The sequence below is a fragment of the Paludibacterium flexuosum genome (assembly GCF_037076605.1).
Taxonomy (GTDB): domain Bacteria; phylum Pseudomonadota; class Gammaproteobacteria; order Burkholderiales; family Chromobacteriaceae; genus Paludibacterium.
The window spans coordinates 1081084-1138754 of the sequence record NZ_AP029060.1 but is presented as its reverse complement, the minus strand read 5'-3'; the positions used below and the strand labels follow the sequence as shown (position 1 = coordinate 1138754).

Annotated in this window: 47 protein-coding genes and 2 riboswitches (2 of these 49 only partly in view); of the genes, 31 read left to right on the top strand and 16 right to left on the bottom strand. The window is 61.8% G+C overall.

The features are described from left to right. Positions 1-493, bottom strand: the 5' portion of a protein-coding gene (locus AACH39_RS05385; RefSeq protein ID WP_215782069.1) for a nucleotidyltransferase family protein. Its footprint begins 101 nt before the window's first position; 493 of the gene's 594 nt are visible here — the first part of the coding sequence; the start codon lies at positions 491-493; the stop codon falls past the left edge of the window. Between the two features lie 234 nt (positions 494-727). Here AACH39_RS05385 and AACH39_RS05380 point away from each other — a divergent pair, with 234 nt between their 5' ends. Next, positions 728-2545 (top strand): sigma 54-interacting transcriptional regulator, encoded by a 1818-nt coding sequence (locus tag AACH39_RS05380; protein ID WP_338621060.1) that lies wholly within the window; start codon positions 728-730, stop codon positions 2543-2545. Here AACH39_RS05380 and yqeC read toward each other — a convergent pair. Next, positions 2514-3335, bottom strand: a complete 822-nt coding sequence (gene yqeC, locus AACH39_RS05375) for a selenium cofactor biosynthesis protein YqeC (RefSeq protein ID WP_338621059.1) — start codon at positions 3333-3335, stop codon at positions 2514-2516. The genes AACH39_RS05380 and yqeC overlap by 32 nt on opposite strands. A 151-nt stretch (positions 3336-3486) precedes the next feature. Between yqeC and yqeB the strand changes: the two genes are divergently transcribed. Both yqeB and AACH39_RS05365 read left to right on the top strand, forming a co-directional pair. After that, positions 3487-5070, top strand: coding sequence for a selenium-dependent molybdenum cofactor biosynthesis protein YqeB (gene yqeB / locus AACH39_RS05370; RefSeq protein ID WP_338621058.1), 1584 nt, complete (start codon positions 3487-3489; stop codon positions 5068-5070). A 278-nt stretch (positions 5071-5348) separates the two neighbouring features. Continuing rightward, positions 5349-6779: a nucleobase:cation symporter-2 family protein gene (locus AACH39_RS05365; protein WP_338621057.1), complete on the top strand. Its 1431-nt coding sequence runs from the start codon at positions 5349-5351 to the stop codon at positions 6777-6779. Between the two features lie 81 nt (positions 6780-6860). On the opposite strand, the gene AACH39_RS05360 is transcribed toward AACH39_RS05365, so the two are convergent. The 3 genes from AACH39_RS05360 to eno (AACH39_RS05350) all read right to left on the bottom strand — a co-directional run bounded on the left by AACH39_RS05360 (position 6861) and on the right by eno (AACH39_RS05350) (position 9248). After that, positions 6861-7283: a hypothetical protein gene (locus AACH39_RS05360; protein WP_338621056.1), complete on the bottom strand. Its 423-nt coding sequence runs from the start codon at positions 7281-7283 to the stop codon at positions 6861-6863. 108 nt (positions 7284-7391) lie between these two features. Further along, entirely contained in the window at positions 7392-7922 is a 531-nt protein-coding gene (gene ppa, locus AACH39_RS05355) for an inorganic diphosphatase (protein ID WP_338621055.1), read from the bottom strand. Positions 7923-7982: 60 nt separating this feature from the next. Further along, positions 7983-9248 carry a phosphopyruvate hydratase gene (eno, locus tag AACH39_RS05350; protein ID WP_338621054.1) on the bottom strand — a complete coding sequence of 422 codons (1266 nt, stop codon included), beginning with the start codon at positions 9246-9248 and terminating at the stop codon, positions 7983-7985. Positions 9249-9538: 290 nt separating this feature from the next. Then, positions 9539-9601, bottom strand: a riboswitch (Fluoride riboswitch). Between the two features lie 150 nt (positions 9602-9751). Further along, positions 9752-9814: riboswitch (Fluoride riboswitch) on the top strand. A 51-nt stretch (positions 9815-9865) separates the two neighbouring features. Between eno (AACH39_RS05350) and crcB the strand changes: the two genes are divergently transcribed. From crcB to AACH39_RS05230, 24 genes are all read left to right on the top strand, one after another. Beyond that, complete coding sequence (crcB, locus tag AACH39_RS05345; protein ID WP_215782077.1) at positions 9866-10249, top strand: fluoride efflux transporter CrcB; 384 nt, start codon at positions 9866-9868, stop codon at positions 10247-10249. A gap of 16 nt (positions 10250-10265) precedes the next feature. After that, positions 10266-10589: a DUF190 domain-containing protein gene (locus AACH39_RS05340; protein WP_215782078.1), complete on the top strand. Its 324-nt coding sequence runs from the start codon at positions 10266-10268 to the stop codon at positions 10587-10589. 20 nt (positions 10590-10609) lie between these two features. Beyond that, complete coding sequence (gene eno / locus AACH39_RS05335) at positions 10610-11875, top strand: phosphopyruvate hydratase (RefSeq protein ID WP_215782079.1); 1266 nt, start codon at positions 10610-10612, stop codon at positions 11873-11875. Positions 11876-12161: 286 nt separating this feature from the next. Next, positions 12162-15266, top strand: coding sequence for a putative selenate reductase subunit YgfK (gene ygfK / locus AACH39_RS05330; protein ID WP_215782080.1), 3105 nt, complete (start codon positions 12162-12164; stop codon positions 15264-15266). A gap of 5 nt (positions 15267-15271) precedes the next feature. Further along, the gene (gene ssnA, locus AACH39_RS05325; protein WP_338621053.1) at positions 15272-16597 is read left to right on the top strand and encodes a putative aminohydrolase SsnA; all 1326 of its coding nucleotides are present in this window, start codon (positions 15272-15274) and stop codon (positions 16595-16597) included. Positions 16598-16633: 36 nt separating this feature from the next. Continuing rightward, the gene (ygfM, locus tag AACH39_RS05320) at positions 16634-17443 is read left to right on the top strand and encodes a molybdopterin-dependent oxidoreductase FAD-binding subunit (protein WP_338621052.1); all 810 of its coding nucleotides are present in this window, start codon (positions 16634-16636) and stop codon (positions 17441-17443) included. 1 nt (position 17444) lies between these two features. Beyond that, positions 17445-20339, top strand: a complete 2895-nt coding sequence (locus AACH39_RS05315; RefSeq protein ID WP_338621051.1) for a molybdopterin-dependent oxidoreductase Mo/Fe-S-binding subunit — start codon at positions 17445-17447, stop codon at positions 20337-20339. A 114-nt stretch (positions 20340-20453) separates the two neighbouring features. Further along, a complete protein-coding gene (gene guaD, locus AACH39_RS05310) occupies positions 20454-21770 on the top strand; it encodes a guanine deaminase (protein ID WP_215782084.1) in 1317 nt (438 codons plus the stop codon). A gap of 160 nt (positions 21771-21930) precedes the next feature. Beyond that, complete coding sequence (locus tag AACH39_RS05305; RefSeq protein ID WP_215782085.1) at positions 21931-23304, top strand: NCS2 family permease; 1374 nt, start codon at positions 21931-21933, stop codon at positions 23302-23304. A 411-nt stretch (positions 23305-23715) separates the two neighbouring features. After that, on the top strand, positions 23716-24906 hold the full coding sequence (gene ygeW / locus AACH39_RS05300; RefSeq protein WP_215782086.1) for a knotted carbamoyltransferase YgeW: 1191 nt from the start codon (positions 23716-23718) through the stop codon (positions 24904-24906). Positions 24907-24969: 63 nt separating this feature from the next. Then, positions 24970-26169 carry a diaminopropionate ammonia-lyase gene (gene dpaL / locus AACH39_RS05295; protein WP_215782087.1) on the top strand — a complete coding sequence of 400 codons (1200 nt, stop codon included), beginning with the start codon at positions 24970-24972 and terminating at the stop codon, positions 26167-26169. A gap of 65 nt (positions 26170-26234) precedes the next feature. After that, positions 26235-27455 carry a YgeY family selenium metabolism-linked hydrolase gene (locus AACH39_RS05290; RefSeq protein ID WP_215782088.1) on the top strand — a complete coding sequence of 407 codons (1221 nt, stop codon included), beginning with the start codon at positions 26235-26237 and terminating at the stop codon, positions 27453-27455. Between the two features lie 54 nt (positions 27456-27509). Continuing rightward, a complete protein-coding gene (hydA, locus tag AACH39_RS05285) occupies positions 27510-28961 on the top strand; it encodes a dihydropyrimidinase (RefSeq protein WP_215782089.1) in 1452 nt (483 codons plus the stop codon). Next, entirely contained in the window at positions 28961-29896 is a 936-nt protein-coding gene (gene arcC, locus AACH39_RS05280; RefSeq protein ID WP_215782090.1) for a carbamate kinase, read from the top strand. Before hydA ends, arcC begins: the two co-directional genes overlap by 1 nt. A 33-nt stretch (positions 29897-29929) precedes the next feature. Next, complete coding sequence (locus AACH39_RS05275; protein ID WP_338621049.1) at positions 29930-30415, top strand: (2Fe-2S)-binding protein; 486 nt, start codon at positions 29930-29932, stop codon at positions 30413-30415. Next, a complete protein-coding gene (locus tag AACH39_RS05270) occupies positions 30403-31275 on the top strand; it encodes a xanthine dehydrogenase family protein subunit M (protein WP_215782092.1) in 873 nt (290 codons plus the stop codon). The genes AACH39_RS05275 and AACH39_RS05270 overlap by 13 nt, the downstream gene beginning before the upstream one ends. Positions 31276-31307: 32 nt before the next feature. Continuing rightward, positions 31308-33689, top strand: coding sequence for a xanthine dehydrogenase family protein molybdopterin-binding subunit (locus AACH39_RS05265; RefSeq protein ID WP_215782093.1), 2382 nt, complete (start codon positions 31308-31310; stop codon positions 33687-33689). A gap of 250 nt (positions 33690-33939) precedes the next feature. Beyond that, positions 33940-35301 carry a diguanylate cyclase gene (locus tag AACH39_RS05260; protein ID WP_215782094.1) on the top strand — a complete coding sequence of 454 codons (1362 nt, stop codon included), beginning with the start codon at positions 33940-33942 and terminating at the stop codon, positions 35299-35301. A gap of 92 nt (positions 35302-35393) precedes the next feature. After that, entirely contained in the window at positions 35394-36158 is a 765-nt protein-coding gene (locus AACH39_RS05255; protein WP_215782095.1) for a DeoR family transcriptional regulator, read from the top strand. A 414-nt stretch (positions 36159-36572) separates the two neighbouring features. Beyond that, complete coding sequence (gene glpK / locus AACH39_RS05250) at positions 36573-38069, top strand: glycerol kinase GlpK (RefSeq protein WP_215782096.1); 1497 nt, start codon at positions 36573-36575, stop codon at positions 38067-38069. A gap of 33 nt (positions 38070-38102) precedes the next feature. Further along, positions 38103-38813 (top strand): MIP/aquaporin family protein, encoded by a 711-nt coding sequence (locus AACH39_RS05245; protein WP_215782097.1) that lies wholly within the window; start codon positions 38103-38105, stop codon positions 38811-38813. A gap of 147 nt (positions 38814-38960) precedes the next feature. After that, complete coding sequence (gene glpD / locus AACH39_RS05240) at positions 38961-40478, top strand: glycerol-3-phosphate dehydrogenase (protein ID WP_338621048.1); 1518 nt, start codon at positions 38961-38963, stop codon at positions 40476-40478. Positions 40479-40851: 373 nt separating this feature from the next. After that, positions 40852-41313 carry a PTS glucose transporter subunit IIA gene (locus AACH39_RS05235; protein ID WP_215782099.1) on the top strand — a complete coding sequence of 154 codons (462 nt, stop codon included), beginning with the start codon at positions 40852-40854 and terminating at the stop codon, positions 41311-41313. A gap of 104 nt (positions 41314-41417) precedes the next feature. Beyond that, the gene (locus AACH39_RS05230; protein WP_215782100.1) at positions 41418-42506 is read left to right on the top strand and encodes a methyl-accepting chemotaxis protein; all 1089 of its coding nucleotides are present in this window, start codon (positions 41418-41420) and stop codon (positions 42504-42506) included. 58 nt (positions 42507-42564) lie between these two features. On the opposite strand, the gene AACH39_RS05225 is transcribed toward AACH39_RS05230, so the two are convergent. From AACH39_RS05225 to AACH39_RS05215, 3 genes are read right to left on the bottom strand one after another with little or no spacing between them, the layout of a single operon-like run. Beyond that, positions 42565-43335, bottom strand: coding sequence for a transporter substrate-binding domain-containing protein (locus AACH39_RS05225; RefSeq protein ID WP_338621047.1), 771 nt, complete (start codon positions 43333-43335; stop codon positions 42565-42567). Between the two features lies 1 nt (position 43336). Beyond that, the gene (locus AACH39_RS05220; RefSeq protein ID WP_215782102.1) at positions 43337-43912 is read right to left on the bottom strand and encodes an NnrU family protein; all 576 of its coding nucleotides are present in this window, start codon (positions 43910-43912) and stop codon (positions 43337-43339) included. Positions 43913-43922: 10 nt separating this feature from the next. Beyond that, positions 43923-44552 (bottom strand): LysE family translocator, encoded by a 630-nt coding sequence (locus tag AACH39_RS05215; protein ID WP_338621046.1) that lies wholly within the window; start codon positions 44550-44552, stop codon positions 43923-43925. Between the two features lie 219 nt (positions 44553-44771). Between AACH39_RS05215 and AACH39_RS05210 the strand changes: the two genes are divergently transcribed. After that, complete coding sequence (locus AACH39_RS05210) at positions 44772-46445, top strand: long-chain-fatty-acid--CoA ligase (RefSeq protein WP_215782104.1); 1674 nt, start codon at positions 44772-44774, stop codon at positions 46443-46445. Between the two features lie 14 nt (positions 46446-46459). On the opposite strand, the gene AACH39_RS05205 is transcribed toward AACH39_RS05210, so the two are convergent. Beyond that, positions 46460-47482, bottom strand: coding sequence for a LacI family DNA-binding transcriptional regulator (locus AACH39_RS05205; protein ID WP_215782105.1), 1023 nt, complete (start codon positions 47480-47482; stop codon positions 46460-46462). Positions 47483-47625: 143 nt separating this feature from the next. On the opposite strand from AACH39_RS05205, the gene AACH39_RS05200 reads away from it, so the two are divergent. The 3 genes from AACH39_RS05200 (at position 47626) to AACH39_RS05190 (ending at position 50989) form a co-directional block, all read left to right on the top strand. Beyond that, positions 47626-48126, top strand: a complete 501-nt coding sequence (locus AACH39_RS05200; protein WP_215782106.1) for a gluconokinase — start codon at positions 47626-47628, stop codon at positions 48124-48126. A 40-nt stretch (positions 48127-48166) separates the two neighbouring features. Then, entirely contained in the window at positions 48167-49456 is a 1290-nt protein-coding gene (locus AACH39_RS05195; RefSeq protein WP_215782107.1) for an MFS transporter, read from the top strand. 168 nt (positions 49457-49624) lie between these two features. Continuing rightward, the gene (locus AACH39_RS05190; protein ID WP_338621045.1) at positions 49625-50989 is read left to right on the top strand and encodes an aspartate aminotransferase family protein; all 1365 of its coding nucleotides are present in this window, start codon (positions 49625-49627) and stop codon (positions 50987-50989) included. Here AACH39_RS05190 and AACH39_RS05185 read toward each other — a convergent pair. From AACH39_RS05185 to AACH39_RS05155, 7 genes are all read right to left on the bottom strand, one after another. Then, the gene (locus tag AACH39_RS05185) at positions 50982-51707 is read right to left on the bottom strand and encodes a glycosyltransferase family A protein (RefSeq protein WP_215782109.1); all 726 of its coding nucleotides are present in this window, start codon (positions 51705-51707) and stop codon (positions 50982-50984) included. The genes AACH39_RS05190 and AACH39_RS05185 overlap by 8 nt on opposite strands. After that, a complete protein-coding gene (locus tag AACH39_RS05180) occupies positions 51704-52924 on the bottom strand; it encodes a glycosyltransferase (RefSeq protein ID WP_215782110.1) in 1221 nt (406 codons plus the stop codon). Before AACH39_RS05180 ends, AACH39_RS05185 begins: the two co-directional genes overlap by 4 nt. Positions 52925-52930: 6 nt before the next feature. Next, complete coding sequence (locus AACH39_RS05175) at positions 52931-53515, bottom strand: VTT domain-containing protein (protein WP_338621044.1); 585 nt, start codon at positions 53513-53515, stop codon at positions 52931-52933. 167 nt (positions 53516-53682) lie between these two features. Then, positions 53683-55119, bottom strand: coding sequence for a gamma-aminobutyraldehyde dehydrogenase (locus tag AACH39_RS05170; protein ID WP_215782112.1), 1437 nt, complete (start codon positions 55117-55119; stop codon positions 53683-53685). 23 nt (positions 55120-55142) lie between these two features. After that, entirely contained in the window at positions 55143-55964 is an 822-nt protein-coding gene (locus AACH39_RS05165; RefSeq protein WP_215782113.1) for an ABC transporter permease, read from the bottom strand. Beyond that, entirely contained in the window at positions 55954-56880 is a 927-nt protein-coding gene (locus tag AACH39_RS05160) for an ABC transporter permease (RefSeq protein ID WP_252346198.1), read from the bottom strand. The genes AACH39_RS05165 and AACH39_RS05160 overlap by 11 nt, the downstream gene beginning before the upstream one ends. A 3-nt stretch (positions 56881-56883) precedes the next feature. After that, on the bottom strand, positions 56884-57671 hold the 3' portion of the coding sequence (locus AACH39_RS05155) for an ABC transporter ATP-binding protein (protein WP_215782114.1). It continues 226 nt past the right edge of the window; the window shows 788 of its 1014 coding nt (coding positions 227-1014); its start codon lies beyond the right edge, outside the window; it ends in the stop codon at positions 56884-56886.

The following is a 57671-nucleotide window of genomic DNA, read 5'->3' as shown; positions in this document are numbered from 1 at the left end:
CCAGCAGGCTGCGTGCGCCCTGATCGCCCGTCAGTGCCATCAAGCCTGCCCGCATGCTCATGGCAAAACCGACCGGGTGCCCCGGCAGGTCGCCATACTGCGGGCGGACGATCTCGTGTTCGCGTAGCGCCGTGGCCACCTGGCGGAACACCTCCGGCGTGACAAACGGCATGTCGGCCAGGTGAATCAGCCAGCCTTGCCAGTGGCGCGTGGCGCTGACGCCCGCGGCAATCGAGTCACCCAGCCCGTGGCTGGCCAGCAGGGTCAGGGGGATTTGCAGCGCACGGCACAATTGCAGGACGGCAGTATTGTCCGGACGGGTGACGACATGCACCGGCAGGCCGCTGTCCAGTGCCTGGCGCAAGGTGCGGGCAAAGACAGTCTCTTCGCCATTACCCCCCAGCACCGCATTGAGCTTGTTACCCTCGCCGCCGGCCTGGATAAAGCGCTCGCCTCGCCCGGCAGCCGTGATCAGAATGCCTGTCTGGCCCATGCCACCTCCTCGTCAAATATTCCCTTATTACATTTTTGCGACGGATTTGCCGGGTTTTGCGCAAATCATCTGACCCAGATCAGATTGTTTTGCGACAACCGGCCATGCCGTGCCACCGCTGCCGCAAAAGTCGTATTCTGCTGATTGTCTTTACATGATGATAATGCCGCGGGCCGAACCGCACGCCACTCATCGCATGGCGCCAGTGGATCATGACCCGAGGGGGTAATGTTCATGATGTCAGCAAGCAATCAGCTGTTGTTGATGCAAATCCAGCCAACCATTTTGCGTTTTACCAAAATGCTGGCGAATGTCCTGCAGCTCGAAGTTGAAATCGTCGATGCCAACCTGATTCGTCTGGCTGGTACCGGGCCATTCGGCAGTGGTTTTGGTCGCAAACTGGAGGGGGATTCGCGTCTGTTGCGCTATGTGATGGAGCAACAGTGCGAAAAAGTCGCCATCAAGTCACGCGAAGACCCGATCTGCCAGGGCTGTGCCACGCGAGACAGTTGCAAGGAGATGGCGTTTCTCGGCGTGCCGATTGTGGTCAATGGGGTCTGTATCGGTGCCATCAGCCTGGTCGCGCTCACCTGTGCCCAGCAGGAGCGCCTGCAGCAGAATCTGCAGGAGGTCAGCGACTATGTGCGGCATATCTCCAGCATCTTTGTCTCCAAATTGCTGGACGCGCCGGACTGGAGCGAAGGCGATAAAAAACTGTTCCTGACGCTGATGACCCGCATGGCCCAGGGCGGCTTGTTGCTGGACGAGCACGACCGTGTCGTCTTTGCCAACGAGATCGCCCTGCAGCAACTGGGCTGCGATCCCAGCCTGGTAGGTCAGAAAATCAGCTTGCGCGCGCTCACCTTTGGTCAGCAGGGCTTGTCCGGTCATGTCCAGCATGTGGTTGATCTGGGGCAGCGACAGGCGCTGGTGATCGGCCAGCTATTCCAGATTCAGGGTCAGCAGTTGTTCCTGATGTCGCCGCATCAGGCCAATGTGGCCCAGGTCGCGCCGCGTGCCGACGATCCCTGTGCCATTGACAGTCTGATCGGCGAGAGTGCGCCGATGCGGCGGCTGAAAATCCTGATCCACCGTATCGCCCAGAGCCCGTCCAGCGTGCTGATTACAGGCGAAAGCGGCACCGGCAAGGAGGTGGTGGCACAGGCCATTCATCGCCTCAGCCCGCGCAGCGACAAACCCTTCATTGCCATCAACTGCGCCGCCATCCCGGAACAGCTGTTGGAAAGCGAATTATTCGGCTACACCAAGGGCGCCTTTACCGGCGCCAACAGTGCCGGCAAGCAGGGGCTGATCCAGGCCGCCCATCAGGGGACGCTGTTTCTCGATGAAATCGGCGACATGCCGCTGACCATGCAGGCCAAGCTGCTGCGGGTGCTGGAGTTGCGCGAAGTGACCCCGATTGGCGCCAGCCGGCCGATTCCGGTCGATATCCGCATTGTGGCCGCCACGCACCAGCACCTCGATCAGTACATCGCCGAAGGCAAGTTCCGCGAGGATCTGTATTACCGCATCAATGTCATTCCGATCGAACTGCCGCCGCTGCGCGAGCGCGAAGGAGATATCGAACGGCTGATCCACCACTTCCTGCAGCAACATACCCGGCGCATTGGCTGCGTTTATCCCGGACTGAGTGCCGAAGCGCGCCAGATGCTGAGCCAGTACCGCTGGCCGGGCAATGTGCGTGAGTTGAGCAATCTGGTGGAGTACCTGGTGAATGTCATCCAGGAGGGCGACATCATCGACTGTAGCTTGCTGCCGCCAAACATTTTGCGCGGCCAGAGTGTGCCGCCCCGTCCGGCCGCCGCGCCGGTCTCCACCCCCCTGACCGCGGCACCGGCCTGTGCCGCACCTCATGCCGAGCCGCCGCCGGTGGTCATGGCAGACAGCGGGCTGGAAAGCATGGAAAAGCAGATGATCGAGGAAACCCTCAGCCGGGTCGGCAACAAGAAACTGGCCGCCCAGGCGCTGGGGATCGGCATTGCCACCCTGTACCGGAAGATCAAGAAGTACGCGATTGAGGTGCCGGAGTAGGGAGGAGCAGATGGCGGATGGCGGGTGTTTCCCGCACGGCGCCCTGCCAGATTGCCGTCAGGGCCGGGTGCCGGCTCAGCAGTCGCGCCAGATCTGCCAGCCAGGCCGATTCGTGCTGGTGTTCGCCATGGACGAACCAGATGCGTCGCGCCTTGTCGGGACAGCCCTTGAACAGCCCCTGCGGGTGCGACAGCAGGCCGTCCAGCAAGGCCCAGTCGAGCGGCTGGCCGTGGACGATGCCGGTCAAGCTCTGCAACGCGTCCCAGCGATGTACCCGGTCTGGCGTCAGCGCTGTACCCAGCAGCGCCGAGCCCAGCAGCGAGATCACCACATCGCTGCCGGCCGGGATGCAGGGCTCGTGCTGCGCCGGAACCTTGAACAGTTTCTGGTGAGCGCCATCAGCCTCGACCAGAATCACGTCGAACCGGCGCTGAAGTCTGAGCTCGTCCAGTTGCGCCGGCGCCAGGCCGATCACCTTGCCGCTGCTGGCATCGTGGCCGGCAAACCAGGCTTGAGTGCCGCCGGCGGGCACGGGGGGGCAGGGGCCGAAGTGAAGCCTTGTCACCTGATCCGCTGTCGGCAGATACATGCGCGTGGTGGTGCTCAGCAGCACGTTCAAGCCTTGCTGCTGCAACACCCTGGCCAGCCAGAACAGTGTCGAGGTTTTGCCGCCGGCACCGCACAGGCTGATCAGCCGGCAGTCGCCGGGTGTCAGCGGCCCCAGGCAAGCCAGCCAGCTGGCTTCGTCCGGGCAGGACTGGACATGGATGGCATTCTCAAAGTGATACATGGCGAGATTGGCTTGATATGAAATCAGTGTCGCCGATTATAGCGGTGTACGTGCCAGGCTGATACGACAGCCTGGCGGGACACTGGCGCAGAATTTGCTGTTGAAGTAGGGCGCCGCCCGGAGCGGTGCGCTGACAGGAGAGGTGTGCCGAATGAATCTGTTTGCTCATGCAGCCAGGCTGGAACAGGAAAATCGTCCGTTTGCCCTGGCGCATATCGTAGAAAGTCGGGGCTCGACACCGCGCCACAGTGGTCAGATGCTGATCGAAGCCGATGGCAGGACGGTAGGCACCATTGGTGGCGGCATGATTGAGCGTCGCGTGATCGAAGAGGCCATGCAGGCCATCATCGCCCGTGCGCCACGCATGGTTCACGGCCGCATGACCCGTACCGGCGAACATGCCGTCGGCTCGGATTGCGGCGGGGCCATGTCGGTCTATATCGAGGTTTTCGGCCAGCGGCCGCGGCTGGTGCTGATCGGCGGTGGTCACGTCAATCGCGCCCTGGCGCAGGCGGCTGCGCCATTGGGTTATGAGATTCATGTCGGCGATACCTTTGCCGGCAATCTGGATGCAGCGCTGTTTCCCGCCGGTACGCAGCTCGCCCATGGCGAGACCATGAGCGAATTGCTCGACCGCCTGCCGCTCGAGGCCGATGCCCAGGTCATCATTGCCACCAACCATCAGGACAAGGAAGCGCTGGATAAGCTGATTGAGCGTCCCCTGGCCTATCTTGGCCTGTTGGCCAGCCGGCGCAAGACACTGACTTTCATCCAGGCGCTGCGCGAAGCCGGTACCCCGGAGGCTTGCCTGCAACGCCTGTACGCGCCCATTGGCTATGACATTGGTGCAGAGACACCGGAAGAAATCGCCATCAGCATCCTGGCGCATCTGCTGCAGGTGCGGCATGGCGCCCCGGGCGGCCTCAAGCAGGATGGACTGCGCCGGCATCGCCTGGTGGTGATGCGTGGCTCGGGCGATATTGCCAGCGGTGTGGCGCTGCGCCTGCACCAGGCCGGCATGCGCGTGCTGATGCTGGATCTGGCCCGGCCGACCGTGATCCGGCGCAGTGTGGCCTTCGCCCAGGCCATGTTCGACGGCGAAACCATGGTGGAGGGCGTGCAGGGCAAGCTGGCCCACTCGCTGCCCGAGGCCATGAGCCTGCTCGACAAGGGCATCATCCCGCTGCTGGTCGACGAGCATGCCGAATGCCTCGAGGCGCTCAAGCCGGATGTGCTGGTCGACGCTATCCTGGCCAAACGCAATCTGGGTACCCGGCGTGACATGGCGCCCTGCACCATTGCCCTCGGACCGGGCTTCGAAGCCGGTCGTGACTGTGATGCCGTGATCGAAACCAACCGCGGCCACTACCTCGGCCGGGTGATCTACCAGGGCGCGGCGGCACCGAACACCGGCGTGCCGGGCAATATCGAAGGCTTTACCAGCGAGCGGGTCATCCGCTCTCCGGTGGCCGGGGTGTTCCGCGCCAATGTACGGCTGGGTGAGCTGGTCCAGGAGGGCGATATCATGGCCTGGGTGGGTGAGGCACCCGTACCGGCCCCGATGGCCGGCATGGTGCGCGGTCTGCTGCACGACGATATTGCCGTACCCGAAGGTTTCAAGATCGGCGATATCGATCCGCGAGGAGCCCGGGCCGATTACACTACCGTTTCTGACAAGGCGCGAGCCATTGGTGGCGGTGTGCTGGAAGCCATTTTGCATCTTGTGACCCCCTGATCTGCCCGCAGAAGTCTGTCGGCCTGACATCATCGTGTCAGGCCGAACCTCTCAAACTGATACAACCCATTCGCTTGATATAAAAACAAAATTGCGCCATGTCCGCCCCGTGGCGGCAGCATACCTTGCCCCTGCAAGGTTTTCTCGCGGAATTTCATTGCTTTGTCATGGCTGGCCTGCTTCTTGCTGAAGTCGGTGCAACCCTGGCCTGCGCATCGTGGTTTTGTGCCGTCGGCCTGCACCGTTTTCTTTTGATTTTCTTTGCAGGGAGTGAAGAAATGTCTGACATGCCTGGCGGTGAGATTGACCTGATTTTTTCCCTTGATGACAAACCCCCGTTTCTGCAGACCCTGACCGGGGCCCTGACTCACCTGTTTGCGATTCTGGTACCCATGGTGGCGCCGGCACTGATTGTCGGCGGCGCGCTCGGGCTGTCGAGCAGCACGACCGGCTATCTGGTGTCGATGGCGATGATTGCCTCCGGCATCGGTACCTGGCTGCAGGTGAATCGGTATGGCCGCGTCGGCTCTGGCCTGTTGTCGATTCAGTCAGTGAATTTCTCCTTTGTGACCGTGATGATTGCGCTGGGCAGCGCCATGCGCAAAGACGGCCTGCACGAAGACCTGATCATGTCGACCTTGCTCGGGGTGTCCTTTGTCGGCGCCTTCCTGGTGGCGGGCGCCTCATTCGTCCTGCCCTATCTGAAGCGCGTGATTACCCCGACGGTCAGCGGCGTGGTCGTGCTGATGATCGGCCTGAGCCTGATCAAAGTGGGCATGATCGACTTTGCCGGTGGCTTTGCCTCCATGGGCAACGGGACCTTCGGCAGCTATCAGAATCTTGGTCTGGGCCTGCTGGTCGTTGTGGTGGTGATCGCCGTCAACAGCAGCAAGCGTCCGATGCTGCGCATGAGCGGCATTGTGGTCGGCATGATGACCGGCTATGTGGCGGCGCTGGCGCTCGGCCTGGTGGACTTCTCGGCCATGATGAACAAGCCGCTGATCACGGTGCCGGTACCGTTCCGCTTCGGTTTTCACTTTGATTTTCATGCCTTCCTGGTGGCCGGCGTGATTTATCTGCTCAGCGTACTGGAAGCCGTCGGCGACATTACCGCGACCGCCATCGTGTCGCATTGCCCGATCAATGATGACAACTTCACGCGCCGTCTGTCGGGCGGTGTGCTGGCCGATGGTCTGGTCTCGGTGATTGCCTCGGCGCTCGGTTCGCTGCCGCTGACCACCTTCGCCCAGAATAATGGCGTGATCCAGATGACCGGGGTGGCCTCGCGCCATGTCGGCAAATTCATCGCCGTGATTCTGGTGCTGATGGGATTGTTCCCGGCTGTCGGCTGCTTCTTCACCACCATCCCGCAACCAGTCATGGGCGGGGCCACCATCCTGATGTTCGGCATGATCTCGCTGGCCGGTATCCGCATCATCCTGTCCGGCCCGACCGGTCTGGACCGCCGTGAAACCCTGATCGTCGCCACGGCACTGGGGCTGGGGCTCGGCATTTCCTATCAACCGGACGTGTTCCACGCCTTGCCGCCGGCCATCGGCATGCTGATGGAAAACCCGATTAGCGCCGGCGGGCTGATCGCCATCGCCATGAACCTCTGCCTGCCGCGACGCGATGCCGCCGCTCGCCCGGTTGCTGCGGCCAGCAACCAGCCTGTTGCCCAGGTGTCGACCGAGGTGATTCACGGTTGAGTCGAAATACCAGGGTCAGACGGCCCGCTGCGAAGGCAGCGGGCCGTTTTGTTTGAGCCTGTTTGGATGAGGGCGCTGAGACTATTCGGGAAGCGCAATCGCGATTCCCGGCTGCCGCTGCAGCGGCCAGATGCCGGATAGCGGATCCGCGCAGGGGGCCAGCGACACTGTCCCGTGCGCGGCAGACCGCTTGGCTGCTACACTTTGCAGACCGCTACCGCACCGATCATGCAACGTTTTGCGTTGCTGCTGATAGGCGCGTTCGTATGGCTGCAGTGACGCTTGTGCTGCATTAACCTGCTCGGCGACCTGAGGCAGGGGCGTGGGGGACCGCAACATGAAATGCTCGCTCAGTCCCTTGACGGTGAGGTGGTCAGGGGCATGACTCAGGTCCGCAGGCAGCGTCAGTTGCCATCGAGTCGGTTGCAACGGAAACGTCACGTCCCCAGCCTGGACCTGATAGGGCAACAGACACAGCAGGGGGAGGGTAAGGCGTCGTATCATGCGATCTCCTTGTCAGCAATCGGTGCGCCATTGGAACAACGGCAGAACCAGTCCGTTCCCATGTCGCGCTGTACGAAAGCCCGGTCAGCCGGTGTCTGTCCCTTTTTGCTAGGGCGCCTGATAGCGTTGCACACTCTCGATGATTTCTGCCCGGGCCGCTTCCAGATCGTCCCAGCCATGCACCTTGGCCCATTTTCCGGCTTCGAGATCCTTGTAATGGCTGAAAAAGTGCAGCGTTTGCTGCAGCAGGGCCTGCGGCAGGTCTTCCAGGCTGCGAATCGTCGCCGTCATCGGGCAGACTGCATCCAGTGGCACGGCGACCACCTTTTTGTCGATGCCGTGTTCATCCTCCATCTTCAGCAGGCCAATCGGCCGACAGGGCACCACCACACCGCCCGGCAGCGGGAAGGGCGCATGCACCAGGACATCGGTCGGGTCGCCATCCTGCGACAAGGTGTGCGGGACGAAGCCGTAATTCATCGGATACTGCATGGACGTCGAGAGGAAGCGGTCAACAAACAGGGCGCCGGAGGTCTTGTCCATCTCATATTTGACCGGCAGTGCGTTGGCCGGGATTTCCACGATGACGTTAAAGCTGTCCGGTAACAGATCACCGGCCTGGATGTGAGCGATATTCATAAAAACTCCTTGAGGTGTAAGGGGCCGGCAGTCTTGCTGCCGGCAGTGAGTGACTGCGATTCATCGGCCATACACGGCTCTGGCGCCCAAATGGCGCTCGATTTCCAGCAGCCGGTTGTATTTGGCCATGCGTTCAGAGCGGCAGGGCGAGCCGGTTTTGATCTGACCGCCGCCCATGGCCACGGCCAGGTCGGCAATGAAACTGTCTTCGGTTTCGCCTGAGCGGTGAGAGACGACATAGCCCCATCCCGCCCGGCGACACAGCTGGATGGCCTCGAGGGTCTCGCTGATCGTGCCGATCTGGTTGGGCTTGATCAGGGCTGCGTTGCAGCTGCGGTCCTGAATGGCTTGCTGAATGTACTGAGGATGGGTGACCAGCAGGTCATCGCCGACAATCTGAACCCGGTCTCCCAGTTCGGCCGTCAGTTGCCGGAAGCCCTGCACATCCCCTTCGTGGTGTCCGTCCTCGATGGAAACGATCGGATAGCGATCCAGCCACTGACTGAGCAAGCTCACCATGCCGGCGCTGGTTTTTTGGCCTTGGCCGCCGCGCTGCAGGCAATAGTGACCATCCCGATAGAACGAATTGGCGGCAATATCCAGTGCGATGGCGATATCCCGTCCCGGCACATAACCGGCGCGCTCGATGGCCATGACGATCAAATCGCAGGCTTCTTCATTGCAGGTAACGATGGGCGCGAAACCGCCGACATCACCGACGCTGGTCGTACAGCCATGTTGGGCCAGCAAGGTTTTCAAGGCCCGAAAGGTTTCTGCGCCATAGCGCAGGGCCTCGGCGAAGTTCGGTGCGCCCAGCGGATAAATCATGAACTCCTGGAAGTCGAGTCCGGAGTCTGCATGCTTGCCGCCATTGAGCACGTTCATCATCGGAATGGGGAGGTGCGTGGCACCGATGCCGCCGAGGTAGGCATATAACGGCAGATTTGCGCTTAGCGCGGCCGCCCTGGCCACGGCCATCGAGACGCCCAGCATGGCATTGGCGCCCAGTACGGCTTTCTCGGGGGTGCCGTCGCACTCGATCATGCGGTGATCGATCTCGGCCTGCGCGCAAGGATTCAGGCCCTTGAGCAGTGGTGCGAGATGGCGATTAACGTTGTCGACGGCCCAAAGCACCCCCTTGCCCGCGTAACGGCTTTTGTCCTCATCGCGCAGCTCGACGGCCTCATGACTGCCGGTCGAGGCACCGGACGGGACGGAGGCACTGGCCGACACGCCATGATCGAGATAGACATGGACTCGCAGGGTGGGGGTGCCGCGTGAGTCGAGGATTTCCTGCGCCTCGATCGCCTGGATCTGTGCGCTCATTTCAGGATGCTCCGTTCCCGGCGCCATGGATGCCGACTGCCTGCACAGACTGTATGGAGCAAGGGGAAGGGGGGAGGTGGTGCGGCGGGCAGGCGCCTGCGGCCAGTACGTTAACGGGGAGGGCCGTCTGTACTGAACGGCAATGCAATGTGCGTGCCGGCGGGCGTCTGTCCGAGAAGGACAGCCGTACGTCAGGACATGATGAAATCAACGCCGAAACAGCGTAAGGGAACAACTGGGTAAACATGACACCCCCTGGCAAGCATGCTGAAGACAGCGCTCAGTTCGAGCGCGGCACAGACATCATCAGCCACCAGGCGGTTACAGGGAGGAATGTCATCTCCGGGGGATATCATAACGCAGAATCATGAGAAAAGTGAATGGCATTGATTTAAAAACAGAAATTCTCTTGTGCCTTGCCGGGCGCCACCATCCGGCACAATCGCCAGCCAGAATGATTCTTAACGATTACCCGGTTTTCATTTTTTTTCGTCGGGTGTATATTTGGCTTCGGAGATGACATTCCTCCTTGTAACCGCCTGGTGGCTGATGATGTCTATAGACCTGCTCTGAGCAAGAGCAGCGTGTATTCATCGCGCCCTACAAGGAATGTTGTCATGCTCTACTCTCTGCTTGCCATTAGTGTTGGTGCCACCCTGGGTTCTGTTCTGCGCTGGGTGCTCGGCCTGACGCTCAATACCCTGTTTCCCACGCTTCCCCCTGGTACGCTGGCAGCCAACCTCATCGGCGGCTATCTGATCGGCCTTGCTGTCGCTTTCTTTGCCAATCATCCCGATGTGTCGCCGGTCTGGCGTCTGCTGGTCATTACCGGTTTTCTCGGTGGTCTGACCACCTTCTCAACCTTTTCCGCCGAAGTCACGACACTCATACAGCAAGGTCGCTTGCTGTGGGCCGCGGGTGAAATCGGTCTCCATGTCATCGGCTCCGTCCTGATGACCTCACTGGGCATTGCCACGATCATTGCCATCAAACACGCCTGAATTTCGGAGAAATATCATGAACGGTTATCAAGTCACGTTTTTTACCCAGCAAAACCGCAGTCATGCCGGCTTCCCGGTGGCCGAGTGGCTGGTTCGCGAAGCCCGGAAATTGAATCTGGAGGGCGCCACCATGGTGACGGCTGCAGAAGGACTGGGGCGGGATCACAAAATCCATGCGGCCCGGTTTTTCGAGCTGGGTGACCAGCCGGTGGCGGTCACGCTCGCCATGAGCGAAGACCACTTGCCGGTCTTGCTGGCCCGGCTGCAGCAGGAGCATCTCAATCTCTTTTACATCAAGATGCCGATCGAATACGGCTTCACATGCCCGCAACAGGCTTGAGCCGACAGGAGGACTGAACGATGACGGTAACCATTCAAACCATTCAGGCGCTGGAGATCCTCGACTCGCGGGGCAATCCGACACTGCGGGTCAATATCCGGCTGGACAACGGCCTGACTGCCTGTGCTTCGGTGCCTTCCGGCGCTTCAACGGGCGAAAACGAGGCGGTTGAGCTGCGTGATGGCGATGCGCAGCGCTATGGTGGCAAAGGCGTATTAAAAGCCATCGACAACGTCAATCGACACATTGCGCCGCTGCTGCAGGGGCGCGACCCGCGAGATCAGGCGGATATCGATTACCGTATGATCGAGCTGGATGGCACGGACAACAAGGCGGAGCTGGGCGCCAATGCCATTCTGGGCGTCTCCCAGGCGGTGGCGCGGGTAGCGGCCCGCCAGGCGGGTCTGCCCCTGTATGCCTATCTTGGTGGTGTCGGTGCAGTGCACCTGCCCAAGCCGATGATGAATGTGCTCAACGGTGGCAAGCACGCTGATTCGGGGCTCGATTTTCAGGAGTTCATGATTTATCCCATTGGCGCACCGAGCTTTGCCGAGGCCCTGCGCTATGGCGCAGAAACTTTTCATGTCCTGAAAGGCATGCTGGCAGAGCGCGGTTATGCCACCAGTGTCGGCGATGAGGGCGGTTTCGCACCCAAGGTCAAGCGTAATGAAGAAGCCTGCGACCTGATCGTCGAGGCCATCGAGCGGGCCGGTTATGTCCCGGGCCGCGATATGGCCATTGCGCTGGATCCGGCGGCCAGCTCCTTTTATCTGGACGGGCGCTACTGTCTGAGCCGCAGTGGTCAGGGGGAGAAGAGTGCCGAGGAACTGGTTGCCTTGTTTCAGGACTGGGTGGATCGCTATCCGATCGTCTCGATCGAGGACAGCCATGATGAAAATGACTGGGATGGCTTCCGGCGCATGACCTCGGCGCTGGGCGACCGGATTCAGATTGTGGGCGATGATAATCTGGTGACCAACACCCGCTTCATTGCGCGGGGTATCCGCGAAAAAGCCTGCAATGCCGCCCTGATCAAACTCAATCAGATCGGCTCGGTGACCGAAACCATCGAGGCGATCCAGCTCTGTCGCAAGGCAGGGTGGGGCTATGTCATCTCACATCGTTCCGGAGAAACCGAAGATACCTTCATGGCCGACTTCGCCGTGGCCATGGGGGGTGGGCAGATCAAGTGCGGCTCACTATGTCGCTCCGAGCGTATCGCCAAATACAACCGTCTGCTGGAAATCGAGCACGAGCTGGCCGGTCGTGCCGTGTTTGGCGCCTGAAGTTCCCGCTGCACCGTCGGGTGGGCAGGTGCTCACCCGACGTCACCGGTCGATTCTCAAAGTGATAAACCACCCTATTGATTTGATTCTCACCCGGGGAAAACGCCCGGGCATGCCTGGCCGGCCGCAGGGACATCCCCGGCAAAGCCTTGCTGCATAAGGGTCCGCTGATTTTGTTGTCGCGATCCGGCGGGCTGGCGCGTTTTTTGCTCAATCTGAAGCGGTACCTGACCCACGCACACAGGGCAGGGGTCGTTCACGACAAGAGCAGAATACGGAGAATGTTATGGGTGACATCATGCGGCCTGTTCCCTTCCGGGAATTCCTGACGCGCATCGTCGACGAGTTCGCGCAGTCGCAGTCGATTTTTGGCATTCCGGCCACGCAGTTCTATCGCAAGATCGACGAGCGCAAGATTCGCGTCTTTGGCGAGAGCTGCGAAACACCCGTCGGCCCCGCTGCCGGCCCCCATACCCAACTGGCACAGAATATCGTGGCTTCATGGCTCGCCGGCGGGCGCTTCATGGAGCTGAAAACCGTTCAGATCCTCGATCGGCTGGAAATCGAAAAACCCTGTATTGATGCCGAGGACGAATGCTTCAACACCGAGTGGTCGACCGAGTTCACCCTGCCCAAGGCCTGGGATGAATATCTGAAAGCCTGGTTTGCCCTGCACCTGCTGGAAGCCATCTTCGATCCGCGTCAGCCGGGTGAAGAAAAGTCGTTCATCTTCAACATGAGCGTGGGCTACAACCTGGAAGGGATCAAGCAGCCGCCGATGCAGCAGTTCATCCACAATATGATGGATGCCGGCCACCACCCGCGCTTTGCCGAGTATCGCGCCTTGCTGGCCGATCTGCTGGCCGATGAGACCTTCCTCGGCAAGATGGGCTTGCAGGCGCGACGTGCCGAGCTGCAGCAGTTGCCGCAGCAGATCGACGGGCGCATGGTGCAGGGGGTGACCCTGTCGACCATGCACGGCTGTCCGCCGGACGAAATCGAGGCGATCTGCAGCTATATGCTGAGCGAGAAGGGCATCAACACCTTCGTCAAACTCAATCCGACCCTGCTGGGCTATCAGCGCGTGCGCGAGATTCTCGATGGCTGCGGTTTCGACTATATCGGCCTGAAGCCGGAGTCGTTCGAACACGACCTGCAGCTGGACCGCGCCCTGGCCATGCTCACCCGCCTGATGAAACTGGCGGCCGACCAGGGCCTGACCTTTGGCGTCAAACTGACCAATACCCTGGGTACCATCAACAACAAGGGCGCCTTGCCGGGCGGCGAAATGTATATGTCCGGCCGGGCGCTGTTCCCGATCTCGATTAATGTGGCTGCCTTGCTGTCGCGCCACTTCCACGGCCAGCTGCCGATTTCCTATTCCGGCGGGGCCAGCCTGTTCAATATCCGCGATATTTTCGAGACCGGTATTCGCCCGATCACCATGGCTACCGATCTGCTCAAGCCGGGCGGCTACCTGCGTCTGGCCGAGTGCATGCGTGAGCTGGATCGCTCCGAGGCCTGGGGCATGCGCCATGTCGACGTCGACAAGCTGTCGGCGCTGGCTGAACGCGCCCTGACCATGGAATACACCCACAAGTCGTGGAAGAGCGAGGAACGCATCGACACCGGCGAAGCCCTGCCGATGACCGATTGCTATGTCGCGCCGTGCGTCACGGCCTGTCCGATCCATCAGGACATTCCGGAATACATTCGTCTGCTGGGTGAACAACGCTATGTCGAGGCGCTGGAACTGATCTATCAGCGCAATGCCCTGCCGGCGATCACCAGCCATATTTGCGACCATCAGTGCCAGAACAACTGCACCCGGCTGGATTACGAAAGCCCGCTGAATATCCGCGAGCTGAAAAAGGTCGCACTGGAAAAAGGCTGGGACGAGTACAAGGCCCGCTGGGTCAAGCCGCTCGACAGTGCGGCCAGGCCGGTTGCCGTCATCGGTGCCGGGCCGGCCGGTTTGTCGGCAGGCTATTTCCTGGCACGAGCCGGGGTGCCGGTGACCATTTTCGAGCGTGAAGCCAATGCCGGCGGCGTGGTGAAGAACATCATCCCGCGCTTCCGCATCCCCGCTGAAGTCATTCAGCGCGATATCGATTTTGTCGCTGAGCATGGCGTGAAGTTTGCCTTCGGCTGCGATCCGGCGCTGAACGTGGATCAACTGCAACAACAAGGCTTTGGCTATGTGCTGGTCGGTATCGGTACCGACAAGAACAGTGGCATGCGGCTGGATGGCGATCACCCGCGTGTCCACAAGTCCTTGCCCTTCCTGCGCAGTTTCAATCAGGGCCAGCCGTTGCCGCTTGGCCGCCATGTGGCGGTGGCCGGTGCCGGCAATACTGCCATGGACTGCGCCCGTGCCGCGCTCAAGGTGCCAGGCGTCGAAAGCGTGACCGTCATCTATCGTCGCAGCGAGCAGGAAATGCCGGCCGCCCGCGAAGAGTATCTGGAAGCGCATGAAGACGGCGTGAAGTTCCGCTTCCTGGCCAATCCGGAACGCTTCGATGCCGACGGCACGCTGACCCTGCGGGTCATGGCACTGGGCGAGCCCGATGAACAGGGCCGTCGTCGTCCGCAGCCGACCGAAGAAACCGTGGTGCTGCAGATGGATGCGCTGATTACCGCCATTGGCGAGCAGGCAGATGGCGCCGCCCTGGCCGCCCTTGGCGTGCCGGTGGATGACAAGGGCCATGCCCATGTCGACCCCGCCACGGGCGAGACCCGGCGTCAGAATGTGTTCCTGATCGGTGACGTGCAGCATGGCCCGGCCACCATCGTGCGCGCCATGGCTGACGCCCGTCATGCGGCCGACATGATCCTGACGCGCGAGCATCTGCAACGTCCGCAACCCTTGCATGTGGCCAGCGTCGATACTTCGGCCATCTTCCGCCGCAAGGGTGTACTGGCCGTCGCGCAGACCGGCAGTGCTGCACGCGATGCCTTTGTGGCGCAGGAAAGCCATCGTTGCCTGGAATGCAATGTGTTCTGTGCCAAGTGCGTCGACGTGTGTCCGAACCGGGCCAATGTCTCGATCGCCGTCCCGGGCTTCCGCAACAAGTTCCAGACCCTGCACCTGGATGCTTTCTGCAACGAGTGCGGCAATTGCGCGCAGTTCTGTCCATGGCAGGGCAAACCCTATCAGGACAAGGTGACGGTGTTCAGTCTGCCGGGGGATTTCGCCAACAGTCGCAATCCGGGCTTCTATCTCGGTGACGATGGCCAGTTGCAGGTGCGCCAGGGAGGCGAGGTCTACCGCTTGCAGATCGGCGAGCATGGCGAGATTGCCCATGTTCCCGCGGAACTGAGCGAAATGTGCCGCATCATCAGCCACGTGCATGCCCACCACCACTACCTGCTTGGCCGGGTCGAGGAGTAAGCACCATGTATATCCTGAAAAATGTCACGGCCGCACAACTGGAACCGGCGCTGCTGCAGGAAGGGGTCGACATCGCCATCGAGGGCGACCGCATTGTGGCGGTCGGTCCCGATCTGCTGTCGGTGTATCCGGGCAGCCGCTACAAGGAGATGGGCGGCAAGCTGGTGATGCCGGGGCTGGTATGTGCGCACAACCATTTCTACTCTGGCCTGGCACGCGGCATCATGGCGCGCATCGCTCCCTGTCCGGACTTCATTTCCACGCTGAAGAACCTGTGGTGGCGACTGGATCGCGCGCTGGATGAAGAATCGCTGTACTACAGCGGTCTGATCTGCTCGCTGGAAGCCATCAAGAGCGGTTGCAGCGCCGTCATCGACCACCACGCGTCCCCCTCAGTCATTGCCGGTTCGCTGGAGATCATCAGCCGCGGCTTCCGCGAGACCGGTCTGCGCGGCATGACCTGTTTCGAAACCACCGACCGCAACGGCGGGCTGGCCGAGATGCAGGCCGGGGTGGAGGAAAACATCGCCTTTGCGCGTCAGATCGATGCGGCACGCGCCCGGGGCGAGCCCCACCTGGTGGAAGCCCACATCGGCGCCCACGCGCCCTTCACCGTGGGCGAGTCCGGCATGGCCATGCTGCGCGAGGCCATCCAGGCTACCGGTCGTGGGCTGCATATCCATGTGGCCGAGGATGGCTATGATGTGTCGCACAGCCATCATCACTACGGCAAGGATCTGATTGCCCGGCTGGATGATCACGGCCTGATCAACGACAAGACACTGATCGGTCACGGTCTGTATCTGTCGCACGAAGACATCGGCATCCTCAACCGGCGCGATGCCTTCCTGGTGCATAACGCCCGCTCCAATATGAACAACCATGTCGGCTACAACCACCACCTGCCCGAGTACCGCAATCTGGCCCTCGGCACCGATGGCATCGGCGCGGACATGTTCGAAGAACTGAAGTTTGCCTACTTCAAGCACCGCGATGCCGGCGGCAGCCTGTGGCCGGACAGCTTTGCCCGCTTCCTGGCCAATGGCAACGAGCTGCTGGCACGCAACTTCGGCGCCCGCTTTGGCCGCCTGGAGGCGGGCTATCAGGCTGACCTGACCATTTGTGACTATGTCAGTCCGACCCCCCTGGTGGCTGCCAATTTGCCGGGCCATCTGGCCTTCGCGCTGAATGCGGGTCACGTCAACAGTGTCATGGTGGCCGGTCGCATGGTGTATGAGGATCGTGCTTTCGCCCTGGATGTCGCGCCGGTCTATGCCCGCGCACGCGAAGTTGCACAAGGTTTGTGGCAGCGCATGGATGCATTGGCTTAATCGGCTGGACAATGCCCGTAGCATGTGGTGCGCCGCATGGCGCACCACCACATGGTGACGGGGGAGATTGAAATGATCGAGCAATTCTATCGACCGGAAACACTGGAGCAGGCGGTGGCGCTGAAAGCGCGCCATGGTGACCAGGCGGTCTATCTGGCGGGGGGCAGTAAACTGAATGCCACCCCGACGCGAACCGACAAGACCATCGCCATCGCCCTGGATCGGCTGGGCCTGGATCAGGTCAGCCAGACGGATGGCGCGTTGCGTATCGGTGCGACCATCACATTGCAGGCCTTGCGAGATCATCCGCTGGCTCCCCCGGCGCTGCGTCAGGCGCTGGGTTTTGTCTATTCGCGCCACCTGCGCAATCAGGCCACGCTGGGCGGAGAAGTCGCCGCGCAGGGGCATGATCCGGTGTTACTGCCCCTGCTGCTGGTGATGCAGGCCGAATTGCTGCTGGAGGATGGGGTGCGTGTTCCGCTGGAAACCTATCTGGCCGGCCCGCGCGAGGCGCTGATTCAGGCCATCGAGCTGCCGCGGTCCCGGCAGTGCTGTGCCACCCGACGCGTGACGCGCAATGCCGATGGCGTCAGCGTGGTGACGGCGGCCGTGGCGCTGGAGGACGGTGGTGCCATGCGGCTGGCGGTGTCGGGCGTGGTACCCGGCGCACTGCGTCTGCATGCCGTCGAGCAACGCCAGTTGCAGGGCGAAGCCCTGGAGCAGGCCGTGCGCGCCGCCATCACCCCCTGTGACGATTTTGTCGGCAGCGCCGCCTACAAACGTTATATCACCGGGGTCGTTCTGGCCGATCTGCTGGCGGACTGCCGGCAGCAGAAGGAGCAATGACATGGAACTGCACTTTACCCTCAATGGCCAACCCTGTTCGCTGAGCTGCCGCCCGGGCGACAATGTGCAAAAGCTGTTGTTCAGTCGTTGCCGGATGCACTCGGTACGCAACAGTGATGACGGCTTCGGCTTTGCCGGTTCTGACGCCATTCGCTTCAATGGCCGTATCGTCAATGCCTCGCTGCTGATTGCGGCTCAGCTGGAAGGGGCGCAGGTCGAGACCGCCGAGTCACTGGGGCGCTGGAATCAACTCAGTCTGGTGCAACAGGCCATGGTGGATATCGGCATCGTTCAGGGGGGGTACAACGACCCGGCGGCCGCGCTGATCCTCACCGACCTGCTGGAGCGCAACCCCAACCCGGATCGTGCCGCCATCGATGATGCCCTGTCCGGCTTGCTCAGTCGTGATGCCGGCTATCAGCAGTTTTATCAGGTGGTTGAGCTGGCGCGCAAACGCCTGGCCGAACCCGATTTCCCCAGTCCGCCGGTGCAGCAGTACCGCCACGATCTGACCCATGTCGGCAAGGATTGCCCCAAGGTCGATGCGGCCAAACTGGTCCAGGCCAAACCGGCCTTTGTCGAAGACCGGGTGCCGGACGATGCCTGCATCCTCAAGATGCTGCGCAGCCCGCACCCGCATGCGGTGATTACCCGCATCGATGCCAGCCGCGCCGAAGCTTTGCCAGGGGTAGTGCATGTCATTACCCACCTGAATTGCCCGGATATCTATTACACCCCGGCCGGCCAGAGCTCGCCCGAACCGTCGCCGCTCGACCGGCGCATGTTCAGCCAGAAGCTGCGGCACGTCGGTGATCGTGTTGCGGCAGTGATTGCCGTCAATGAAGAGATCGCCCTGCAGGCCCTGGACCTGATCGAGGTCGAGTACCAAGCGCTCAAGCCCGTGATGTCGATTGACGAGGCGATGGCACCCGATGCACCGCTGGTGCATGACGAGCCGATTGTCTATGTGCATGGCGCGCCGGCGGATCTGGAACAGCAAAATGCCTGCGCCGTGAAGCGCGGCAATGAACACCTGATCATCAACTTCCCGATCGGTGCCAAACCGCACAGTAATATTGCCGCCAGCGTGCACGGCAACATCGGTGATGTGGAAAAGGGTTTTGCCGAAGCCGACCTGATTCTGGAACGCACCTATGAATCGAGCCAGGCACAGCAATGCCCGGTCGAGACCCATGTCTGCTTCAGCTATATGGACGGTGAGCGCCTGGTGGTGCATGCCTCCACCCAGGTGCCCTGGCACTTGCGCAAGCTGGTGTCACGCGTGACCGGCCTGCGGCAGAATCAGGTGCACGTGATCAAGGAACGTATCGGCGGCGGCTTTGGTTCCAAGCAGGACATCCTGCTGGACGATGTCTGTGCCTATGCCACGGTGGTGACCGGGCGACCGGTGTACTTCCGCTATACCCGCGAAGAAGAGTTCATCAGCAATACCTCGCGCCATGTCGCCAAGGTCAAGGTCAAGATCGGCGCCAAGCGGGACGGCAAGCTGACGGCCATCCTGATGGATTTCCGCGCCAATACCGGCCCCTATGGCAATCATGCGCTGACCGTGCCCTGTAATGGTCCGGCACTGTCCCTGCCGCTGTACCCCTGTGAGAACGTGCACTTCGAGGTGACCACTTACTACAGCAATATTTGTCCGACCGGGGCCTATCAGGGCTATGGCGCACCGAAGGGCAATTTTGCCCTGACCATGGTCATGGCAGAGATGGCCGAGCAGCTTGGTATCGACCAACTGGACATGGTCGAGAAGAACCGCGTGGTCGAAGGGCAGGAATTGAAGATCCTGGCTGCGATTGGCGAGGGCAAGATGCCGACGACAGCCCCGAAGGCGGCCAGCTGCGCCCTGGACAAGATCCTCAAGCAAGGTCGCGAGCTGATCGGCTGGGATGCGCCCAAGCCGGCGGAGGGCGACTGGCGCATTGGTCGCGGCGTGGCCATCATCATGCAGAAGTCGGGGATTCCGGATATCGACCAGGCCAACTGCATGGTGAAGCTGGAGTCGGACGGTACCTTCATCGTGCATTCCGGTGGTGCCGACCTTGGTACCGGCCTGGATACCGTGGTCACCAAGCTGGCGGCCGAGGTCCTGTGCTGCCCGCTGTCCTCCGTGCATGTCATTTCCGGCGATACCGATCACGCCTTGTTCGACAAGGGGGCCTATGCCTCGTCCGGCACCTGCTTCTCGGGCAATGCCGCGCGTCTGGCGGCCGAGGACCTGAAGAAAAAGATCCTCTTCCATGGCGCGCAGATGCTGGATGAAGCCGTGGAGGATGTGGAGATCGTCGCCCCGGGCATGGTCCGTGGCCGCAAGCAGTCGCTCAGCTTTGCCCAGATTGCCCATAAGGCCGAGACGGGTACCGGCTTCGGCATTCTGGTCGGCACCGCCTGCTATACCACCACCGAATTCGCCTTCCCCTATGGCGCCAACTTTGTCGAACTGGCGGTGAATGTGCGCTCTGGGGAAATCCGGCTGGACAAGTTCCATGCCTTGCTGGACTGCGGCACACCGGTCAACCCTTCGCTGGCCCTGGGGCAGATCTACGGTGCCACGGTACGTGCCATCGGTCACAGCCTGAGCGAGGAAATCATCTATGACGCCCGGGGGATCCCGGTCACCCGTGATCTGAAGCGCTATGGTGCGCCAAAGATCGGCGACCTGCCGCGCGACTTCCGCGCCTTCCTGGTGCCGAGTGACGACAAGGTTGGCCCATACGGTGCCAAATCGATCTCGGAAATCGGGGTCAACGGTGCCGCGCCGGCGATCGCCGCCGCCATCCACGACGCCTGCGGCGTCTGGCTGCGACGCTGGCACTTCACCCCGGAAAAGATTCTTCGGGGGCTGGGCAAGCTGGAGGAGGGCGTCGGGCAATAAAAAGTGAGCGCGCGGGCCGTGGCCCGCGCCGCTGTTCCCGGGCGTGTCGTGCTGTGAATGACTTCGCTCGCGCAAAATCTATGACAAATGATTATTTGGCGGAGGTTGGCAGCAATGAGATATGACAATTCAGTCAAGGCGATCCGTGGCAGCTTCTTCGATTACGCGAGTACCGTCTCCTGTCCGGCAGATCTGGAACGCAATGTACGGGTGATCGACGACGGTCTGATGATCATCCGCAACGGCCTGATCGAGTGGATCGGCGAATGGGCTGACGGCAAGGATCATCTGCCGGCCGGCGTCCGCGTGCGCAACTACTCCGGCAAGACGGTGATGCCGGGCTTTATCGATACGCACCTGCATTTTCCGCAATGCGAGATGATCGGTGCCTACGGTGAGCAACTGCTGGAATGGCTCAATCTGCACACCTTCCCGGTGGAAATGCGCTATCACGACTATGAGTACGCGCGTGAAATGGCGACCTTCTTCCTCAAGCAAATGCTCAGCAACGGCACCACCACGGCATCGGTGTTCGCCTCGGTGCATCCGCAGTCGGTGGACGCACTGTGCGAAGCGGCCAGTCGCATCAATATGCGGCTGATCACCGGCAAGGTGATGATGGACCGTCATGCGCCCGATGCCTTGCTGGATACGCCTGAAACCGGTTATCGACAAAGCAGGGAGCTGATCGAGCGCTGGCACAAAAATGGCCGTCTGCTGTATGCGGTGACGCCGCGCTTTGCCCCGACCTCGACACCGGAACAGCTGGCAGCGGCCGGTCGCCTGCGTGCCGCCTTCCCCGATACCTGGATGCAGACGCACCTGTCCGAGAACCAGAAGGAAATCGAATGGGTGAAGGCCCTGTTCCCGGGCTACAAGAACTATCTGGACGTGTATCACGAATTCGGTCTGACCGGCCCGAACAGTGTCTTTGGCCATTGCATCCACCTGGAACAGGATGAATGGGATTGTCTGAGCAACACCGGTTCGACCATCGCCTTCTGCCCGACCTCGAACTTCTTCCTCGGCAGCGGCCTGTTCCCCTTGCACAAGGCCTGGGAAATGGGCGTCAAGGTCGGCATCGGTACCGACATCGGTGCCGGCACCACCTTTAACATGCTGCAGACCCTGAATGAGGCCTACAAGGTGATGCAGATGCAGGGGCACTGCCTGTCGCCATTCGAAGCTTTCTATCTGGCGACGCTGGGCGGTGCGGATTCGCTCGGTCTGGCCGACCGGATCGGCAGCTTCGAAATCGGTAAGGAGGCAGACTTTGTGGTGATCGACCACACCTCGACGCCGATGCAGCAGTTGCGCTGCGACAGCTCAACGACGTTGCGCGAAAAACTTTTTGTGTTGATGACTTTGGGAGACGACCGGGCCATTTATCGCACTTATGTCGATGGCCAGCTGGTTTATGAGCGGTACTAACCGTATCAAGGTATGTGCAGTGAGGGAGCGCTGTCGCGCCACGCCGGCGCGGCAGCAACGGCATGATCCGATCCGGTACGGGACACCGTGCCATCGAAGCGCTGTGACCGGGTTCGATGCCTTTTGAAGAGAACCATTCAAGACATCTTGAGGTGAGCGTATGTCAGTCGAACATCAAGCAGGCGAATATACCCCGCCGGGCGGTTTTGCCGGCAAGCTGGAGCGATACTTTCATCTGTCCGAGCGCGGTAGCAGCGTGCGGCAGGAAGTCCTCGCCGGGTTGACCACCTTCATGGCTTCGGTCTACTCGATCATCGTGGTGCCGGGCATGCTCGGCAAGGCAGGGTTTCCGACCGGAGCGGTGTTTGTCGCGACCTGTCTGGTGGCCTGTTTCGGCTCATTGCTGATGGGCTTGTGGGCCAATCTGCCGATGATCATCAGTTGTGCCATTTCCCTGACGGCCTTTACGGCGTTCAGCCTGGTGCTGGGGCAGCATATCCCGGTGCCGGTGGCGCTGGGTGCGGTGTTCATGATGGGGGTGATCTTCACCGCCATTTCCGTCACCGGCGTGCGCACCTGGATTCTCAACAACCTGCCGCATGGTGTGGCGCACGGTACCGGCATTGGCATTGGCATGTTCCTGTTCCTGATTGCCACCAACACCGTCGGCATCATCATCAAGAACCCGTTTGACGGGCTGCCGGTCTCGCTGGGGCACTTCTCTTCCTTTCCGGTGATGATGACCCTGATCGGTCTGGGGGCGATGTTCGGTCTGAACAAGCTGCGCGTACCGGGTGCCATCCTGATCGTCATCGTGGTGATTGCGATCATCGGCCTGATCTTTGATCCGAATGTCCATTACCACGGCCTGATGGCGCTGCCCTCGCTGGTGGATGCCAACGGTCATACCCAGTTGTTCGATCTGAACATCATGGGGACCTTCTCGGCCAAGGTGCTGCCACTGGTACTGGCCATGGTGATGACCACGGTCTTCGACGCCACCGGGACCATCCGTGCCGTGGCCGGCCAGGCCAACCTGCTGGACAAGGATGGTCACATCATCAACAGCCAGCGCGCACTGACCGCCGACTCGCTGAGCAGCATTTTCTCTTCACTGGTCGGTTCCTCGCCGGCCGCGGTGTATATCGAGTCCGCCGCCGGTACGGCTGCCGGTGGCCGCACCGGGCTGACGGCTACCGTGGTCGGGATCGGTTTCTTCCTGATGCTGTTCTTCTCGCCGCTGGCCTATCTGGTGCCGGATTACGCCACGGCCCCGGCGCTGATGTATGTCGGGCTGCTGATGCTGAGCAATGTGCGTCAGCTGGATTTTGAGGACGCTGTCGATGCCATGGCTGGCCTGGTGTGTGCCGTGTTCATCGTCCTGGCCTGCAATATTGTCACCGGCATCATGATGGGGTTCGCCACCCTGGTGATCGGCCGCATCTGTGCCAAGGAATGGCGCAAGCTGAATATCGGCACGGTGCTGATCGCCATTGCCCTGGTGGTGTTCTACGCCGGTGGCTGGGCAATTTGAGCTGTTGCAGTGAGTAAGCCGCTCGCCGCGGGTTTGGCGAGCGGTTTTTTTATGCCCGGAGCCAGGCGTGCTGGTCGCATTATCAAAATGAGAATCGCCTTCTCTCCCGCTATCATTTTTGACCCCCCGGTTCTGACCGTCTGCTGATAAAGCACTCACTCCTCCCGTTGTTTTGCGGCTGAGAATGCCGTTTTCGGAATCTTGATTTTGAAAATCCTTTAATAATCAATGATTTGATCTTGTTTTTTCGGTTGGCTGGCAGCTTGGCACGGTTCTTGATTATAGAAGGGTAGACTTGCACGAATCTTTGCTCGGCATGGCTGCACGATGTGGGCGTGGTCTTCAGCAGGCTTCTGGCGAGCGGGTCCGGCAGACCCACAATCATGACTTGTCAATCACTCGGGAAAAGCGATGAAAACTGTCAATCAACTGATTAAAGAGATCAACGGCCTGCAGTCCAGCCTGCATGAGAAGGATTTCCTGCTGACCTGGGAGCAGACGCCGCAGGAGCTGGAACTGGTGCTGAAGCTGGCTGAAGCCTTGCGTACCATGCGTGCCGAAAATATTTCCACCCGACTGTTCGATAACGGTCTGGGGGTGTCGGTGTTCCGCGACAACTCGACCCGTACCCGTTTCTCCTTCGCCTCGGCCCTGAATCTGCTGGGGCTGGCACAGCAGGATCTGGACGAAGGCAAGTCACAGATTGCCCATGGCGAAACGGTACGTGAAACCGCCAACATGATTTCTTTCTGCGCCGAAGCCATCGGTATCCGCGACGATATGTACCTCGGTGCCGGCAATGCCTACATGCGTGAAGTCGGCAAGGCACTGGACGAAGGCTACGCCGAAGGGGTGCTGCCGCAGCGCCCGGCGGTGATCAACCTGCAGTGTGACATCGATCACCCGACTCAGGCGATGGCCGACCTGGCCTGGCTGCAAGAGCATTTCGGCGGGCTGGATCAGCTCAAGGGCAAGAAGATTGCCATGACCTGGGCTTACTCGCCGAGCTATGGCAAGCCGCTGTCGGTGCCGCAGGGCATCATCGGCCTGATGACCCGCTTCGGCATGGACGTCACCCTGGCCCACCCGGAAGGCTATGACCTGATTCCGGATGTGGTGGAAGTGGCCCGCAACAACGCCAAGGCTTCCGGCGGCAGCTTCCGCAAGGTGGCCACCATGGAAGAGGCCTTCAAGGACGCCGATATCGTCTACCCGAAGTCCTGGGCGCCTTACAAGGTGATGGAAACCCGTACTCAGCTGCTGCGTGCCAATGATCACGACGGCCTGAAGACCCTGGAAAAACAGTGTCTGGCCCAGAATGCCAATCACAAGAACTGGCAGTGCACCGAAGAGATGATGCGTCTGACCCGTGGCGGCGATGCGCTGTACATGCACTGTCTGCCGGCGGATATCACCGGGGTGTCGTGCCAGGAGGGTGAGGTGAGTGACAGTGTGTTCGAGAAGTACCGCATTGCCACTTACAAGGAAGCCAGCTGGAAGCCGTACATCATTGCCGCCATGATCGTGGCGCGCAAATTCCCGCGTCCGGGTGAAAAGCTGCAGGCACTGCTGAAAAACATGCAGCTGCGTGTGCGCGAATAACGCTGTTCCTCCTGCCGGCGGCGCCTTGGCGCTGCCGGCGGCAACAGACCTGAAAGGTTTGCCATGTCCGAATTTTCGCTGAAGTTGGATATTGCGGATAACGGTCACTTCACCGGCGAGACTTCGCCGTTGTTCTCGCGTGCCGAAGCACGGCGCGCGCGCGACTTTCACCGCAAGCTGGCCGGTTATCAGCCGACGCCGCTGTGTTCTCTGGAGGCGCTGGCCGCGCATATCGGGGTCGGCAAGGTGCTGGTGAAAGACGAATCGAAGCGCTTTGGCCTGAACGCCTTCAAGATGCTCGGCGGGGTGTATGCCATCGCCAATCTGCTGTGCGAGCAATATCAGCTCGATATCAACGAGTTCTCCTTCGACAAGATCCGTCAGCTGGTCACCGAGAAGATGACCTTTGCCACCACGACCGATGGCAACCATGGCCGGGGTGTGGCCTGGGCGGCGAAGCAGATGGGGCAGAACGCCGTGGTGTACATGCCGGCGGGCTCGGCGCGTGAGCGGGTCGAGCACATCCGCAACCTGGGCGCGGAATGCATCGTCACTGACATGAATTATGACGATACCGTGCGCCTGACCATGAAGGTGGCGGCCGAACGTGGCTGGCATATCGTGCAGGACACGGCCTGGGAGGGGTATACCAAGATCCCGACCTGGATCATGCAGGGTTACGCCACGATGGCCGACGAGGCCGTGGAGCAGATGCAGGCCATGGGTATCGAGCGTCCGACCCATGTGTTTCTGCAGGCCGGGGTAGGGGCGATGGCCGGCGGGGTGCTGGGGTACCTGGTGGATTGCTTCGGCGCCCGCCACCTGCACTCGGTGATCGTCGAGCCGGAGCAGGCAGATTGCATTTACCGTTCCGGTGTGGCCGGCGAGATGGTGAATGTCGGTGGCGCGATGCGCACCATCATGGCCGGGCTGGCCTGTGGCGAGCCCAATCCGCTGGGGTGGCCGCTGTTGCGTGACTGCAGTACGCAGTTTATTTCCTGCCACGACAAGGTGGCGGCGCTGGGCATGCGCGTGCTGGGCAATCCGCTCGGCGATGATCCGCGCATCGTGTCCGGGGAATCCGGTGCCGTTGGGGCCGGGGTGTTGATGGCCGTGCATTGTCATCCGCAGCGCGCGCAGTTGCGTGAGCGGCTGGGGCTGAATGCCGATGCCGTGGTGCTGCTGATCAGCACTGAGGGCGACACCGATGTGAAGCATTACCGCGAGGTGGTCTGGGAAGGCAAGCATCCCGCTGTTGATTGATCTCGCCGCTCGGCCTGGCGGGCGTCGGGCCGTGTGCTGAATTTCATACCATTGTGGAGAAAGCAATGACCAAGAAGATTCCGTTTGAACAGGTGCTGGCCAAGGCCGAGTCGTACAAGGCCGATATGAGCCGTTTCCTGCGCGCCATGATTGCCATTCCGAGCGAAAGCTGCGACGAGCAGCGCGTGGTGGAGTGCATTCGCGACGAGATGATCAAGGTAGGCTTTGACCGGGTGGAAATCGACCCGATGGGCAATGTGCTGGGTTATGTCGGCCACGGGCCGCACCTGATCGCCATGGATGCGCACATCGATACCGTCGGGATCGGTAATCGGGGCAACTGGACCTTTGACCCCTATCAGGGCATGGAAGACGATGAAATCATCGGCGGCCGCGGCGCTTCTGATCAGGAGGGCGGTATGGCCTCGATGGTGTATGCCGGCAAGATCATCAAGGATCTGGGCCTGGAAGACCAATACACCCTGCTGGTGACCGGTACCGTGCAGGAAGAGGACTGCGATGGTCTGTGCTGGCAGTACCTGATCGAGCAAAGCAAGATCCGTCCGGAATTCGTGGTCAGTACCGAGCCGACTGATTGCCAGATCTATCGTGGTCAGCGTGGCCGCATGGAGATTCGTGTCGAAGTGCAGGGCGTCAGCTGCCACGGTTCGGCGCCGGAGCGCGGTGACAATGCCATCTTCAAGATGGGCCCGATTCTCGGCGAGTTGCAGCAACTGGCCGGTCGTCTTGGCCATGACGATTTCCTCGGCAAGGGCACGCTGACGGTATCGGAAATTTTCTTCACCTCGCCCAGCCGCTGTGCCGTGGCCGACAGCTGCGCCGTGTCGATCGACCGTCGTCTGACCTGGGGTGAAACCTGGGAAGGGGCGCTGGAAGAAATTCGTGCGCTGCCTGCTGTTCAGGCTGCCGGTGCGGTGGTCAGCATGTATCAGTACGACCGTCCGTCCTGGACCGGGCTGGTGTATCCGACCGAGTGCTATTTCCCGACCTGGAAGGTCGAGCAGGATCACATCACCGTGCGGGCGCTCAGCAGTGCCTATGAAGGTCTGTTCCGCAAGGCACCGGTGGTGGACAAGTGGACCTTCTCGACCAACGGCGTCTCGATCATGGGTCGTCACGGCATTCCGGTGATCGGCTTCGGGCCGGGCAAGGAGCCGGAGGCGCACGCACCGAACGAGAAGACATGGAAGTCGCATCTGGTCAAGTGTGCGGCCATGTATGCGGCGATCCCGCTGGCCTATCTGTCTGAGCTGGATAACAAGTAATGAAAGTCTTGCGCGGGGCGTCAGCCCCGCGCGCCTTGTCTGGGTGAAACGGCCATGAAGCGATTGATACGCAATGGTGTGCTGGTCGATGCCGACGGGCAGTATCGCCAGGATCTGCTGATCGTCGACGGGCTGATCCATACGGTGGCCGAGCGGATCGAGCCGACAGCGGATACCGAGGTCATCGAGGCTGCCGGTTGTCTGGTCATGCCCGGCGGGGTGGATGTTCACACGCACTTCAATATTGATGTCGGCCTGGCTCAGAGTTGCGATGATTTCTTCAGTGGTACCCGGGCGGCGGCCTGTGGCGGCACGACCAGCATTGTCGATCACATGGGTTTTGGCCCGGCGGGGTGCGACCTGCACCATCAGTTGCGGCGCTATCACCAGGATGCCGCCGGACAGGCGGTGATCGATTACGGTTTTCACGGCACCATTCAGCATGTTGATCCGGCGATTCTGGCCGAGATGGCGCCGATGGTGCAGGAAGAAGGCATCAGCAGTTTCAAGTTGTATCTCACCTATCAGTACAAGCTGGATGACCGCGCTGTGCTGCAGGCGCTGCAGCAGTTGCGCCAGGTCGGCGCGCTGACGGCGGTGCATCCGGAGAATGACGCGGCGATTGCGCTGCGGCGCGAGGCCCTGCTGCGCGCCGGCAAGACCGCGCCGCGTTATCACGCAGAAAGCCGGCCTCTGTCCTGCGAGGCCGAAGCCATTGCACGCATGATCAATCTGGCCCGTCTGGCGGGAGATGCTCCCCTGTATATCGTGCATCTGTCCAACGGGCTCGGGCTGGACTATGTGCAGCTGGCGCGTCAGCAGGGGCAGCCGGTCTGGGTCGAAACCTGCCCGCAATATCTGCTGCTGGATGAACAATGCTATCTGCGCGAGGACGCGCTCAAGTTCATTCTCAGCCCGCCGCTCCGACCGCACGCCGAGCTGGACAAGCTGTGGGCCGGTCTGAGTCTGGGAGCGATCGATACGGTCGCCACCGATCACTGCACGTTTCCCTATGCCCAGCGTCAGGCGCTGTCCGGCGGCGATTTCAGCCGCTGTCCCAATGGCTTGCCGGGCGTGGAGACTCGCCTGCCGCTGTTGTTCTCCGAGGGGGTGATGCGCGGGCGGATCACGGCGTCCGAGTTTGTCGCTCTGACCAGCACCCGGCCGGCGCAGCTGTTCGGTCTGTGGCCGCAGAAAGGCTGCCTGGCCCCCGGCAGCGATGCCGATCTGGTGTTGTTCGATCCGGCGGGCAAGAGCGAGATCCGCCATGCCGCGCTGCATGATCAATGCGATTACTCGCCCTATGAGGGCTGGCCGTGTCGTGGTCAGCTACGCATGACGCTCAGCCGGGGCGAGACCGTGGCGCGTGATGGTCAGTTTGTCGGTCGTGCCGGGCATGGCCGTTTCCTGTTTCGCCAGCCTTTCGATGCCAGCCGCTGCGGTGCGCGGCGTCGGCCGGCGGCGGTGTCTGAAGATCTATTCCTTGGCCTCGAGGGGGCGCGATGATGAAAAAGAAAATTGTACTGGCGCTGGGGGGCAATGCCCTGGGAGACAACCTGGCCGAGCAGATGCGCGCCGTGCAGACCACGGCCAATGCGATTGTCGATCTGATCGAACAGGGGCATGAGGTGGTGGTGACCCATGGCAATGGTCCGCAGGTTGGCATGATCAATCAGGCCTTCGAGATTGCCGCTCGTGCCGATGCCCATTCACCCCGCCTGCCGATGTCGGTCAGCGTGGCGCTCAGTCAGGGGTATATCGGTTATGACCTGCAAAATGCGCTGCGCGAGGCGCTGCTGGCGCGCGGGATCGACAAGCCGGTGGCCACGCTGATTACCCAGGTGGTGGTGGATGCGGCCGATCCGGCATTTCAGGACCCGAGCAAGCCGATTGGCGGTTTCTACAGCCGGGAAGAGGCTGAGCAGCTGATGGCCTGTGGCGAGCGGTTGAAAGAGGACTCGGGCCGGGGCTACCGCCGTGTCGTGGCCTCGCCCAAGCCGGTGGACATTGTCGAGAAGGAGACGGTGCGGGCCTTGCTGGATGCCGGTCAGTTGGTGGTGGCCGCCGGTGGCGGCGGTATTCCGGTTTTGCGCGAAGGACTGCATCTGCGTGGCGCCAGTGCCGTGGTGGACAAGGACTGGGCCAGTGCAAGGCTGGCGGAGATGATTGATGCTGATATGTTGATCATTCTGACTGCGGTGGAGCGGGTGGCGATCCGTTTTGGTACCCCGGACCAGGCGTGGTTGTCGCAGATGACACCGGATGAGGCGCAGGGTCACATCCGCGACGGACAATTTGCCAAGGGCTCGATGCTGCCCAAGGTCGAGGCGGCACTGACCTTTGCCCGGAGCAAGCCGGGACGCACTGCACTGATCACCTTGCTGGAAAAGGCCCGCGAAGGGATCGAAGGCAAGACCGGGACGCGCATTTGCGCCGCATGAGTTCAACGGACTGTTGTTGCCAGGAGGCCTGTCATGGCCGAAAAAATTCAACTGACCCTGCTGGTGAACGGGGTCGAGCGCACGGTGCAGGTGTGGCCGATGGCGCGTCTGCTGGATGTGATTCGGGAAGATCTGGGGCTGAAAGGCACCAAGGAAGGCTGTGGCGAAGGGGAGTGCGGCGCCTGTGCCGTGCTGCTGGACGGGGTGCTGGTGAATAGTTGTCTGGTGCCGGCCTATCAGGCCCAGGGGACCGATCTGCTGACCATTGAGGGGCTGGCCGATCAGGACAATCTCAACCGCCTGCAGCAATCCTTCCTGCGCCACAACGCCGCGCAGTGTGGTTATTGTTCGCCCGGCATGCTGATGTCTGCGACCGATCTGCTGCGCCGCCATCCCAGTCCCGACATGGCGGCCATTCGCGAGGCCATCGGCGGGAATCTCTGTCGCTGTACCGGCTACGTCAAGATCATTGAGGCGGTACAGGAGGCAGCCGGCGGGGAGGCATCATGCGTCAGCTGACCGCTCAGTGCCAGGTGTGCATGCCGGCCTCGCTCGGCACCGCGCTGGAGGTGATGGCAACCGAGCCGGGGGTCTGGCGGCCGATTGCCGGCGGCACCGATCTGATGGTGCCGCTGCCGCCGCATGTGCCGGAAGTGACCCACTTTCTCGATCTGAACCGGCTGAAGGAACTCAAGGGCATTCAGGAGGATGAGCACACGCTGACCTTTGGCGCGCTGACGACCTTTACCGCCTTGCGCCAGACGCCGGCAGTGCACCGGCATTTCCCCTGCCTGATCAAGAGCGCCCGATCCACGGCGGCGCTGGCGATCCAGAATCGCGGCACCCTGGGCGGCAACATCATGAATGGCAGCCCCGCCGCCGATACTCCCCCCAGTTTGCTGGTCTATGACGCCGAGGTGGCGCTCTGTTCCCTGCGCGGCGAACGTTGGGTACCGCTGACGCAGTTCTGGACCGGCTACAAGCAGTTTGACCGGGCGCCGGACGAGTTGCTGACCCGCATTCGTGTTCGCAAGCCGCAAGGGCGCAGCTTTCACTATTTCCGCAAGGTTGGCGCCCGAGAAGCTCAGGCGATCGCCAAGGCCAGCATGGCGGCCATGGCGGAGGTTGCGCAGGGGCGCGTCAGTCGCTTCCGGCTGGCGACCGGCGCCTTGTCACCTTGCTGTGCCCGGGTGCCGGGCGTTGAGGCGCTGATTGAGGGGCGTACTTTGTCCGATCTGCCGCTGGCGGCCGCCTGTGAGGCGCTGCAGCAGGCGATCTGCCCGATCGATGATGTCCGTTCGACAGCACTGTACCGGCGCCAGGTGGCGGGCAATTTGCTGGAAGCATTACTGCAGGAACTGTCCCGGCTGAACGACTGAACGCGCCGGGGCCAACCAAACACGGGATGAGCATGATGGCGGAGCTGCAGACAATCGGCCGCAATGTGGAGCGTCGCGAAGGCCGCGACAAGGTGACAGGACGGGCGTGTTATCCGGATGATCTGGATCGGGAAGGGCAGCTGTATGGCGTGACCGTGCGTTCGCCGCATGCCCACGCGCGCATTCTGGGGCTCGATCTCAGCCGTGCCGCCGCCGCCCCCGGGGTGGTGCGCATTCTGACCGCCGAAGACGTCACCGGCCATAACAATCATGGCGTGCTGTACAAGGATCATTGTGTATTCTGTCATGACAAGGTGCGCCGCATCGGCGATCCGGTGGCACTGGTGCTGGCAGAAACCGCTTGCCAGGCGCAGGCTGCGGCACGCCTGCTGGTCGTCGAATACGAGCCTTTGCCGGCGGTATTCGATCCGCGCGAAGCCATGCGACCCGGGGCGCCGGTGGTCAATGAGTATGAAGACCGTTTTTTCTTCTACGACGAAGCCATGACCCAGAGCTGGACGCGCCCCGAGGACAAGGGGCTGCCCAATGTGATTTTTCATTATCGCTGCCGCAAGGGCGATACCGATGCCGTCTGGCAGGATTGCGCTGTCGTCGCCGAGGGGGAGTTTCATTCGCCGTTTGTCGATCACGCCTTCCTGCAGACCGAGAGCGGGCTGGCCTATCGTGACGAGGATGGCAAGCTGGTGGTCTGTGTTGCCTCGCAGTATCCGCACTTTGACCGGCTGGAAATCGCCGATGCGCTGGGCGTGCCCGAGAGCGAGCTGCGCGTGCTTAATCTGGCGATTGGCGGCGCCTTTGGCGCACGCGAGGACATCACCATCCAGATTCATGCCGCGCTGGGCTGTCTGCTGACTGGCCGGCCGGTCAAGATCGCCTACGAGCGTGACGAATCCTTTCTGGCGCATTCCAAGCGTCACCCGATCCATATGAAAGCACGCATGGGGGCCGATGCGGCAGGGCGTCTGCTTGCCTTTGAGGCCGAGTTGATCGGCGACTCCGGCGCCTATGCTTCCTGGGCGATCAATGTCTTGCGCAAGGCCGGGGTGCATATCACCGGCCCCTATGTCTTTCCTCATGTCAAAGTCGACAGTTACGCGGTCTATACCAATAATCCTTTTACTGGCGCCATGCGCGGCTTCGGCGCGACCCAGGTCACCATGGTGCACGAGTCGCTGATCGAGCAACTGGCGGAGCAGCTCGGACTGGATGCTTTCGAGATGCGCCGGCGCAATATCTATCGGGTCGGCAGTGAGACGGGTAATGGCCAGCTGCTGACGGAAGCGGTACCTCTGGATCGTTGCCTGGCCGCGATTGAGCAGGGCATGGCGCAAGTGCCTTTCGACCGGGGCAGTGGCACGGTGCGGCGCGGCCGGGGGATCGCGGCTTGCTGGTATGGCACCGGTTATGGCAACGGTTTTCCCGATGTTTCGGTCGCCGAGGTCGAGCTCTTGCCGGCGGGGCGTTTTTTGTTGCGGGTCGGTGCGGCCGAAGTCGGGCAGGGGGCCAAGACGGTGATGCCGCAAATCTGTGCCGAGGCGCTGGGGGTCTCGGTGGGCTGTATCCGCATGACCAGCGAAAATACCGACGAATGCGAGGATGCCGGTACGGCTGCCGCCACGCGCCAGACCTATAACACCGGCAATGCCGTGCGACTGGCGGCGGAGAGCTTCCGCCGGGCCCTGATTCTGGAAACGGTCGAGCAGCTCAACCGCTCGCGCGATGCCTTCTCCAAGATCAACTCCGGACTGAGTTTCACCGTCGATGACCACCGGGTCTATCTGACATTTTTGCCGAAAATCGGTCTGGATCTGACAGAGATTGCTGCCGTCATGGCTGCCGAAGGCCGCACTCTGCGGGTGCGCGAGTCCTTTACCGCCCAGACCGTCAAGCTGGACGACAATGGCTATGGCGCACCCTATTGGCCGTATACCTTCAATGCCTATGGTGTCGAGGTGGAGGTCGATACCCTGACCGGACAAGTGAGCTGCACCCAGGCATGGTGCGCGCAGGACGTGGGCCGGGCGCTGAATCCGGTCATGGTGGAAGGGCAGATAGACGGTGGCTTCGTCATGGGGCTGGGCTATGCCTTGTATGAAGACCTGGTGGTTCGCGAGGGGCAGATCCGCAATCCGTCGCTGAGCAATTACATCATTCCGACCGCGATGGATGTGCCGAATATGCACCGCTATCTGATCGAAGATCCTGTGAGTTCGGCGCCGTTTGGCGCCAAGGGGATCGGAGAGCCGGTGACGGTGCCGGTGGCCCCGGCCATTCTCAACGCCATCCACGACGCCATCGGGGTGCGCATTACCCGGGTACCGGCTTTGCCGGAGGTGGTGCTGGCGGCAATGAGCACCCGTACCACAGAGCGACCTGTCGCTGGGCAGGGCTGACCGCGCTGCTTTGACCCCTGCGTCAGCCCCAAAGACAATGAACGCCATTGTCTTTGGGGCGAGCCCTGGCAGGGCGACCCTCGTGTCGGCCGGTCTCCCCTTCCCGGTCAGCCCATCCTGCCAGGTGTTCGCCCCCTTTTTGGTTTTTCGCAACCCTCTTGTCATTAATCGATGCTTATTATAGAAATAACATAATAGCTATACGTGAAGTAATGGTTTATCCTGTGTCCATCTCAGGCTAAAGCACGATATGGACACCCCGTCGCTGTTGACCAAGACCTTGACCGGCATTGCGCAGATTGATCAGCAACACCTGGCCTTGCGTCGTCTGATTGCGGATTTGTCGCAGTCCTTGCGTCATGCTGGCGCATTACCCCCTTTCGATTTCGTTCAGCGTCAGTTGCTGGATCTGCTGTCCTCCCATTTCATCGATGAAGAGCAATGGCTGGCAGCTTCGCCCCTGAGCGAAGACAGCAAGCATCATCACAGGGAAGAGCATCTGCGTGTTCTGACCGAGCTGCAGCGCATTCTGCGCGATGACCGTCTCAATGAACGCGAGCGTCTAGCCTGGGCCATGGATTATCTGCGTGCCTGGGATCCCGAACATGAGGCCGGCTTCGACAGCCTGCTGGCCTGGACGGATCTTGCCCCCCATATCGAGGCTCCCGCCGAGTTGGCTCAACGGCTGGATGATCATGAATTGCGGCTCAAGACCATTTTGTCGGTGCTGCATGACAGCATCCTGCTGGTGAATGACGAGGGACGGATCGAGTATCTGAATCAGGCCTTGATCCATATGTTTGGCCTGAGCCAGTCTCCGCAACAGCTGGTGGGCATGACGGCGCCGGCATTTCTCGATTTGATCCGTCCGATGATGCAGGATCCAGAGCGCGAAATCGGCATGATTGCCCGCCTGGTCGAACGGGGGGTGGCAGACATCAATTATGAGGTGCGTCTGCGCAATGGGCAGATCTACCTGCGTGATTACATCCCGTTTTCTTATGGCAACGGCCGCTATGGTCGGCTGTGGCATCACCGCAATATCACGCCCTTGCGGGCGGTGCAGCAGGATCTGGCGGCGGCAAACCGCAAGCTGGCGGCGCTGTCCCTGACTGATTCGCTCACCGGGCTGGCCAATCGCCGTGCCTTTGACGAGGCCCTGCAGGCCGCCTGGCGCCGCAGTGCACGTCAGCGGTCTGCGCTCTGCCTGGTGCTGCTGGATATTGACCACTTCAAACGTTTCAATGACCGCCACGGGCATCTGGCCGGCGATGAGTGTCTGCGCCAGGTGGCCCTAGTGCTGAAGGCGCATGCCCGCCGGGCTGGCGATGTGGCGGCGCGTTACGGTGGCGAGGAGTTTGCCCTGATCCTGCCGGACATGACGCTGGAGGCCGCCTGCTCCCGGGCAGAACTGGTGCGAGCCTCGGTGGCGGCGCTTTGCCTGGCGCAGGACGAGGGCAAAGCCACGATCCGGGCCAGTCTGGGCGTGGCGAGCATGGTCGCCCGGCCGGGCCTGGCGCTGGATGACTTGTTTGCCCTGGCAGATCAGGCGCTGTACCGTGCCAAAGCGCGCGGGCGTAACCGGGTGGAAGGCGTGATGTCTCCCGAGTAGGCAGAGGGTCAGGCTGGCAAGCCGATATCACCCCTGTATAATCTGCACAACCATTCCATGCCGATCAACTCGAGCCAGCGCGCCATGCCACTATGATCATTCTCAATCAGCGACAACAGGAGCTCCTAGGCTGGGTGCAGCGTGAGGGGCATGTCACCGTCGAGGCGCTGGCCACGCATTTTGGCGTCACGCATCAGACTATCCGGCGTGATATCGCGTTGCTGGCGGACAACCGACTGCTGCAGCGCATCCATGGTGGGGCCAGTGCCCAGTCCAGTGTGGAAAATGTGGCTTACAACACCCGTCAGGTCATGTGCATCGAGGAGAAGCGGCGCATTGCCCGTCAGGTGGCGGAACAGATCCCCAACCATGCTTCCTTGTTCATCAATCTCGGCACCACGACCGAAGAGGTGGCCAAGGCACTGCACCAGCACCGTGGTCTGCATGTGATTACCAATAACCTCAATGTGGCGGCCATGATGTGCAATTACCCGGATTGCGAGGTCATTGTCGCCAGCGGCGTCATGCGCCCGCGCGATATGGGCATCATCGGCGAGTCCACGATCGAATTCATCCGCAAGTTCAAGGTGGATTACGGCATCATTGGCATTTCCAGCATCGAGCAGGATGGCACCTTGCGTGACTACGACATGCGCGAGGTGCGCACCTCGGATGCCATTATCCATCAGTCGCGCAATGTGTTTTTGGTTGCCGATCACACCAAGTTCGGCCGTCCTGCCATGGTCGAACTCGGCCCGCTGTCGCGGGTGACTGCCCTGTTTACCGACCTGCCTCCCCCGGAGGACATGGCCGCGGTGATTGCCGAATCGCGGGTCGAACTCTATATCGCCCCGTGACCAGCGGTCATGAAATCATGATGTCAGACTGGCATCTTGAGGACGTTGTCATTGTGCGACAGACGCGAGGGGCTCTCGCCCCTGTGTGGCATGCATGGCGGCTTGGCCTGTCGATTGCCGCGCTGTGCCTCTGGATAAAGCATTTGCGCTGATCATGTCCCCATCCCGTCTTCTGCTGCGCCACTCAGGGTTTCGTACCAGCGTGGCGCTTTTCGTTTTTTGTGTTATTTGTTTTGAATATTTTCGTAACAATTTCCTTTTATGAGCGTTTTGCCCTGTGTAGAATCCGGAACAAACACAAAACAACATGCTGGCGTCATTGTCTGCCGGGTTGTGCCGGGTGGCGGGGTGGCAGCGAAAACAGGCCGTCGACGATCGTCGGCGGCGCAATGCAGTACACAAGGAGAAGACAATATGCAAAAGCAGTACATCCTGGCACTTGATCAGGGTACGACCAGTTCTCGGGCCATCGTTTTCGATCGCCAGGGCAATATCGTGTCGGTCGCCCAAAAGGAGTTTACCCAGCATTATCCGCAACCGGGCTGGGTAGAGCATGATCCGCTGGAAATCTGGGGCGGGCAGGCCGGTGTGGCTGCCGAAGCGCTGGCCTATGCCGGACTGGAAAGCGCCAATGTGGCTGCCATCGGCATCACCAACCAGCGTGAAACCACGGTGGTATGGGACCGCGAAACCGGTCAGCCGGTGTACAACGCGATTGTCTGGCAGGATCGTCGCACGGCCGATTTCTGCGACAGTCTGAAGGCCCGGGGGCTGGAAGCGCCGATTCGTGCCAAGACCGGCCTGATGATTGATGCTTATTTTTCCGGCAGCAAAGTGAAGTGGATTCTTGACAATGTGCCGGGTGCCCGCGCTCGTGCCGAGGCTGGCAAGCTGGCCTTCGGGACCATCGACAGCTGGCTGGTGTGGAACTTCACCCATGGCCAGGTGCACGTCACGGACGTCTCCAATGCCTCGCGCACCATGCTGTTCAACATCCATACCCTGAGCTGGGACGAAGAATTGCTGAAGATCATGGATGTGCCGGCCAGCATGCTGCCGGAGGTCCGTTCTTCAAGCGAAGTCTATGGCACCACCCAGGGTACGCAGCTGGGAGCGGGTATCCCCATCGCCGGCATCGCCGGTGATCAGCAGGCCGCTCTGTTCGGCCAGCAGTGCACCCGGCCGGGCATGGTCAAGAATACCTATGGCACCGGCTGCTTCCTGATGATGAATACCGGAACCAAACCGACCGAGTCCAGCAACAAGTTGCTGACCACGGTGGCGTGGCAGGTCAAGGGCGAGACCCACTATGCCCTGGAAGGTTCGATCTTCATCGGCGGCTCGGTGGTCAAGTGGCTGCGTGACGGCCTGGGCATCATCAAGCACTCCGCCGATGTGGACGAGCTGGCGCGCCAGGTGCGGGACAATGACGGAGTCTATCTGGTGCCGGCCTTTGCCGGACTGGGGGCGCCGCACTGGAACCAGAACGCCCGTGGCTCGCTGTTTGGTGCCACGCAAGGCACGACGGCGGCCCATGTGGCACGCGCCGCGCTGGAGAGCATTGCCTATCAGACCATGGATGTGCTCAAGGCCATGGAGGCCGATGCCGGTATCGCCGTACCGGAGCTGCGCGTGGATGGCGGGGCGACCGTCAACAATCTGCTGTTGCAATTTCAGGCCGACATCATGGGGCTGGACGTGATCAGGCCTAAGGTCACCGAAACCACCGCCCTGGGTGCCGCCTATCTGGCCGGCCTGGCCGTGGGCTACTGGCAGAGTGTGGATGATGTGCAGGGGCAGTGGCAGCTGGATCGCCGCTTCCAGCCGGATATGGCGGCGGAGAAGGTGGCACAGCTGGTGGATGGCTGGCATCGCGCCGTACGGGCCGCCATCGCCTGGGCTGGTGCCTGAGGCGCCCTGGTCATTCAATAAAAAGGACAAACAATGACTCCCCTGATCGCTGAATTCATTGGCACCGCTTTGCTGGTTCTGCTGGGCAATGGCGTGGTCGCCAACGTGATCCTGAAAAATACCAAGGGCCATAACAGCGGCCTGATCGTGATTGCCTTTGGCTGGGCCATGGCCGTATTTGTCGCCGTGTTCTGCGTGGCCGCCTACAGCGGCGCGCATCTCAATCCGGCGGTGACGCTGGCGCTGGCCGTGGCCGGCAAGTTCGACTGGGCCCGTGTGCCGGCGTATATGTGCGCGCAGATGCTGGGCGGCATGTTCGGTGCCTTCCTGGTATGGGTAATGTACCGCCAGCACTTTGCCCATACCGAGTGCCCCGATACCAAGCTGGCGGTGTTTTGCACCGGGCCGGCCATCCGCAGCTTGCCGGGCAATCTGGCCTCTGAGGTGATTGCGACCTTTGTGCTGGTGTTTGCCGTGCTGAACATGGTCTCACCCAAGGCCTCGCTCGGTGCGCTGGATGCCTTGCCGGTCGGCCTGCTGGTACTGGGCATTGGTGTCTCGCTCGGCGGTACCACCGGGTATGCCATGAGCCCGGCGCGCGATTTGTCACCGCGCATCATGCATGCGCTTTTGCCGATTCCCGGCAAGCGTGACAGTGACTGGGGCTATGCCTGGGTGCCGGTGGTTGGCTCGCTGATCGGCGGCACGCTGGCGGCCCTGCTGTACAGCAAGCAATTTGTCTGAGCCATCAGGGCGTGTGCAGTCAGCTGCGCACGCCCTTTTTGCTTCGAAAATAAAACGAACATAAAAACAACAAAAAACAACATAATTTGTTGTCTCGTGCGGGGTGATTGACTAAGCTTGACTCAGTCATGACTGCGAGGGGAAAGCGTGGAGAAAGTGATCTGGGATCTGGTGGTGGTCGGCGGCGGCATCAATGGTGCCGGCATTGCCCGTGATGCGGCCCTGCGAGGGTTGTCGGTATTGCTGTGCGAGCAGGATGACCTGGCGCAGCATACCTCTTCGGCCAGTACCAAACTGATTCATGGCGGATTGCGCTACCTCGAATATTACGAGTTCGGTCTGGTACGCAAGGCGCTGCAAGAGCGTGAAGTGCTGTTGCGTCTGGCGCCGCACATCATCTGGCCGCTGCGCTTTGTCATGCCGCACGATGCCAGCATGCGGCCGACGTGGATGATCCGCTGCGGGCTGTTTTTATATGATCATCTGGCCCGGCGCGAAGTCCTGCCCGGATCGGTGTCGGTGGATTTTTCCCGTCATCCTGCCGGCTCCCCGCTCAAGCAGGGTTTTCGCCGCGGTTTTGAGTATTCCGACGGTTGGGTGCAGGATGCCCGCCTGGTGGTGCTCAATGCGCTGGATGCGGCCGAGCATGGTGCGCAGATTCTGACGCGTACCGCCTGTGTCGGCGCTCGCCGCGAGGGCGGGCTATGGTGCTGCACGCTGCGGCAGAGCGATGGCGCCGAGCAGACGGTGCAGGCCCGTGCGCTGGTGAATGCGGCCGGTCCCTGGGTGGATCGCTTCCTGCGCGAACAGGTCGCAGTGCGTGCCGGCAAATCGGTGCGGCTGGTCAAGGGCAGTCACATCATCGTGCCACGCATGTTCGAGCATCCCTATGCCTATATTTTCCAGAATCCCGACAAGCGTATTATTTTCGCCATTCCCTATGAAGGTGATTTCACCCTGATCGGCACGACCGATGTCGAATACCATGGCGACCCTGCTGCCGTGGCGATTGAGCAGGACGAAGTGCGTTATCTGTGCGAGATGAGCAACCGCTATTTCGAGCGCCAGATCCATCCGTCGGAGGTCCTGGCGACTTACTCCGGCGTGCGCCCCTTGCTGGATGACGAATCGGATAATGCCAGCAGCGTGACGCGCGATTATTCGCTGGAGATGGATCCGGGGGAGGGGGCGCCATTGCTGTCGGTGTTTGGCGGCAAGATCACGACCTATCGCAAGCTGGCTGAACAGGCGGTTGACCTGCTGGCTCCGCGCCTGGGGTGCCGGCAGCCTTGCCTCAGCGACCGCGCACCCCTGCCGGGCGGCGACATGCCGCAGGCCGATTTTTATCCCTGGTTTGCCGGTATCAAGGCTAGCTACCCATGGATGCCGCTGGATCTGCTGACCCGCTATGCGCGTGCCTACGGCACCAGGCTGGTCAGGCTGATCGGCCATGCCGACAGTCTGGCGGGGCTGGGTGCGGAGATCGCTCCCGGCTTGTATGAGGCCGAGGCACGTTATCTGGTGGATGTCGAATGGGTGCGCAGTGCGGAGGACCTGCTTTGGCGGCGCAGCAAACTGCGGCTGAGGCTGGACGCAGCACAGGTGACGGCAGTGGCCCGATGGCTGGCTGAAGACCGGCAGCAGGCGCTTGCCACGCCGCATTGACCGACCCCCTCGCACTCGGTCTGGCAGGCCTGAGGATCAGAGGCTTCCCGCTTACCTGCATTAAAGGATGGGACGCTCGTCTGAGGGTGGTTGTGTAGTATTACTACAACATGTCATGGGCGGAGGCGAGTCTGGCAGATTGGCATGAAAACCGCATGATTCCTTGCTGTGAGCGGTTTTATCCGCCTGTCTGACAAGGCGGTGTGTACTTGAGCTGAAGCAAACTTTTGCAAAATTACAGGATATCGGGCCGCACAAAGGACGCACATTTTTCAGTAATGTGATTAGAATTTGCCAGTGGCATAGCAAGAAACCCTTACAAGGGGGTGTGCCTTGCCTCCCGGGCGTTCGTTCAATCACAGAGGAAAACAATATGTCTACGATCAAACTGGTAGCCCCGCTGAGTGGTGCCGTCGTTCCCCTGGCCAGCGTGCCGGATCCGGTGTTCTCCGGTCTGATGATGGGAGACGGTCTGGGAATCAATCCGACTTCCAATACGCTGGTTGCGCCCTGTGACGGCATCATCACGCAGGTTGCCCGTACCGGCCATGCCCTGACGCTGACCGCCGACAATGGCGCCGAAGTGCTGATGCACATCGGTATCGACACCGTGAAGCTGAATGGCCAGGGTTTCACCCCGCGCGTCCGTCAGGGCCAGCGCGTGACCACCGGCACGCCGCTGATTGATGTCGACTTTGCCGGCATCAAGGGGAAAGTCCCGTCGCTGACCAGCGTGGTGGTGATTGCCAACAGCGATGACTACGCGCTGTCGGCCAAGGCTACCGGCTCCCTGAACGCCGGTCAGTCGGCATTCCTGACCGTGACCGCCAAATAAATCCCGATATAGACGGATGTACCCGGCCCCCGTGCTGCCTTCTGGAGCCGGGGGCCTTGTTGCACCTGGCCCATGGGTGCCGGGATGTCGAAGAGGGGGAAAAGATGACAACAAGATATCAAATGGTGGCCAGCCAACTGGCTGGTGCCGCCTTGTGTGGCGCGGTGGCGCTGGCGGCCATGCTGCTGCCGCAGGCCGGCCTGACGCTCTGGCTGCCGCTGCTGGTGGTGGCCGTGCTGTCGGCACTGGCGCTGGCCTGGTGGGTGGGAGGGCGTCTGGATGCGCCCCGACAGTCGCTGCAGCGCGAGTTTGATGCCTTGCAGGCACAGTGGTCGGCGCTGAGCGAGCAGGCGCGCCGGAGCGCGCAGGCTGCCACCGATGCCGCGCATGCCCTGGCCGGCATGACCGAGCAGGTCGGCAGCAGCGTGCAGCAGCAGGCCGACTCGACCCGAGAGGCGGCGGCGACCATTCAGCAGATGACCGTCAGCATCAATCATGTCACCAATAGTTCCGGCAAGGCCTCGCGCATGGCGCGCGAAGCCGGGGAGATCGCCAGCCAGCGTGTGCTGGAAGTGATGCAGTCCTCCGAGGCCATGCGGGCGGTGGCGGACAAGGTACAGGCCACCTCGCATCGTATCGAAGCCCTGACCAGTCAGGTGGAAAAGATCGGCAATATTGTGGGGGTGATTGTCGATGTGGCCAATCAGACCAATTTGCTGGCCCTCAATGCGGCCATCGAAGCGGCGCGTGCCGGCGAATTTGGTCGCGGCTTTGCCGTGGTGGCCGATGAAGTCCGCAAGCTGGCCGAGCGCAGTGCTGTTTCCGCACAGGAAATCACCACCATGATCCAGACCATTCAGCAGGAGGCCGGGTCGGTGGTCGAGAGCATGCAGCAAAGTCTGGAAAGTGTGCTGCAGGTCAGTGAGGGGGCGGCCCAGAGTGCCGAGTCCATGCAGGGTATTCAGGACAGTTCGCAGACGGTGGTCGGGTCGATCGAGACCATCAACGGCAGTCTGCGCGAGCAGCGCATGGCCAGCATCGAACTGGCACAAAAGGTGGCGGCTACTGCGCAGCTGGCCGAGTCCAATATTGAGGTCGTCACTCAGCTGCGCCAGACCTCGGATGATCTGCTGCAACTGGCGCAAGGCCTGGGCCGCAATCTGGCACACGTACCACAGGCCGTTCCTGCCTGAGAGACGTCAATCTTCAGCCTGGCCGCGCGAAGTCTTGTGCGCGGCAGGCTGCCCCGCTTCATTTCCAGTCAGACAGACCATAGCGCGCCAGGATGCGGCGCAATTGACCATTCTTGCGCAGCCGGCGCATGCCCTCGTCCAGCATGCTGGCGTAGGTCACGGAGGCCGGGTTGGCCGGCGAGAAGGCAATATAGTTTTTTTCCGTACCGGTATCGTAACCGGCCAGCACCACCTGTTGTGTCAGCCCGGCACGATGGATGGCGTACTGCATGACGGTCTCGTCATCCACGACCGCATCGACCCGCCGATGGATCAGCATCTGCAGGTTGTGCTGCAATGGTTGCTCGCCGACGCCGACATAGACGCGATCACGATGATCGCGTACGTACTGATTGATGGCCAGGGAGTAAGAGTAGTCCTTGATCACCGCCAGCGTGACCTGCTTCAGGGAGTCCGTCGACTGAAAGCGCCAGGTGCTGTCCTTGCGGACATAGAAAGCCTGCCGGCCTTGCCCCAGTTCTTCCTGCGGGATGACAAAGCCGGCAATTTCACTGCGCTGGGCCCCGATCACACCGTCGCATTTGCCCGTGCGGGCGTCACCGATCGCTCTGGCCCACGGGGTGCTGCGAAAAACGATGGCAATGCCCTTGGGCTCGAAGATGGCCTTGAGCACATCGATGGCATAGCCGTTATGGTTGATGCCATCGCCGTTGAAGGGCATCCAGTCGTCGGCTTCGAAAGTGAGTGTCAGGTGAGCTGCCTGTACGGCCACCGACCAGAGCAGCCCGAGCAGACAGATCCCTGTTCGCAGGCGCCAGTGTGGAGTCATTTCACAGTACCGCCACACCGATCAGACGCTGGTGCAGGATCAGAACAAAAGCCAGCCAGGCCACCAGTGCCAGCGCCGCACACAGCAGGTCGCGACTGAGCTGGCCGGGCGGGTAGCTGACACCGGCTTCGCGGTCACGTTTGAGCGACACCAGCAGCAGGGTCAGCGACCAGACAAAGAATGTGCCGAACAGAAGCAGGGCGGCGGGTCTGGCATTGAACAGCAGGTGCAGTCCCGACCAGAGTACCAGTCCGAGATTCATCGGATGGCCGATGCGCTGTTTGATGTGTGTGCCCGGAATCTGGCTGGCCGTCAGCAGGATGAAGGCCAGCAACATGCCAAGCAGCATGCCGTGGCGCGCGGCAAAGGGGAGTTGCCAGTACAGGCCGGGCAGGCTGCGTGCTTCGGCATAGCCACGCACGATCAGTACCAGCCCGAGCAGTGCCGCGACCGAGTGCATCCCTCGCCAGCGCAAGGTGCCGAACCGGGCGATTTGGGCCTCGCGCCAGGCCGGTGCCAGCAAGCGCAGAGAGTGAATGCCGACGAACAGCAGCAGACCGGTCAGAAGTTGGCTCATGATGTGGTGTCTATTTGGCCTTCAGGGTCAGGAGTCCGGCCCCCATGGCAATGAACAGGCCGCCGGTGGCGCGACGGAAGCGTGCCGACTGCATGGCATCCGCCAGATTGCCCCCTACCAGATGACCGGCCAGGGCATAAGTCATCAGGGCGGAGAACGACATGCCCATGAAGGTCAGCGACAGCAGGATCAACTGCGGCAACAGCGGTTGCTCATGCACGATGAACTGGGGAAACAAGGCGGTGATGAACAAAATGGCCTTGGGGTTGGACAGCGCCAGCAGCAGACCTTCGCGATACAGCGCCATCCGGGCGGGATGACTGTTTTGCGTGCGGGTCACCTGCTGCCGACTGCTGCCGCCAGCGCGCCACTGCTTGATACCCAGCCAGATCAGATAGCCAGCGCCGGCCAGTTTCAGCAGCAGGAACAGGGTCGCCGAGGTGCGCAGCAGTGCACCCAGGCCGATGGCACTGGCGCTGATCAGCACCAGCAGGCCGGTGATATTGCCCAGGGAGGACAGCACGGTACGGCGCCAGCCATACAGGGTGCTGTTTTGCAGGGCCAGCATGACCGCCGGACCGGGCGTGAACACGGCGGCCAGTGCCGTCACGCAGAAGAGGAGATAAAGCGTGGTATTCATGCTGGCTTCCTGATTGCAAGAATAGGTAGTCTACAATCGATTATTCCATATGCAAATCCTGTCTTGCCGGATGGCCGTGGCGCGGTGGCAGCCTGATGTCTGTTTTACTTGTGCATCGGCCGGCAAGTGCTTAATCTATTGGGTCTTTTTATGCATTTGGTATCAAAAATGACCGGTTATTGCCGGCATTTTTGTTTCAAGATCGAGGAGGTAGGCGCAATGGCGGTAGACAGGATCTGGCTGAAATCGTACCCGGCGGGGGTGCCCGCGGATGTCGATCCCTCTGTCTATGCGTCGCTGACCCACTTGCTGAATGAGTCATTCGCCCGCTACGGCGACCGCGTTGCCTACACTTGCATGGGGCAGTCTCTGCGCTACCGCGAGCTTGGGCAGCGTTCGCAGGCGCTGGCGGCCTGGCTGCAGTCACTCGGCCTGGCGCCCGGCAGCCGGGTGGCCATCATGATGCCGAACCTGCTGCAATACCCGCTGGCCGTCGCGGCCATCCTGCGGGCCGGCATGACGGTGGTCAACGTCAATCCGCTTTATACCCCGCGTGAACTGGCGCACCAGCTGAATGATGCCGGTGCCGAAGCGATTATCGTGCTGGATAATTTTGCCGCCACGCTGGCGGCGGTGATCGATCAGACGCCGGTGCGGCATGTGCTGTTGACCGGCATCGGCGATTTGCTCGGTCCGCTGCGAGGTCCGCTGATCAACCTGGTGGTACGCAAAGTGAAAAAGATGGTGCCACCCTATCAGTTGCCGCAAGCGCACTGGTTCAAGGCGGCACTGCAGCAGGGGCAACATCTGCCGCTGCGCGAGAGCGAGCAGGGGCATGAGGACATTGCCTTCCTGCAATACACCGGCGGGACGACCGGTGTGGCCAAGGGGGCGATTCTGACCCACGGCAACATCCTGGCCAATGTGCTGCAAAATGATGCCTGGGCGGCGCCGGTCCTGAAGGACATTGATGAGCAGCTTGGTGTGCTGTGTGCCTTGCCGCTCTACCATGTGCTGTCGCTGACCGCCTGCATGATGATGGGTACCAAGTGGGGCGCGCATACCGTGTTGATTCCTAATCCGCGAGACATGGCGGGACTGGTCAAGGTGTTGTCGCGTCATCGTCTGCACTTCTTCCCCGGTGTGAATACCCTGTTCAATGGTTTGCTGAATCAGCCGGCGCTGGCCAGGGTGGACTTTTCGGCCCTGAAAATTACCCTGGGTGGCGGCATGGCGGTGCTGCAAAGTACCAGCGACCGCTGGCAGGCCAGAACCGGCACCCCGATTCTCGAGGGGTATGGCCTGTCGGAAACCTCACCATGTGCCACGCTGAACCCGCATGACATCAAGGGCTTCACCGGGGCCATCGGTTTGCCGATCCCCTCGACCGAAGTGGCGATTCTCGACGATGACGGGCGGCATCTGCCGCTAGGCGAAGCGGGGGAGATTGCCATTCGCGGTCCGCAAGTGATGCGGGGCTACTGGAATCGTCCGGAGGAAACCGCCCGGGTCATGACGGCGGACGGGTTTTTCCGCACCGGGGACGTGGGCGTGATGGATGCCGCCGGGTTCGTGCGGATTGTCGATCGCAAGAAAGACATGATTCTGGTGTCGGGATTCAATGTCTATCCGAATGAAATCGAGGCTGTCGTCTCGACCCATCCGGGCGTGCAGGAGTGTGCCTGCATCGGGGTGCCCGATGCGCAAAGCGGCGAGGCAGTGAAGTTGTTTGTGGTGCGGCGCGATGCCAGTCTGGACGAGGCGGCTTTGCGACAGTTCTGCCGCGAGCAACTGACCGGCTACAAACGCCCGCGCCATATTGTCTTCCGCAGCGAGCTGCCCAAGACCAATGTCGGCAAGATTCTGCGTCGCGCCTTGCGGGATGAGGTCTGAGGGGCAGGCGGGGACTAGCTGCTTTCTCTTGCCATCAGCCGGAAGCCCAGATCCAGGGCAGACGGCTGATCCTGCCCGGCAATGGCCAGGCGCAGCATGCGGGCGGCCTGGCGACCGATATCGTAGCGCGGGGTGGCGATGCTGGTCAGGGCCGGGCAGGTCCAGGCTGAGGCGGCCAGATCGTTGAAGCCCGCAATCGCCAGCTGTTCGGGTACGCGCAGGCCCTGGCGCTGGCAGGCATACAGCATGCCCTGGGCCAGGTCGTCGTTGCAGCAGAATACGGCATCGCTGTCCGGGTGTTCGGCCAGCAGCATCTGCAGCAGCTCGGCGCCCAGTCCGACTGAAGAGGGTGTTTCGACCCAGATTTCCCGCGACCGATCTTGCAGTCCTGCCCTGGCCAGCGCCGTGCGGTAGCCTTCAGCCCGCTGGCGGGTACGGGGGTCGGACTGGGCGACCACATAGGCAATGCGGCGATAGCCCCGCTCGATCAGGTGCCGGGTCAGAGCCTCGGCGGCGGCGCTTTGCGACAGACCGACCGAGCGACTGCCAGGCGTCTCGTCCAGCTCCATCATGGTGACGATGGGCAGGCGGCTGTCTGCCAGCAGCTGTCGGGTGCGCGCACTGTGGTCGACACCTGTCAGCAGGATACCGTCCGGATTGTGGCCGAGAAATGCCTCCAGCTGACGCTCTTCTTCCCGTTCCGAATAGTGGGTATTGCCGATCAGCATTTGCATGCCATAAGGCTGCAGCTCTTCGTGAATCCCCCCCAGGACATCAACAAACACTTCGTTGGTCAGCGAAGGCACCAGTACCAGTACATTGCCCGAGTGGGCCGAGGCCAGTGTGCGTGCGGCATGATTCGGGCGGTAGCCCAGCGTTTCGACCGCCTGGGCAATACGATCGCGCAGCGCCACGGAGACCCGTTCCGGGGTCTTGAGGGCGCGCGACACGGTAATGGCGCTGATATCCAGCGCCCGCGCCACATCCTGCAAGGTCACGCGACCGGTAGCGCTGTTGCGGGGTTTGCGTTCTGCCATGGTGGCGATTCTACTGGAATCCCGGCGGCAAAGATCATTCTGTCAGGCAAATCTGCTTTGCCATTCTCAAATGTTAGCGCTAACATCAGGAGGCTTCTTTTTCAATCAACAGACATTTCTGTCTCTCACAGGTGGCAAAGGCAATGCGTGATCAATGTTTGGTGGTAATGGGCGTTTGCGGTAGCGGCAAGAGCGAGATCGGCGCACGCCTGGCAGAGGCACTCGGCTATCGCTTTATCGAGGGTGACGATTATCACCCTCAGGCCAATCGCGACAAGATGGCGGCCGGTCAGGCGCTGGATGATCAGGACCGTCAGGGCTGGCTGCAACAGCTGTCGCAGATCCTGGCTGAGGCATGCAGGCAGGGAGAGGGCGTGGTGCTGGCCTGCTCGGCACTGAAGCGTCGCTATCGCGAGGTGCTGCGTGAAGGCGCCCCCGATCTGCGACTGGTCTATCTGCGCGCCACGCCGCTGCTGGTGGCGGCGCGCATGCTGGAGCGGCAGGGGCATTTCATGCCGGTGGCACTGGTGGACAGCCAGTTTACCGATCTGGAAGTGCCTGAGTTCGACGAGCGTGCACTGACCTGTCCGGTCGAGCTGCCCCCGCAGCAGATTGTGGATTCGATTCTGAGCGCACTGGCTTAGTCACCGGCGCTTATTTTGCAGCACACACGGAGAGAAAAACATGAAACAGGGAAATCAGGCAGCCTTGCCAAGGCTGCGTTGGCGGATCGGTGCTTTGCTGGGTGTCGGGGTATTAATCAACTATCTGGATCGCATCAGCGTGTCGGTGGCCGGGCCGCAGTTGCAGCAGGCGTTTGACCTGAGCAATCAACAGCTGGGCCTGCTGTTCAGTGCCTTTTTCTGGACTTATGCCATGTTGCAGATCCCGGTCGGCATGGTGCTGGACAAGTTTGGCGTGACCAGGGTGGGCCGCTGGGGGGCCTTTCTCTGGGTCGTGGCTTCCTGCATCACCGCCTTCGCCGGCGGCTTTGCCGGCCTGTTCGCCGCCCGTGCCCTGCTGGGGATTGCCGAAGCCCCCGGGTTTCCGGCCAGTGCCAAGGCAACCGGCTACTGGTTCCCGCGGCGTGAGCGTGCCATGGCTACCGCCTTGTTTGATGCGGCGGCAAAATTTTCCAGCGTGATCGGCGTACCGCTGGTGGCTTATGCCGTGGTGACCTTTGGCTGGCGCTGGGGCTTTGGTGTGACCGCCCTGCTGAGTCTGGCCTATTTCCTGGCCTTCCTGTTGTTCTACCGTGATCCCAGTGCCCATCCCGCGCTGAGTACCGAGGAATATGATTACATTCGCCAGGGGGGTGCGGCTGCCGAAGGGGAAAGCCAGGCGGGTTCGCTGACGACCCTGGGTTATCTGCTGCGTCAGCGAAAGATCTGGGGGCTGACCATCGGCTTCGCTGCCTACGGCTACTCGTTTTATCTGTTTCTCACCTGGTTGCCGGGCTATCTGGTGCAGAGCATGCATATGAGCATTCTCAAGTCGGCCGGTTTTGCCGCGATTCCCTGGCTGTGTGCCACGGTGTCTGATCTGCTGGTCGGCGGCTGGCTGATCGACCATCTGGTGCAGCGCGGACTGGATGAAACCAGGGTGCGCAAAGCGGTACTGGTTACCGGCATGCTGTTTGGGCTGGCCGTGTTCGGCACTGTCCTGACGCAGGATCCGTACTGGGCGATCGGCTGGATTTCGCTGGCCCTGTCCGGTCTCGCGGCGGCGGCACCGGTCAGCTGGTCCCTGCCATCGCTCATCGCCCCGCGCGGCGCCACCGGCACAGTCGGCGGCATCATGAACTTTGCCAACAATATGATGGGGGTGGTGGCGCCGATCGTGACCGGCTTCATCGTCGGTGCCTCCCATTCGTTTACCAATGCCTTTCTGGTGGCCGGTGTGGTGTTGCTGCTGGGCATCTTTGCTTTTGTGGTGTTGCTGGGGCGCATCGAGCCGATTGCAGATCCGGCGTGATCTGGCCAGCGTGTCCGCTGCCGCTGACGTGTTACTCCGCAGCGGTCCCGGGGGGACGCGCCGTTGTTGGCGGCAGTGACCGTGGCTGGCCTCTCGAATGGTATGGCGCATAGTGCGATGAGTAATGCATACTTTTCGCATTCCCCATGACGACGATCAGGAGCAGCCATGCCTACCCGTGCCGGACTCGACTGGGCGCGTGCCCAGCACTTGTACGCTGAAGAGCGTGCCGCATTTGCCGCCGCGCGCCCTCGTTCCAGGGCGCTGGCGCAGGCGGCTGCCGGGCATCTGTTGTTCGGGGTCCCGCTGCACTGGATGGATGACTGGTCAACGCCGTTTCCGCTGTCCGTGAAGCGTGCGCAAGGGGCTGGTTTCGAAGATGTGGATGGCCACTGTTATGCCGATTTCTGTCTCGGCGACACCGGGGCCATGTTTGGCCATTCGCCCGCGCCGGTGGCGCAGGCCCTGGCACGGCAGGGGGCACAGGGTCTGACAGCCATGCTGCCGAGCGAGGATGCGCCCTGGGTGGCGGCCGAGCTGGCGCGCCGTTTTGGCCTGCCGTTCTGGCAGTTCGCCATGACGGCATCCGATGCCAATCGTTTTCTGCTGCGCTGGGCGCGGGCCATCAGCGGCCGGTCACAGATTCTGGTGTTCAATGGCTGTTATCACGGCACGGTCGACGATGTCTTTGTCGATCTGACGCCACAGGGGCAGCCAGTCATGCGCGACAGCCTGCTGGGTCAGGTGTTCGATCTGACGCAACACACCCGGGTGGTGGAGTTCAACGACCTGACGGCGCTCGAGGCCGCCTTGCAGGATGGTCAGGTGGCCTGTCTGCTCGCCGAGCCTGCCATGACCAATATCGGCATGGTCTTGCCTGAGCCTGGCTTCTGGCAGGCGGCACAGGATCTGTGTCGACGCCATGGCACCCTGCTGGTGCTGGACGAAACCCATACCATCAGCAGCGGTCCGGGCGGCTATGCCCGGGCGCATGGCCTGTCGCCGGACATGCTGGTGCTGGGCAAGCCGGTCGCCGGAGGGCTGCCTTGCGCGGTGTACGGCTTCAGCGCCGAGGTGGCGCAAAGGGCCGAAGCGGCCAAGCGGGCAGCGCCTGCCGGCCACAGCGGCATCGGGACGACGCTGACGGCCAATATGCTGGCGATGGCGGCCATGCGGGCCAATCTGTCCGAGGTGATGACCGAGGCGGCCTATCAGCGCATGTTCGAGCTGGCCGCCCGGCTTGCCCAGGGCCTGCGTGCGGTGATTGCCCGTCATGCGGTGCCCTGGTGCGTGACCCAGGTGGGCGCCCGCACCGAGTTTCAGTTTGCCCCCCGGCCGCCGCGTAATGGCAGTGAGGCCGGTGCCATTCTGGATGGTGAGCTGGAGCACATGATTCACCTCTATCTGCTCAATCGCGGGCTGTCGATCACCCCGTTCCACAACATGATGCTGGTGTGTCCGGCGACCCTGGAGGCTGATGTCGACCGGCTGATCGCTGCCTTCGATGCATTCCTCTCCGCCGTGACTATCTGACGTCGCGGTAGGCGTTGGTCGTCGGGCGCTTGAGGACGACCTCCGACATGAAGTTCATCATGTAGCGCATGGCGGTCATGACGAAGCCTTCTTCGTCCAGCCGCCGTGCCGAGGTCGGCATGATCAGTCCCATGTCAAAAATCACCCGGCCGACATCGGCCAGGCGCCGGGCAATATTGGTGTCCTCACCGTAGAAGGCAATGTTGGTGTCAAAACCGCCGATCTCGACCAGCGCGTTGCGGCGGGCGGCGAAGTTGCCGCCGACGGCCATGTACTGGGTGAACAGATAGGTCGGTTTGGCCAGCATCAGCCAGTACAGCCTGACCAGGGCGCTCTTGAATTTCGCCAGATCGTAATAGGTATAGGGGCCGCTGACGCAGACGGCATCCGGTCTAGCCTGATACAGGTCCAGTACCCGGCCCAGCCAGCCGGGGGCCATGCGGGTATCGGCATCGATATAGGCCAGGATCTCGCCCTGCGCCTCCTCCAGGCCGCGCTGACGCGCATGGGTCAGGCCCTTGCGCGCCTCATGGATCACACGTACATCGGCAAATCCGGCCGCGACCTCGGCGGTGCGGTCGGTACTGGCATTGTTGATGACGATGATTTCAAACGGCCCGCGTGCGGCCTGCGCCCGGGTTTCGCGCAGGGCATGGCGCAGGCAGTCCGCCAGGTAGTCTTGTTCGTTGTAGGCCGGAATGATCAGGCTGAGCTTCATGGCTGTGCTCCTTGTGGCAGGGGGACGAGGGGGACGGGCAAGGCAGCTGCATCGGCATAGAGGGCTTCCCATGCCGAGACAATGGTGTCGAGGGCATAACGCCTGGTCTGCTGTTGCGCCTGCAGACCCATGCGCCGGCGGCGCGGGCCATCGGCCAGCAGCCCATCGAGCTGACGGGCAAAGTCTTCGGCATCACCCGGTGCGGCCAGCAGGCCGCTGCCCTCGGTGACATATTCCGGCAGCGCCAGCGCATCGGCGGCGACGACCGGCAACCCGCTGCTCATGGCCTGCAGCATGACCATGCTCTGGGTCTCCGAGGTGCTGGCCAGGGCAAAGACATCGGCGGCCTGAAACAACTCGGCCAGTGCCGGCTTGTCCAGCGTCCCGACAAAGCGCACCTGGGCTTCGATGCCCAGCTCGCGGGTCAGACTCTGAAGCCTGTCGCGCTCCGTGCCATGTCCTGCCAGGATCAGCAGGGCGGCCGGATGCCGGCTGCGCAGTCTGGCCAGCGCCTGGATCAAGACGTCGACATGCTTTTCTCTGGCCAGGCGACCGGCGTAGACGATGGTGGCGTCGCTCAGGCCCAGTCTGGCCTTGAGCTGCTGGCGCACGCTGGCATGAACCGGGCTGAACAGCGTGGTGTCGATCGGGTTGGAGAGCACCCGGTGGGGGGCTCGCAGCCCGTGTTGCAGCATGTCTTCCAGTACCGAGTGCGACGGGCCGGTCACCAGCTGGCAATGGTTGTAATAACTGGTGACGGCATTCAGGCTGGCGTGACGCACCCAGTCGGCCGGCAAGGGGACATAGCCCGAGAAGGCGCCGATGGCCCAGTGGTTGGTGCCGATCAGCGGCAGCCGGAGCCGTCGCGCCGACAGGCGTGCCTGCAGACCGGCGCCGAGAAAAGTGTGAGTGTGGATGAGCTGCGGGGCGAAAGCCCGCAGGCGCCGGCTGACCAGTCCGCTGGGGACAAACAGACGCGATTGCCCGGTCGAACCGGGTGCCTTGAGCGACAGTTGGCGCAAGATGGTCACATTCGGACCCAGGTCGATTTCCCGGCAGGGGACATTGGCCAGCCGGAAGTCCTGGCGACTGGCACGGGGGGCGACGATCATCAACTGGTGCCCACGTTCTCCCAGGGCTCGGCAGGTGAGCATGATCGAGTCCTGAATGCCACCCAGTTCCGGGTAGAAGCTGTCGGTGAAAACGGCGATGCGCATGATCGGTCACTCCTCCGGCAGGTGAGGCAGGATGTGGTAGCGAATCCAGAGCCAGGTGGCCAGCAGCAGGCCGGCACCGGCCAGGCAGCTGAATAGCCACAGCGCATGGTCGATGCGCTGGAAGGCGGCGCCGCCGAAATAGCCCAGCCCGGCAAAGATGGCCACTTTGGGCAGGGTGGCGAGCAGGTTCCAGCCAAGGAAGGGCAGAAAGGGCAGCCGGGCCGCACCGGCAGCGATCAGCACCAGAAATCCCATGGCATGAGTGAGCTTGCCGGCCACCAGCAGACGCCCGGCATGTTGGCGCAGATGCGCCTGCAGCCACAGTGCGCGCTTGCGCCGCAGCAGGCCGTGCCGGCCTCGCCAGACCCGGGACGGGACTCGCCCCTGTCGTCCCAGCATATACAGCAGGGTATCGCCGCTCAGATCGGCGAGCACGGCCAGCAGGCCAATGCCCGGCAGGGAGACCAGTCCCTGGGCGGCCATGAAGCCGGCCAGCACCGTGGCCAGCGGCCCTTCCAGTACCATGGCGGCGAACAGCGCAGGCCAGCCATAGAGCGGCAGCGCGGCAGGCAGCCAGGCGGCAAGGATCAACGGAGGTTCTCCGCGCAACGGGGGGGTGCAAACATGGCCTCCTCCTTCTGTTCCGGCATCGCTGAGGCCATGCTAAAGGGCAATTGTTGCAATCAGATGGCGTCGGATCAGGCGGGGGCAGGCGAGGGAAGCGCCCGGCAACCAGGCGGCTGCCGGGCTGAAGGTGCTTAGTGCTTGATCATGATGTGGCGTGCCACGCTGTAATCTTCCAGGGCGTACAGCGAGAGGTCCTTGCCGTAGCCGGAGCGCTTCAGGCCGCCATGCGGCATTTCACTGACCAGCATGAAATGCGTGTTGACCCAGGTGCAGCCATATTGCAGCGCCGAAGACACCCGCATGGCACGGCCGACATCCCGGGTCCAGACCGAGCTGGCCAGGCCGTAGTTGGAGTCGTTGGCCCAGGCGATGGCCTGCTCTTCGCCGTCGAAGCGGGTGATCGACACCACCGGACCAAAGACCTCGCTGCAGACGATTTCGTCAGTCTGGCGGGCGCCGGCGATGACCGTCGGCTGGAAGAAGAAGCCATTGCCGCTGCCTCGCTGGCCACCGGCCGTGATCTCGATATGACTTTGCTGCTGGGCGCGCTCGACGAAGCTGGCGACGCGGTTCAGTTGCCGCTCGGAAATCAGCGGCCCCATTTCCACGCCCTCATCATGCTGCTTGCCATACTGGATGCCGGAGACGGCACTGGACAGTTCCGCCACCAGCTTGTCGTAAATCTTGCTGCTGGCGTAGAGGCGGCAGGCTGCCGTGCAATCCTGCCCGGCATTGTAGTAACCGAAGGTGCGAATGCCGGCCACCACCTCTTCCAGATCTGCATCGTCAAACACGATCACCGGAGCCTTGCCGCCCAGTTCCAGGTGGGTACGCTTGAGCGACTTGGCCGCGGTTTCCAGAATGCGGGTCCCGGTAGAGACATCACCGGTCAGGGAGATCATGCGCACCTGCGGCTGGCTGATCAGCGGGCTGCCCACCGTGTCGCCCCGACCCAGGACCACGTTGAAAACCCCGGGCGGCAGGATGTTGGCGCAGTATTCGGCAAGTTTCAGGGTGGACAGGGGGGTCTGCTCGGAGGGCTTGAGCACCACGGTATTGCCGGCAGCCAGTGCCGGTGCCATTTTCCAGGCCGCCATCATCAGCGGGTAGTTCCAGGGGGCGATGGAGGCCACCACCCCGAGCGGATCGCGGCGGATCATGCTGGTGTGGCCGGCCAGGTACTCGCCGGCCAGCAGGCCGGTCTGGGCCCGGACCGCCCCGGCGAAAAAGCGGAATACATCGGCCACGGCGGGCATTTCATCCGCCAGCGCCAGGGCATAGGGCTTGCCGCAGTTCAGTGACTCGAGGCGGGCAAATTCGGTGGCATGGGCATCGATGACCTCGGCGATCTGCAGCAGCATCTGAGCCCGGTCCTTGGGCGTGGTGCGAGACCAGGCGACAAAGGCGGCATCGGCCGCCCGTACCGCGGCCTGTACCTGTTCGAGCGAGGCTTCGGCAATGCGGGCGATGCATTCGCCGGTTGCAGGGTTGATCACCGCTTCCGGATGACCTTCGCCCTCGACGAACTGGCCATTGATCAGCAGGCGGGTTTGCAAGGTTTTTTCCATGGTTCAGCCTCTATGGGTCAGGGTTATTTGCCGCTGCCGGCAATGTCTTCGGTGCCCCGGGTCAGGCGCCATGCGGCGATGATCGGGAGCGTGGTCAGGAGCATGACAGTCAGTGCCACCACATTGGTCACCGGCACATCCCGCGGGCGGGTCAGCTGATTGAGCAGCCAGATGGGCAGCGTGACCTGATTGCCGGCGGTAAAGGTGGTGACGATGATTTCGTCGAAGCTCAGGGCAAAAGCCAGAATGCCGCCTGCCAGCAGGGCGGTGGCCATCTGGGGCAGCAGTACATGGCGGAAGGTCTGCCACGGGTCGGCCCCGAGGTCCATCGATGCTTCGATCAGGTTGTAGCTGTTGCGCCGCAGCCGGGCAATCACATTGTTGTACACCACGACGACGCAGAAGGTGGCATGGCCGATGGCGATGGTCCAGAAACCCGGCTCGATGCCTCCCAGTCGGAATGCCGACAACAGGGCCAGACCGGTAATGATGCCGGGCAGGGCAATCGGCAGGATCAGCATCAGGGTGAGCGTCTCTTTGCCGGGGAAGCGGTGGCGGTAGAGTGCCCCGGCAGCCAGGGAACCCAGCAGCAGTGCCAGCAGGGTCGCCGCCAGGGCAATCCTGAACGACAGCCCGATGGCCGCCAGCACGTCGGCATTGGCGAAGGCCACGCTGAACCAGTGCAGGGTGAAGCCCTTCATGGGGAAGCTGTAGGCGGCGGTTTCGGTGTTGAAGGCATACAGGGCGATCATGGCGATCGGCAGGTGCAGAAAGCCCAGCCCTCCCCAGGCCAGCAGGCGCAGCCACCAGGGCGCCTGATCGGCGTTGTTTGGCTTATAGCGCATCGAAAGCTCCCAGACGTTTGGCCACGCTCAGGTACAGCGCGATGATCAGCACCGGCACCAGCGTGAAGGCGCCGGCCATCGGCAGATTGCCGATGGCGCCCTGCATGCTGTACACCATGGTACCGATGAAGTAGCCCGACGGGCCGAATAACTGCGGAATGATGTAGTCCCCCAGGGTCAGGGAGAAGGTGAAGATCGAGCCGGCCACCACCCCGGGAAACGCCAGCGGCAGGATCACTGTCCGGAATGCCTGCCAAGGGGTGGCGCCCAGATCGGCTGCGGCCTGGGTCAGGTTAGGCGGCACACGTTCCAGCGAGGCCTGGATCGGCAAGATCATGAAGGGCAGCCAGATATAGGTGAACACGGTAAATCGTCCGAGATTGGAGGTGGAGAGCGAATTGCCGCCAATCCACGGCAGCGAGAGCAGCCAGTCGACAAAGCCACTCAGACCGAAGGTGCGGTAGAACCAGTACACCAGTCCGCCCTTGGCCAGGATCACGGTCCAGGAGTAGGCCTTGACAATGTAGCTGGCCCACATCGGCAGCATGACGGCCACGTAGAAGAAGCCCTTCTTCCAGCCTTTGGCGTAGCGGGCCATGTAGTAGGCCAGGGGAAAGGCCAGCAGCGCCGAGGCGAGGGTGACGGCCAGCGCCATGCCCAGGGTGCGCAGGATGACATCGATATTGGCCGGCGACAGCAGATTGCGATAATTGTCGAGCGTCAGCACCGGACTGACGTTCATGGTGAAGTCATCGAAGGTGAAAAAGCTCTGCAGCAGCAGGCTGAACAGCGAGCCGAGATAGACCACGCCGAACCAGAGCAGCGGCGGGGCGAGCAGCATGAGCAGCCACAGTCTCGGACTCAGGTAGAGCCGGTCGATCAGGCTGCGGTGCCAGGCGGGATGCGTCAGCTTCATGGCTCAGGCTCCCAGGACATGCATGGCTTGATGTGGCCAGCACAGATGGATCGGCATGCCGATGTGCAGACGCTGCTCTTCGTCATCCAGGTTCGGGCTGACCACGGCCAGTACCTTGCCGTTCGTTGCCCGGACTTCGAAGCGGCTGACTGCCCCCAGGTACTGAATGTCGATCAGTTCGCCCTGCAGACCGATTTCCTCCCCGGCCGGTGCGCTCTGGCTCAGCCGGATGCGCTCGGGCCGGATGGAAAAGGGTTGCGACTGCCCGCACAGGGCCTGGGCCATCGCGGCATCAAAGACATTCGAGGTGCCGACGAAATCGGCGACGAAGGCGGTCTGCGGCCGGGTATACAGGACGCGCGGCGTGGCGACCTGTTCGATCCGCCCCAGATTGAAGACCGCGACCCGGTCCGACATCGACAGCGCTTCACCCTGATCGTGGGTGACATAGATGAAGGTAATGCCCAGCTGTCTTTGCAGGGCCTTCAGTTCGATCTGCATTTGTTCGCGCAGCTTCAGGTCCAGGGCGCCCAGCGGCTCGTCCAGCAGCAATACCCGCGGTTGATTGATCAGTGCCCGTGCCAGGGCCACACGCTGGCGTTGACCGCCGGACAGGGCCGCCGGCCGCCGACTGGCGTGGTCGCCCAGCTTGACCATGTCCAGCAAGGTCTGGGCGCGCTGCCAGCGGGTGCGTTTGTCGACACCCTTGACCATCAGCCCGTAGGCGACATTGTCGAGGACACTCATGTGGGGAAACAGGGCGTAATCCTGGAATACCGTATTGACGTCAC

Coding starts and splice junctions, on each gene's coding strand:
- yqeC (WP_338621059.1), bottom strand. CDS start 3,335: ATGTATCACTTTGAGAATGCCATCCATGTCCAGTCCTGCCCGGACGAA.
- ppa (WP_338621055.1), bottom strand. CDS start 7,922: ATGAATATCGCTCACATCCAGGCCGGTGATCTGTTACCGGACAGCTTT.
- dpaL (WP_215782087.1), top strand. CDS start 24,970: ATGTCCGAATTTTCGCTGAAGTTGGATATTGCGGATAACGGTCACTTC.
- ygeW (WP_215782086.1), top strand. CDS start 23,716: ATGAAAACTGTCAATCAACTGATTAAAGAGATCAACGGCCTGCAGTCC.
- yqeB (WP_338621058.1), top strand. CDS start 3,487: ATGAATCTGTTTGCTCATGCAGCCAGGCTGGAACAGGAAAATCGTCCG.
- AACH39_RS05195 (WP_215782107.1), top strand. CDS start 48,167: ATGAAACAGGGAAATCAGGCAGCCTTGCCAAGGCTGCGTTGGCGGATC.
- AACH39_RS05235 (WP_215782099.1), top strand. CDS start 40,852: ATGTCTACGATCAAACTGGTAGCCCCGCTGAGTGGTGCCGTCGTTCCC.
- AACH39_RS05275 (WP_338621049.1), top strand. CDS start 29,930: ATGGCCGAAAAAATTCAACTGACCCTGCTGGTGAACGGGGTCGAGCGC.
- ygfK (WP_215782080.1), top strand. CDS start 12,162: ATGGGTGACATCATGCGGCCTGTTCCCTTCCGGGAATTCCTGACGCGC.
- AACH39_RS05230 (WP_215782100.1), top strand. CDS start 41,418: ATGACAACAAGATATCAAATGGTGGCCAGCCAACTGGCTGGTGCCGCC.
- AACH39_RS05270 (WP_215782092.1), top strand. CDS start 30,403: ATGCGTCAGCTGACCGCTCAGTGCCAGGTGTGCATGCCGGCCTCGCTC.
- crcB (WP_215782077.1), top strand. CDS start 9,866: ATGCTCTACTCTCTGCTTGCCATTAGTGTTGGTGCCACCCTGGGTTCT.
- AACH39_RS05380 (WP_338621060.1), top strand. CDS start 728: ATGATGTCAGCAAGCAATCAGCTGTTGTTGATGCAAATCCAGCCAACC.
- AACH39_RS05205 (WP_215782105.1), bottom strand. CDS start 47,482: ATGGCAGAACGCAAACCCCGCAACAGCGCTACCGGTCGCGTGACCTTG.
- arcC (WP_215782090.1), top strand. CDS start 28,961: ATGAAAAAGAAAATTGTACTGGCGCTGGGGGGCAATGCCCTGGGAGAC.
- AACH39_RS05200 (WP_215782106.1), top strand. CDS start 47,626: ATGCGTGATCAATGTTTGGTGGTAATGGGCGTTTGCGGTAGCGGCAAG.
- AACH39_RS05260 (WP_215782094.1), top strand. CDS start 33,940: ATGGACACCCCGTCGCTGTTGACCAAGACCTTGACCGGCATTGCGCAG.
- AACH39_RS05245 (WP_215782097.1), top strand. CDS start 38,103: ATGACTCCCCTGATCGCTGAATTCATTGGCACCGCTTTGCTGGTTCTG.
- ygfM (WP_338621052.1), top strand. CDS start 16,634: ATGGCGCACCACCACATGGTGACGGGGGAGATTGAAATGATCGAGCAA.
- AACH39_RS05220 (WP_215782102.1), bottom strand. CDS start 43,912: ATGAGCCAACTTCTGACCGGTCTGCTGCTGTTCGTCGGCATTCACTCT.
- AACH39_RS05185 (WP_215782109.1), bottom strand. CDS start 51,707: ATGAAGCTCAGCCTGATCATTCCGGCCTACAACGAACAAGACTACCTG.
- AACH39_RS05215 (WP_338621046.1), bottom strand. CDS start 44,552: ATGAATACCACGCTTTATCTCCTCTTCTGCGTGACGGCACTGGCCGCC.
- guaD (WP_215782084.1), top strand. CDS start 20,454: ATGAGATATGACAATTCAGTCAAGGCGATCCGTGGCAGCTTCTTCGAT.
- eno (WP_338621054.1), bottom strand. CDS start 9,248: ATGAGCGCACAGATCCAGGCGATCGAGGCGCAGGAAATCCTCGACTCA.
- AACH39_RS05190 (WP_338621045.1), top strand. CDS start 49,625: ATGCCTACCCGTGCCGGACTCGACTGGGCGCGTGCCCAGCACTTGTAC.
- AACH39_RS05315 (WP_338621051.1), top strand. CDS start 17,445: ATGGAACTGCACTTTACCCTCAATGGCCAACCCTGTTCGCTGAGCTGC.
- hydA (WP_215782089.1), top strand. CDS start 27,510: ATGAAGCGATTGATACGCAATGGTGTGCTGGTCGATGCCGACGGGCAG.
- AACH39_RS05360 (WP_338621056.1), bottom strand. CDS start 7,283: ATGATACGACGCCTTACCCTCCCCCTGCTGTGTCTGTTGCCCTATCAG.
- AACH39_RS05290 (WP_215782088.1), top strand. CDS start 26,235: ATGACCAAGAAGATTCCGTTTGAACAGGTGCTGGCCAAGGCCGAGTCG.
- glpK (WP_215782096.1), top strand. CDS start 36,573: ATGCAAAAGCAGTACATCCTGGCACTTGATCAGGGTACGACCAGTTCT.
- AACH39_RS05210 (WP_215782104.1), top strand. CDS start 44,772: ATGGCGGTAGACAGGATCTGGCTGAAATCGTACCCGGCGGGGGTGCCC.
- AACH39_RS05305 (WP_215782085.1), top strand. CDS start 21,931: ATGTCAGTCGAACATCAAGCAGGCGAATATACCCCGCCGGGCGGTTTT.
- AACH39_RS05225 (WP_338621047.1), bottom strand. CDS start 43,335: ATGACTCCACACTGGCGCCTGCGAACAGGGATCTGTCTGCTCGGGCTG.
- AACH39_RS05170 (WP_215782112.1), bottom strand. CDS start 55,119: ATGGAAAAAACCTTGCAAACCCGCCTGCTGATCAATGGCCAGTTCGTC.
- AACH39_RS05160 (WP_252346198.1), bottom strand. CDS start 56,880: ATGAAGCTGACGCATCCCGCCTGGCACCGCAGCCTGATCGACCGGCTC.
- eno (WP_215782079.1), top strand. CDS start 10,610: ATGACGGTAACCATTCAAACCATTCAGGCGCTGGAGATCCTCGACTCG.
- AACH39_RS05340 (WP_215782078.1), top strand. CDS start 10,266: ATGAACGGTTATCAAGTCACGTTTTTTACCCAGCAAAACCGCAGTCAT.
- ssnA (WP_338621053.1), top strand. CDS start 15,272: ATGTATATCCTGAAAAATGTCACGGCCGCACAACTGGAACCGGCGCTG.
- AACH39_RS05165 (WP_215782113.1), bottom strand. CDS start 55,964: ATGCGCTATAAGCCAAACAACGCCGATCAGGCGCCCTGGTGGCTGCGC.
- AACH39_RS05255 (WP_215782095.1), top strand. CDS start 35,394: ATGATCATTCTCAATCAGCGACAACAGGAGCTCCTAGGCTGGGTGCAG.
- AACH39_RS05365 (WP_338621057.1), top strand. CDS start 5,349: ATGTCTGACATGCCTGGCGGTGAGATTGACCTGATTTTTTCCCTTGAT.
- AACH39_RS05265 (WP_215782093.1), top strand. CDS start 31,308: ATGATGGCGGAGCTGCAGACAATCGGCCGCAATGTGGAGCGTCGCGAA.
- AACH39_RS05180 (WP_215782110.1), bottom strand. CDS start 52,924: ATGCGCATCGCCGTTTTCACCGACAGCTTCTACCCGGAACTGGGTGGC.